Annotated in this window: 53 protein-coding genes, 1 tRNA gene and 1 other RNA gene (1 of these 55 only partly in view); 17 read left to right on the forward strand and 38 right to left on the reverse strand. The window is 67.5% G+C overall.

What is annotated here, in order from left to right:
* From AAC691_RS09665 to AAC691_RS09685, 5 genes are all read right to left on the reverse strand, one after another.
* A protein-coding gene (locus AAC691_RS09665; RefSeq protein WP_323992240.1) for a mannitol dehydrogenase family protein crosses the window boundary here: on the reverse strand, positions 1-846 show its 5' portion. It extends 618 nt beyond the left edge of the window; the window shows 846 of its 1,464 coding nt (coding positions 1-846); it begins with the start codon at positions 844-846; its stop codon lies beyond the left edge, outside the window.
* On the reverse strand, positions 843-1,958 hold the full coding sequence (locus AAC691_RS09670) for an FUSC family protein (RefSeq protein ID WP_342629886.1): 1,116 nt from the start codon (positions 1,956-1,958) through the stop codon (positions 843-845). The genes AAC691_RS09665 and AAC691_RS09670 overlap by 4 nt, the downstream gene beginning before the upstream one ends.
* 4 nt (positions 1,959-1,962) lie before the next feature.
* On the reverse strand, positions 1,963-3,549 hold the full coding sequence (locus AAC691_RS09675) for a DegQ family serine endoprotease (RefSeq protein WP_323992244.1): 1,587 nt from the start codon (positions 3,547-3,549) through the stop codon (positions 1,963-1,965).
* Between the two features lie 188 nt (positions 3,550-3,737).
* Positions 3,738-4,433, reverse strand: a complete 696-nt coding sequence (locus tag AAC691_RS09680) for an SGNH/GDSL hydrolase family protein (protein WP_342629887.1) — start codon at positions 4,431-4,433, stop codon at positions 3,738-3,740.
* Positions 4,433-5,653, reverse strand: coding sequence for an OpgC domain-containing protein (locus AAC691_RS09685; RefSeq protein WP_342629888.1), 1,221 nt, complete (start codon positions 5,651-5,653; stop codon positions 4,433-4,435). Before AAC691_RS09685 ends, AAC691_RS09680 begins: the two co-directional genes overlap by 1 nt.
* Positions 5,654-5,870: 217 nt before the next feature.
* Between AAC691_RS09685 and AAC691_RS09690 the strand changes: the two genes are divergently transcribed.
* The gene (locus AAC691_RS09690; RefSeq protein WP_342629889.1) at positions 5,871-6,995 is read left to right on the forward strand and encodes an Mrp/NBP35 family ATP-binding protein; all 1,125 of its coding nucleotides are present in this window, start codon (positions 5,871-5,873) and stop codon (positions 6,993-6,995) included.
* 134 nt (positions 6,996-7,129) lie between these two features.
* Here the strand turns inward: AAC691_RS09690 and AAC691_RS09695 are convergent, their stop codons facing one another.
* From AAC691_RS09695 to queA, 5 genes are all read right to left on the reverse strand, one after another.
* Positions 7,130-7,957 (reverse strand): TerB family tellurite resistance protein, encoded by an 828-nt coding sequence (locus AAC691_RS09695; RefSeq protein WP_323992252.1) that lies wholly within the window; start codon positions 7,955-7,957, stop codon positions 7,130-7,132.
* Positions 7,958-8,032: 75 nt separating this feature from the next.
* The gene (locus tag AAC691_RS09700) at positions 8,033-8,332 is read right to left on the reverse strand and encodes a ribbon-helix-helix domain-containing protein (protein ID WP_342629890.1); all 300 of its coding nucleotides are present in this window, start codon (positions 8,330-8,332) and stop codon (positions 8,033-8,035) included.
* Positions 8,333-8,342: 10 nt separating this feature from the next.
* The gene (queG, locus tag AAC691_RS09705; protein WP_342629891.1) at positions 8,343-9,506 is read right to left on the reverse strand and encodes a tRNA epoxyqueuosine(34) reductase QueG; all 1,164 of its coding nucleotides are present in this window, start codon (positions 9,504-9,506) and stop codon (positions 8,343-8,345) included.
* Entirely contained in the window at positions 9,506-10,669 is a 1,164-nt protein-coding gene (gene tgt, locus AAC691_RS09710; RefSeq protein ID WP_342629892.1) for a tRNA guanosine(34) transglycosylase Tgt, read from the reverse strand. Before tgt ends, queG begins: the two co-directional genes overlap by 1 nt.
* Entirely contained in the window at positions 10,666-11,736 is a 1,071-nt protein-coding gene (queA, locus tag AAC691_RS09715; protein WP_342629893.1) for a tRNA preQ1(34) S-adenosylmethionine ribosyltransferase-isomerase QueA, read from the reverse strand. The genes tgt and queA overlap by 4 nt, the downstream gene beginning before the upstream one ends.
* Before the next feature lie 114 nt (positions 11,737-11,850).
* Between queA and AAC691_RS09720 the strand changes: the two genes are divergently transcribed.
* Together AAC691_RS09720 and AAC691_RS09725 are read left to right on the forward strand one after the other, a co-directional pair.
* Complete coding sequence (locus AAC691_RS09720; RefSeq protein ID WP_176641425.1) at positions 11,851-12,081, forward strand: hypothetical protein; 231 nt, start codon at positions 11,851-11,853, stop codon at positions 12,079-12,081.
* A gap of 70 nt (positions 12,082-12,151) precedes the next feature.
* Positions 12,152-12,640, forward strand: a complete 489-nt coding sequence (locus AAC691_RS09725) for a kinase inhibitor (RefSeq protein WP_342629894.1) — start codon at positions 12,152-12,154, stop codon at positions 12,638-12,640.
* Between the two features lie 39 nt (positions 12,641-12,679).
* On the opposite strand, the gene AAC691_RS09730 is transcribed toward AAC691_RS09725, so the two are convergent.
* The 5 genes from AAC691_RS09730 to ssrA all read right to left on the reverse strand — a co-directional run bounded on the left by AAC691_RS09730 (position 12,680) and on the right by ssrA (position 17,009).
* Positions 12,680-13,636, reverse strand: coding sequence for an aquaporin (locus AAC691_RS09730; protein WP_342629895.1), 957 nt, complete (start codon positions 13,634-13,636; stop codon positions 12,680-12,682).
* 7 nt (positions 13,637-13,643) lie between these two features.
* A complete protein-coding gene (locus AAC691_RS09735) occupies positions 13,644-14,036 on the reverse strand; it encodes a VOC family protein (protein ID WP_176640154.1) in 393 nt (130 codons plus the stop codon).
* Positions 14,037-14,094: 58 nt separating this feature from the next.
* Entirely contained in the window at positions 14,095-15,756 is a 1,662-nt protein-coding gene (locus AAC691_RS09740; protein ID WP_342630183.1) for a fumarate hydratase, read from the reverse strand.
* A 109-nt stretch (positions 15,757-15,865) separates the two neighbouring features.
* Positions 15,866-16,447: a ClpXP protease specificity-enhancing factor SspB gene (locus tag AAC691_RS09745; protein WP_342629896.1), complete on the reverse strand. Its 582-nt coding sequence runs from the start codon at positions 16,445-16,447 to the stop codon at positions 15,866-15,868.
* A gap of 224 nt (positions 16,448-16,671) precedes the next feature.
* Positions 16,672-17,009: a transfer-messenger RNA gene (gene ssrA / locus AAC691_RS09750) on the reverse strand.
* 75 nt (positions 17,010-17,084) lie between these two features.
* On the opposite strand from ssrA, the gene thyX reads away from it, so the two are divergent.
* Positions 17,085-18,032 carry an FAD-dependent thymidylate synthase gene (thyX, locus tag AAC691_RS09755; RefSeq protein WP_323992269.1) on the forward strand — a complete coding sequence of 316 codons (948 nt, stop codon included), beginning with the start codon at positions 17,085-17,087 and terminating at the stop codon, positions 18,030-18,032.
* Between the two features lie 119 nt (positions 18,033-18,151).
* Here thyX and AAC691_RS09760 read toward each other — a convergent pair whose 3' ends face one another.
* Positions 18,152-19,033: an MOSC N-terminal beta barrel domain-containing protein gene (locus AAC691_RS09760; protein WP_342629897.1), complete on the reverse strand. Its 882-nt coding sequence runs from the start codon at positions 19,031-19,033 to the stop codon at positions 18,152-18,154.
* Positions 19,030-20,223 (reverse strand): aldose epimerase family protein, encoded by a 1,194-nt coding sequence (locus tag AAC691_RS09765; protein ID WP_323992273.1) that lies wholly within the window; start codon positions 20,221-20,223, stop codon positions 19,030-19,032. Before AAC691_RS09765 ends, AAC691_RS09760 begins: the two co-directional genes overlap by 4 nt.
* A 365-nt stretch (positions 20,224-20,588) precedes the next feature.
* Here AAC691_RS09765 and AAC691_RS09770 point away from each other — a divergent pair, with 365 nt between their 5' ends.
* Together AAC691_RS09770 and AAC691_RS09775 are read left to right on the forward strand one after the other, a co-directional pair.
* On the forward strand, positions 20,589-21,356 hold the full coding sequence (locus AAC691_RS09770) for a VacJ family lipoprotein (protein ID WP_342629898.1): 768 nt from the start codon (positions 20,589-20,591) through the stop codon (positions 21,354-21,356).
* Positions 21,357-21,371: 15 nt separating this feature from the next.
* Positions 21,372-21,998 (forward strand): ABC transporter substrate-binding protein, encoded by a 627-nt coding sequence (locus tag AAC691_RS09775; RefSeq protein ID WP_342629899.1) that lies wholly within the window; start codon positions 21,372-21,374, stop codon positions 21,996-21,998.
* A 39-nt stretch (positions 21,999-22,037) separates the two neighbouring features.
* Here AAC691_RS09775 and AAC691_RS09780 read toward each other — a convergent pair whose 3' ends face one another.
* From AAC691_RS09780 to AAC691_RS09830, 11 genes are all read right to left on the reverse strand, one after another.
* Positions 22,038-23,351 (reverse strand): CapA family protein, encoded by a 1,314-nt coding sequence (locus AAC691_RS09780; protein WP_342629900.1) that lies wholly within the window; start codon positions 23,349-23,351, stop codon positions 22,038-22,040.
* A 39-nt stretch (positions 23,352-23,390) separates the two neighbouring features.
* A complete protein-coding gene (locus AAC691_RS09785; RefSeq protein ID WP_342629901.1) occupies positions 23,391-24,293 on the reverse strand; it encodes a polysaccharide deacetylase family protein in 903 nt (300 codons plus the stop codon).
* A gap of 103 nt (positions 24,294-24,396) precedes the next feature.
* Positions 24,397-25,764 carry a dihydroorotase family protein gene (locus tag AAC691_RS09790; protein ID WP_342629902.1) on the reverse strand — a complete coding sequence of 456 codons (1,368 nt, stop codon included), beginning with the start codon at positions 25,762-25,764 and terminating at the stop codon, positions 24,397-24,399.
* A gap of 77 nt (positions 25,765-25,841) precedes the next feature.
* Complete coding sequence (locus AAC691_RS09795) at positions 25,842-27,077, reverse strand: MFS transporter (protein WP_342629903.1); 1,236 nt, start codon at positions 27,075-27,077, stop codon at positions 25,842-25,844.
* 171 nt (positions 27,078-27,248) lie between these two features.
* The gene (locus tag AAC691_RS09800) at positions 27,249-28,019 is read right to left on the reverse strand and encodes a glucose 1-dehydrogenase (protein ID WP_342629904.1); all 771 of its coding nucleotides are present in this window, start codon (positions 28,017-28,019) and stop codon (positions 27,249-27,251) included.
* A gap of 9 nt (positions 28,020-28,028) precedes the next feature.
* The gene (locus AAC691_RS09805) at positions 28,029-28,802 is read right to left on the reverse strand and encodes an amino acid ABC transporter ATP-binding protein (protein WP_342629905.1); all 774 of its coding nucleotides are present in this window, start codon (positions 28,800-28,802) and stop codon (positions 28,029-28,031) included.
* Positions 28,792-29,769 (reverse strand): NAD(P)-dependent oxidoreductase, encoded by a 978-nt coding sequence (locus AAC691_RS09810; RefSeq protein WP_342629906.1) that lies wholly within the window; start codon positions 29,767-29,769, stop codon positions 28,792-28,794. The genes AAC691_RS09805 and AAC691_RS09810 overlap by 11 nt, the downstream gene beginning before the upstream one ends.
* Positions 29,766-30,446, reverse strand: coding sequence for an amino acid ABC transporter permease (locus AAC691_RS09815; protein WP_342629907.1), 681 nt, complete (start codon positions 30,444-30,446; stop codon positions 29,766-29,768). Before AAC691_RS09815 ends, AAC691_RS09810 begins: the two co-directional genes overlap by 4 nt.
* 12 nt (positions 30,447-30,458) lie before the next feature.
* Complete coding sequence (locus AAC691_RS09820; protein ID WP_342629908.1) at positions 30,459-31,124, reverse strand: ABC transporter permease subunit; 666 nt, start codon at positions 31,122-31,124, stop codon at positions 30,459-30,461.
* 60 nt (positions 31,125-31,184) lie between these two features.
* Positions 31,185-32,051, reverse strand: a complete 867-nt coding sequence (locus tag AAC691_RS09825) for a transporter substrate-binding domain-containing protein (RefSeq protein ID WP_342629909.1) — start codon at positions 32,049-32,051, stop codon at positions 31,185-31,187.
* Between the two features lie 123 nt (positions 32,052-32,174).
* A complete protein-coding gene (locus AAC691_RS09830; protein WP_342629910.1) occupies positions 32,175-35,099 on the reverse strand; it encodes a TonB-dependent receptor domain-containing protein in 2,925 nt (974 codons plus the stop codon).
* Between the two features lie 464 nt (positions 35,100-35,563).
* Between AAC691_RS09830 and AAC691_RS09835 the strand changes: the two genes are divergently transcribed.
* The 3 genes from AAC691_RS09835 to AAC691_RS09845 are packed head-to-tail and all read left to right on the forward strand — an operon-like array spanning position 35,564 to position 38,293.
* Positions 35,564-35,983 (forward strand): VOC family protein, encoded by a 420-nt coding sequence (locus AAC691_RS09835; protein WP_342629911.1) that lies wholly within the window; start codon positions 35,564-35,566, stop codon positions 35,981-35,983.
* Between the two features lie 56 nt (positions 35,984-36,039).
* Entirely contained in the window at positions 36,040-37,332 is a 1,293-nt protein-coding gene (locus AAC691_RS09840; protein ID WP_342629912.1) for a Zn-dependent hydrolase, read from the forward strand.
* Positions 37,333-37,348: 16 nt separating this feature from the next.
* Entirely contained in the window at positions 37,349-38,293 is a 945-nt protein-coding gene (locus AAC691_RS09845; RefSeq protein ID WP_342629913.1) for an NAD(P)-dependent oxidoreductase, read from the forward strand.
* Between the two features lie 7 nt (positions 38,294-38,300).
* On the opposite strand, the gene AAC691_RS09850 is transcribed toward AAC691_RS09845, so the two are convergent.
* The 5 genes from AAC691_RS09850 to AAC691_RS09870 form a co-directional block, all read right to left on the reverse strand.
* Complete coding sequence (locus tag AAC691_RS09850; RefSeq protein ID WP_342629914.1) at positions 38,301-39,074, reverse strand: SDR family oxidoreductase; 774 nt, start codon at positions 39,072-39,074, stop codon at positions 38,301-38,303.
* A gap of 35 nt (positions 39,075-39,109) precedes the next feature.
* On the reverse strand, positions 39,110-39,979 hold the full coding sequence (locus AAC691_RS09855) for a LysR family transcriptional regulator (RefSeq protein ID WP_342629915.1): 870 nt from the start codon (positions 39,977-39,979) through the stop codon (positions 39,110-39,112).
* A gap of 152 nt (positions 39,980-40,131) precedes the next feature.
* Positions 40,132-40,671 (reverse strand): GNAT family N-acetyltransferase, encoded by a 540-nt coding sequence (locus AAC691_RS09860; RefSeq protein ID WP_408906103.1) that lies wholly within the window; start codon positions 40,669-40,671, stop codon positions 40,132-40,134.
* A gap of 259 nt (positions 40,672-40,930) precedes the next feature.
* Complete coding sequence (gene ettA / locus AAC691_RS09865; protein WP_176640165.1) at positions 40,931-42,610, reverse strand: energy-dependent translational throttle protein EttA; 1,680 nt, start codon at positions 42,608-42,610, stop codon at positions 40,931-40,933.
* Positions 42,611-42,694: 84 nt separating this feature from the next.
* Positions 42,695-42,768: transfer RNA gene (locus AAC691_RS09870), tRNA-Ile, on the reverse strand.
* A gap of 167 nt (positions 42,769-42,935) precedes the next feature.
* On the opposite strand from AAC691_RS09870, the gene ppa reads away from it, so the two are divergent.
* A complete protein-coding gene (gene ppa, locus AAC691_RS09875; RefSeq protein WP_323992284.1) occupies positions 42,936-43,460 on the forward strand; it encodes an inorganic diphosphatase in 525 nt (174 codons plus the stop codon).
* 277 nt (positions 43,461-43,737) lie between these two features.
* On the opposite strand, the gene AAC691_RS09880 is transcribed toward ppa, so the two are convergent.
* From AAC691_RS09880 to AAC691_RS09895, 4 genes are all read right to left on the reverse strand, one after another.
* Positions 43,738-44,235, reverse strand: coding sequence for a hypothetical protein (locus AAC691_RS09880; RefSeq protein WP_342629916.1), 498 nt, complete (start codon positions 44,233-44,235; stop codon positions 43,738-43,740).
* A complete protein-coding gene (locus AAC691_RS09885; protein ID WP_342629917.1) occupies positions 44,232-44,522 on the reverse strand; it encodes a nucleotidyltransferase family protein in 291 nt (96 codons plus the stop codon). The genes AAC691_RS09880 and AAC691_RS09885 overlap by 4 nt, the downstream gene beginning before the upstream one ends.
* Positions 44,523-44,641: 119 nt before the next feature.
* Entirely contained in the window at positions 44,642-45,001 is a 360-nt protein-coding gene (locus AAC691_RS09890; RefSeq protein WP_342629918.1) for a YnfA family protein, read from the reverse strand.
* Between the two features lie 42 nt (positions 45,002-45,043).
* On the reverse strand, positions 45,044-45,562 hold the full coding sequence (locus tag AAC691_RS09895; protein WP_342629919.1) for a hypothetical protein: 519 nt from the start codon (positions 45,560-45,562) through the stop codon (positions 45,044-45,046).
* A 64-nt stretch (positions 45,563-45,626) separates the two neighbouring features.
* On the opposite strand from AAC691_RS09895, the gene metH reads away from it, so the two are divergent.
* The 6 genes from metH (at position 45,627) to AAC691_RS09925 (ending at position 54,212) form a co-directional block, all read left to right on the forward strand.
* Complete coding sequence (gene metH / locus AAC691_RS09900; protein ID WP_342630185.1) at positions 45,627-49,133, forward strand: methionine synthase; 3,507 nt, start codon at positions 45,627-45,629, stop codon at positions 49,131-49,133.
* A 42-nt stretch (positions 49,134-49,175) separates the two neighbouring features.
* Positions 49,176-49,703 carry a hypothetical protein gene (locus AAC691_RS09905; RefSeq protein ID WP_342629920.1) on the forward strand — a complete coding sequence of 176 codons (528 nt, stop codon included), beginning with the start codon at positions 49,176-49,178 and terminating at the stop codon, positions 49,701-49,703.
* Between the two features lie 302 nt (positions 49,704-50,005).
* Positions 50,006-51,058 (forward strand): acyltransferase, encoded by a 1,053-nt coding sequence (locus AAC691_RS09910; RefSeq protein ID WP_342629921.1) that lies wholly within the window; start codon positions 50,006-50,008, stop codon positions 51,056-51,058.
* 194 nt (positions 51,059-51,252) lie between these two features.
* Complete coding sequence (locus AAC691_RS09915) at positions 51,253-51,765, forward strand: CvpA family protein (RefSeq protein WP_342629922.1); 513 nt, start codon at positions 51,253-51,255, stop codon at positions 51,763-51,765.
* A gap of 141 nt (positions 51,766-51,906) precedes the next feature.
* Positions 51,907-53,475: an amidophosphoribosyltransferase gene (gene purF / locus AAC691_RS09920; RefSeq protein WP_342629923.1), complete on the forward strand. Its 1,569-nt coding sequence runs from the start codon at positions 51,907-51,909 to the stop codon at positions 53,473-53,475.
* On the forward strand, positions 53,472-54,212 hold the full coding sequence (locus tag AAC691_RS09925; protein WP_342629924.1) for an SDR family NAD(P)-dependent oxidoreductase: 741 nt from the start codon (positions 53,472-53,474) through the stop codon (positions 54,210-54,212). The genes purF and AAC691_RS09925 overlap by 4 nt, the downstream gene beginning before the upstream one ends.
* A gap of 41 nt (positions 54,213-54,253) precedes the next feature.
* Here AAC691_RS09925 and AAC691_RS09930 read toward each other — a convergent pair whose 3' ends face one another.
* Positions 54,254-55,021, reverse strand: coding sequence for an OmpH family outer membrane protein (locus AAC691_RS09930; protein ID WP_342629925.1), 768 nt, complete (start codon positions 55,019-55,021; stop codon positions 54,254-54,256).
* 185 nt (positions 55,022-55,206) lie between these two features.
* Between AAC691_RS09930 and AAC691_RS09935 the strand changes: the two genes are divergently transcribed.
* A complete protein-coding gene (locus AAC691_RS09935; protein WP_342629926.1) occupies positions 55,207-55,644 on the forward strand; it encodes a hypothetical protein in 438 nt (145 codons plus the stop codon).
* Positions 55,645-55,697 lie beyond the last annotated feature (53 nt).

The raw sequence follows: 55,697 nt of genomic DNA on the forward strand, positions 1-55,697 counted from the left end.
CCCCGCCTGTTCCAGGGCGGGGCGGCCGGCGCAGAATGTGTCCTCGACCACCCATTGGGTGAAATCCTCGGCCACCAGCGGCAGCGCGTCGTCCAGGCCGCTCGCGGCGTTCAGCTCGGCGGCGATCGCCGCGTCGACCGACGGGGTGATGCGGTCGACCATGGCGTTGGGGAAGGTGACGTGCCGTTCGATCCACTCCGCCAGCCCGGCGTCGCGCGCCCGGGCATAGCCCAGGAAGGCCGTGCGGGCGACGTCGCCGTTATGGCGCAGATTGTCGCAGGACAGCACGGTGAACGGCCCCGCGCCGGCGGCGCGGCGGCGGGCCAGGGCCTCGACCACGAAGCCGAAGATGGTGGCGGGCGGCGCGTCCCCCGCCAGGTCGGCCTGGACCGCGGGCGTATCCAGGCGGAACCGGCCGGTGGTCTCGTCGATATTGTAGCCGCCTTCGGTGATCGTCATGCTGACGATGCGGATGGCCGGATCGGCCAGCAGGTCCAGCACCGCATGCGGGTCGGACGGCGCCAGCAGATAGGCGCGCAGCGCGCCGATCACCCGCACCGCGCGCGCGCCGTCCGGCGCGGCCTCGGTCAGCGAATAGAGGCAATCCTGCGCGCGGAACGTCTCGGCCTTGCGTTCCGAGCGCGCGCCGCCGGTCAGCCCGACGCCGGCGATGCCCCAGCCCTGCTGGCCGGGCAGGCCCAGGCAGCGATCGACATAGAATGCCTCATGCGCCCGGAAGAAATTGCCGACGCCGAAATGGACGATCCCGGTGCGGATTGCGGACGGGTCATAGCCCGGAGCGGAAATGCCGGCGGGCAGTGACTCCAGAATGGTCCGGTTCATCATGTCGCCTCTTTCTCCTTCTCGGTCTTGGTCGGTACCTCGTGGGGTACGTCGTGCGGCGATGCGGTGCATCCGGACCAGAGCGCGCGAACCGCGCGGTCCAGGTCGGCATGCAGCATCGCCAGGGTGAACTGCATCACCGGGCTCCAGTCGGGACCCGGGTGATGCAGCACTGTCAGGACCGCCGTCGCCCCGTCCTCGTTCTGCGGGCGATGGCGGCGGCGCGTTCTGGCTTCGCGCTCGCAGCGGCGGCCGAGCTGCGCGAGCACGCGGGCGAGCGCCTGCCGTTCGGCATCCAGCGCGCCGCCCGTGGCCAGGGTTTCCCCCATGATCGCGGCACGGGCGGTAAAAACCGCGCTGCCCCGCAGGCGGCGCAGCAGGGCGGGCAGTCCGTCCAGCAGCGGATCGCCGCGGCGGCGCAGGAAGCCCAGCCCCTCGACCTGGGCCTCGGCCACCGCGCCGTAGATTTCCTGCAGATGCGTCCGAAAGGCCTCGTCCGCCGACTCGATCGCATCATGGTCCAGGGTGCCCCGCAGGGCCTGGTCCAGCAGGTCGGCGATGTCGCCGACCAGGCGCGCCGCGCCGCGCAGCACGTCCCGCCTGGCTTCGTCATGCAACACAAGGAACGAGACCGCAAGCGAGGTGATCACCCCGATCATGATCGAGGCGATGCGGTCGAGCGGCCGCAGGAAGGGGCTGCCGTGCGCGGGGAACAGCAGCACGATCATCAGGGTTACCGCCGCGAAGCGCAGCGCGGGGCGTATCGCGGCCAGGACGGCCAGCGGCGTCAGCACCAGCCAGAACACCAGCCAGGGGGGCAGCGGCGTGCCCAGGATCAGCACGATGGCGAAGACCCCCGCCCCGGCCCCCAGCAGCGTGCCCACCACCTGGTCGCGCCCGGTGGTCAGGGTCTGGGTGATGCGGCTCTGGGTCACGATGACCGAGGTGATGACCGACCAGACCGGCTCGTGCAGATGCACCGCCCGGGCCAGCAGGTCGGACAGCAGCACCGAGACCAGCAGTCGCACCGCCTGGCGCAGTTCGGGGCCCCGCGGATGCTGGGCCCGCCGGAACGCCGCCCACCAGCCGGCCGGGGCGGCTGAGGACGACGTCATGACCCTATTTTCCGTCGGCTCCGTCCAGCGGGAACGGGACCCAGCGCATTCCGTCGGCATTCTGCACGAGGAACAGCACCGAGCGCCTGTGCTGCGCCCGCGCCGCGTCCAGCAGGCGCCGCACGTCGGCCGGCGTGGACACGTCGGATTGCTGGACCTCGGTGATCACGTCGCCGGGGCGCAGGCCCCTGTCCGCCGCCGGCCCGTCCTGGGCCACCTGGGTCACGACCACGCCCTTCTGGCCCTCGGTCAGGTTGTATTTCTGGCGCGCCACGTCGTCGATCGCCGCCACGGTGAAGCCCAGCCCGTCCAGCGGGACGCTGCCCTGCGGCCTGGCCGCCGGCTTCTTCGGCGCGGGCGGGGGCGTGTCGTCGGGCAGCGCCCCCACCGTGACGGGCATGGTCAGGCCGTGGCCATGGCGCCAGACGCCCAGCGTGACGACCTTGCCCGGGATTTCGTCGGCCATCAGGCGCGGCAGGGCCCGCCCGTCGATCGGCTTGCCGTCCAGCGACAAGATCACGTCGCCGGTCTGCAGTTTCGCGTTCGCTGCGGGGCCCTTGGGCTCGACGCCGGCGATCAGCGCGCCGTGCGCGTCCTTGAGCCCCAGCCCGTCGGCGATGTCCTGCGTCACGTCCTGGATGCGCACGCCGATCCAGCCGCGCGACACCTTGCCGGTGCGGCGCAACTGCTCGATGATTCCCCGGGCCTCGGCCGAGGGGATGGAGAAGCCGATGCCGATCGACCCGCCCGAGGGCGAGTAGATGGCGGTGTTGATGCCGATCACCTGCCCCTGCATGTCGAAGAGCGGGCCGCCGGAATTGCCCTTGTTGATCGGCGCGTCGGTCTGGATGAAATCGTCGTACGGTCCCTGCTCGATATTGCGGCCGCGCGACGAGATGATGCCCGCCGTCACCGTGCCGGACAGGCCGAACGGGTTGCCGATCGCCAGCACCCAGTCCCCCACCCGGGCGCGGTCGCTGTCGCCGAAGCCGACGGCGGGCAGCGGATGGGGCGAATCGACCTTCAGCACCGCCAGGTCGGTGCGGTCGTCATGTCCGATCTCATGCGCCTTGAGCACCGTGTTGTCCTGCAGCGTGACCGTGATCTGGTCGGCATGGCGGATCACGTGGTTGTTGGTGACCACGATGCCGGACGGGTCGATGATGAAGCCCGAGCCGAGCGCCTGCATCTTGCGCGGCGCGGCCTCGGGGCCGTTCTGGCGGTTCATGAAATCGTGGAAGAATTTCTCGAAGGGCGAGCCTTCGGGGAAATTCGGGATCTGCGGCGCGTCGCCGCCGCCGTCACCGTCGCCCTCGGCGTCGCCGTCCTCGTCGCCCGGCTTGACCGTCTCGGTGGTCGAGACATTGACCACCGCCGGCAGCAGGCGCGCCGCCAGGTCGGCGAAGCTGTCGGGCATGCCGCGTCCCGGGACGGGCGGCGGCGGGAGCACCGCCCCCGGCGCCGCGGGGACCGCCGGATGCGGCACGATCGCCGGTTCGGCCCGAGCCGCGCCCCCGGGGGACAGGGAAAGGGCCGCCGCAAGCCCGGCGAGGGCGAGCGGACGGAAGAAAACCGGAACAGGCAGGGACATCGGGCGGGCGGTTCCTGAAAAGCGGGTCGTCGGTAAACAGGTCGTCGACAAGACGGGCATCCTGGAGGCGGGCATCCTAGAGCATGATCCCGGCGGACGGAAATCGGGGAAACCAGGCAGGGGGACAACCGTGATAACCCCCGTGCGCGGCGGGAAGTTCCCCCTTGGCGGCTTTTGAAAAACGCCTGCTACAGCGCGGCGCCGCCGGGCGCGCCGGTCAGGTCCACCAGCCAGGCCGCCACGGCCTCGCCCAGCAGGCGGTAGCCGCGATCGCCCATATGCAGCCCGTCGGGCGACAATTCGTCGCGCGCCAGGCCCAGTTCGGCGCACCAGGATTTCATGCGGGCATAGCGGCCGAAGACCGGGATCCCCAGGTCGGCGCCGATGCGGTGCACCGCGGCGACGAAGGCCGGGAAGGCCGCGCATTCCTCGAGCATCCGGCAATATTGCGGGTCCATCAGCACCAGCTCCGCCCCCGCCGCGCGGGTGGCCAGCAGGTCCTGCCGGGTCAGTGCCTCGTAGGTCTCGACCGGCACGCCCTGCCAGGCATCGTTGCTGCCGGTCTGCCAGAGCACCAGGTCCGAGCCGTCGGCCAGCAGGTCGGCCAGGCGCGCATGCATCTCGGCCGCGCCGTTGCCGCCGACCCCGCGATTGATCACGGCGAGCCCGCCCGGCACCATCGGCGCCAGCGCGCGTTCGAAGACCGGGCCGAACCCGTGCGCGGGCGCGCTGGCGCCCACGCCCTCGATCGTCGAGGAGCCGAACAGCGTCACCCGCACCGGCCGGCCCTGCAGCAGGCGGGCGGTCAGGCGGGGAAGGAAGGGCGCCCCGACATGCGTGCCGGGGGTGTGGGCGACAGGCGCCGCGGGGGCGGGATCGGACATCAATGGGCTCGTTTCAGGCCGGATACGGGGGGTGTCGTCATCTCGCGGCCCGGCTCGGTCGCCGCCTGCATCTTCTGCCGCACCCGGCGCCGGTCGAGAACCGTCGCCAGCCCCCACAGGATCGAAAATCCGATCACATTCACCGCGACCTGCAGCATCCAGCCCGACCCGAACGAGGTGAAGACCAGCCGCGCATACAGGTCGATGACCGTCCCGGCCGCGAAGATTTCGAGCGAATGGCGGCCGAACAGCGCCATCAATCGCCCGAACCGGCCCTCGGCCACGCCCCGCGCCCCGTGCGAGGACTGCACCAGGTAGAAGATCGCCATCACGTCCACCAGCCGCAGCGGGGCCAGGACGCTCTTGTCCGGTGCGGGGATGGCGAAGGGCCGCAGGTCCGGCAGCCCCCACAGCGACCAGGGAAAGACCTCGAAGGCCGACAGCACCAGATAGGCGCCGCACAGGCCGCGCAGCCAGCCGACCGCCGGCAGGCTGCCGCCCCGCCGGCCGGCCAGGACCGAGGCGCACGCCCCCAGCGTGAACAGGAACTGCCAGGCCAGCGGGTCGAAATACCATCCGTCCGGATCCAGCCAGTTGGGGAAATTGATCGTCGGATCCAGGTTGATCAGCAGCCACAGCCCGCCGCTGAGCGCGAGCGTCAGCACCAGCGAGCGGCGCATCAGCAGGTAGACCAGCGGAAAGGCCGCTAGCAGCACGATATAGAGCGGCAGGATGTTCAGGTTGCTGGGCAGCGCGTCCAGGAACATCACCCGCCAGAAGGCGCTGAGCCCGTGCGCCAGCTCGGGTTCCAGGAAATCAACCGGCACAGGCCAGAACGACCGCCAGGCCCGGATGGTCGCGGTGGTGACCACCACCATGACGGCCTGGAAGACATAGAGCCGCGCGCAGCGCCGCCACACCCGCCCCAGCCCGGCGCGCAGGCCCACCCGGTCGAAATTCCGGCCATAGGCCAGCCACGAGGCGTAGCCCGCCAGCAGCACGAAGATTTCCGCCGCGTCGGCGAAGCCGACATTGCGCAGGGTGAAGCGGTTCAGGACGTTCTGGGGGATATGGTCGACGAACATCATCAGCAGCGCGACGCCGCGCAGCGCATCGACCCGATGGTCGCGCGCACGGCGCGGGGCGGCGGCGCCCGCCTGCCCGGCCCCGGGCGCCCCGCGAGACCGGGACGGTGGGCGCTGGGACACGGAAGAGGTCATGAAAGCCGGTTCCTCCTGCGGCGATGGACGATCCGTCCCTGACAGATGGAGCAGAATGCCCGGCAACTCCAGCCCCCGTTTCGATTCCTTACATGGGATGGGGAATGTGCGGCACAGGGCATAGGGCATGGGGCATGGGCCGATTTGCCGTGGCGGAAATTTCGCCTATGTCCGGTCTCGGATTCATAGCGGCGCCAGCGCCAGGAAGGACGGCCTTATGACGGACCCGACACGGATGCAGATCGAGCAGGCGCTGCGGCAGGTGCGCGCGCCGGACGGCACGACGATCCTGGACCACGCCGCGCTGGACGCGGCCACGCTGCGCGACGGCACGCTGCATGTCGCACTGGCCACCAGCCGCGCCGCGGCCCCGCTGCTGGAGCCGCTGCTGCCGCAGGCCGAGGCCGCGCTGCGCGCCCTGCCCGGGATCGGCCCTGGGATCAGCGCCGTGAGCGTGATCCTGACCGCCCATCGCGCCGCGCCGCCGGCGGGAGGGGCGCCCCAAGGAGCGGCGGCACAGGGGGGTGGCCACCGGCCGCTGAACCTGGGCGGCGGGGGCGCGCGGCAGGGTCCGTTGCTGCCGGGGGTCGGGGTGGTGATCGCGGTTGCGTCGGGCAAGGGGGGGGTCGGCAAATCCACCACCGCGGTCAACCTGGCCGTGGGGCTGGGGATGGAGGGGCTGCGCGTCGGGCTGCTGGATGCCGACATCCATGGCCCGTCCCTGCCGCGCATGCTGGGGCTGCGCCGGCCGCCCGAACTGCATGAGGGCCGGATGCTGCCGCTGGACGCCTGGGGGATCAAGGCGATGTCGATCGGCCTGCTGGTCGATGAGCGGCAGGCGATGATCTGGCGCGGCCCGATGGTGATGGGCGCGCTGGGCCAGTTGCTGGGCGACGTGGAGTGGGGCGCGCTGGACGTGCTGGTGGTGGACATGCCCCCCGGCACCGGCGACGCCCAACTGACGCTGGCGCAGAAGATCGCGCTGGCCGGGGCGATCGTGGTCTCGACGCCGCAGGACATCGCGCTGCTGGATGCGCGGCGGGGGGTGACGATGTTCCGGAAGATGGACGTCCCGGTGCTGGGGATCGTCGAGAACATGTCCTATTTCTGCTGCCCGAACTGCGGCCACCGCACCGACCTGTTCGGCCATGGCGGCGCGCGGGCCGAGGCCGAGGCGATCGGGGTGCCGTTCCTGGGCGAAATTCCGCTGCTGGCCGATATCCGCGCCAGCGCCGATGCCGGCGCCCCCGTCGTGACCGCCGCGCCCGACAGCCCGGCCGGCCAGGCCTATCGCGCGCTGGCCCGCACGGTGGGCGCCACCGTCAGGCGCCTAGTGTCCTGATTCCGAAATTCGCAAGCGAATTTCGGAATCGAAAGGACACTAGAATCAATATTTTAGTGGCCTGCTGGTCCGAGAAATTCTCATAAGAATTTCTCGGGCAGGACACTAGCCGGCGCCTGACGGCAGGAGCCGCCTTATATCTTCCGGTCGCGCTTGATGCGGTCCCAGGCGGCGTTGATGCGGGCGATCCGTTCCGCCGCCTCTTCCATCTCGCCGGGGCCGGCGCCGCGCGCGGCCAGGGCGTCGGGATGGTGGGCGCGCACCAGTTGGCGCCAGGTGGCGCGGATTTCCACGTCCGTGGCGTCACGCTTCAGCCCCAGCACCGTATAGGCGTCGATCTCGTTCACCCCCGGCCGGGCGCCGCCCGATTCGGCGCGGTCCCACGCGCCGGGGCTGAGCTTGAAGGCCCGGTGCACGCGGCGCAGGAAGCGGGCTTCCATCGGGTGCAGTTCACCCTCGGGCGCCAAATCCGCCCGGGCGACGGCGAACAGCGCCGCCAGCGCCTCTTCCAGCATGTCGGTCCGGTCGGCATAGGCCCGGCCCAGTTCGGCGGCGAATCCTTCGAAATCGTCCACCCGCTGGCGTGCCTGGTCGAACAGGCGGCCGACATCCCGGGCGTGCTCGCTGGGCACCTGGAAGCGGCGCTTGAAGGCGTCGATCTCGGCCCGGTTCACCGGCGCGTCGCATTTGGCCAGCTTGGCCGACAGCACCACCATCACCAGGCCGTACAATTGCTCACGCTTGCCGGTCACCGCCGCCAGCTTGGCGGCGACGAAGGTTGCCGCCCCGTTGGGGTCGGCGTTCAGGCGCGGGCCCCAGCGATCGGTCCAGCCACCGACCGGCGTTTCCAGGATCGACCCGTTATCGGCCGCGTGGCCCAGCGCCGCGCCGACCACGGCACCGAGCGGCCCGCCCATTGCGAACCCCGCCGCGCCGCCGAACAATTTCCCCCAGATCGCCATCAGAAATTCGCCATTATCCTTGCCGGGCCGGCATGCGCCGTCCGGTGCCGATCATGCGCCAAGACGCCACCCCCCTCAACCCGAATCGCCGGCTGCCCCCCTGCCCTGGCCCCGCCCCCGGTCCCGTGCGTCCAGCAAGGCCGCCACCCGCAAGGCGGAGGCCAGGGGGCGCGCCGGGTCGCGCGCGGCGTCGAGCCCGGCGATCAGCGCGGGCAGGCCGATCCCGCGCGCGCGCGCCATCTCGTCCAGCGCCGTCCAGAATTCGGGTTCGAGCGCCACGCTGGTCCGGTGGCCGGACAGCGCCAGGCTGCGCTTGACCAGCGGCCGGCCGCCCGGCAGGCGGAAGCTTGCGGCGTTCTGGTCCCGGTCGTTCATGCCTGGTCGTTCATGTCGGCAGGCGTCCGGCCGCCCAGCGCGCGGCCTCGGCCACCACCGGATCGGGATCGTCGCACAGCGCCTGCGCCACCGGGCGCAGCGCGGCCAGTCCCGAATTGCCGACGGCCACCAGCACGTTGCGCACGAAGCGGTTGCGCCCGATCCGCTTGACCGGCGAGCCCGAGAACAGCGCCCGGAAGCCCGCATCGTCCAGCCGCGCCAGGTCCGCGAGGCGCGGCGCGGTGAGGTCGTCGCGGGCCCGCAGCTTCATCTGCCGCGATTCGGTGGCGAAGCGGTTCCAGGGGCAGACCGCCAGGCAATCGTCGCAGCCATAGATGCGGTTGCCCATCGCGGCCCGGAATTCCAGCGGGATCGGGCCCGGATTCTCGATCGTCAGGTAGGAAATGCAGCGCCGGGCGTCCATCCGGTACGGTTCGGGAAAGGCGTCGGTCGGGCAGGCATCCAGGCAGCGCCGGCAGGAGCCGCATTGCCCGCCCGAGGGCGCCGAGCGCGGCAGGTCCAGGGTCGTGTAGATCTCGCCCAGGAACAGCCAGCTTCCGTGCCGGCGGGACACCAGGTTGGTATGCTTGCCCTGCCAGCCCAGCCCCGCGCGTTCGGCCAGCGGCTTTTCCATGACCGGCGCGGTGTCGACGAAGACCTTGACGCCCGGCGCGGCCCCTGCCCCCGCGCCCTGGGCGACACTCCTCCGCGCGCCTTCGGCGGCAATCATCCGCGCGCCTTCGGCGACACTCATCCGCGCGCCTTCGGCGACACTCATCCGCGCGCCTTCGGCGACGACGAACTGCGCCAGGTGCTTGAGCATGCCCTTGACCACGTCGTGATAGTCGCGGTGCCGCGCATAGACCGACAGGTTGCCCCGGTCGGGCAGGCGCGTCGTCGCCAGCGGGTCGCCGCCGGGTGCGTAGGACAGGCCCAGCGCGATCACGCTTCGGGCCTCGGGCCACAGGGCGCGGGGATCGCCGCGCTGTTCGGTGCGTTCGGCCAGCCAGCCCATCGCCCCGTGATGGCCGGCGGCCAGGAAATCGGCCAGCCGCGCCCGGGCGTCGTCGCCCAGCGCCGCGTCGCAGAACCCCACCGCGTCGAAGCCCAGCGCCAGCGCCTTGTCGCGGATCGCATCGCCCAAGGCGGAAGGGGGCTCCGGCGGGGGGCGCATCACGGGACCGGTGGGATGTCGGCAGGGGGCATTTCGTCGGGCGTCCAGTCCTCCATCGCCCATTGGGCGCGCAGCCACGCGGCATGGACGTCCAGCGATCCGTCGATGATCGCGGCGCGCAGCCCGCGCATCAGCCGCTGGTAATAGGCCAGATTATGCCACGTCAGCAGCATCGGGCCCAGGATTTCATTGGCCCGGAACAGGTGGTGCAGATAGGCGCGGCTGTGCCGCGCGCAGGCCAGGCAGTCGCAGTGCGGCGAGATCGGCCGCGTGTCGCCGGCATGGCGCGCATTGCGCAGGTTCAGGGTGCCGCGTTCGGTATAGGCGCGGGCGGTGCGGCCCGCCCGGGTCGGCATGACGCAGTCGAACATGTCCACCCCGCGTTCGACGGCGCCCAGCAGATCGTCGGGGGTGCCGACCCCCATCAGGTAGCGCGGACTGTCGTCGGGGATCAGGGGCACGGTCGCGTCCAGGGTCGCGAACATCAGCTCCTGCCCCTCGCCCACCGCCAGGCCGCCGATCGCGTAGCCCTCGAAGCCGATATCGGTCAGGGCGCGCACACTTTCGGCGCGCAGGTCGGGTTCGGTGCCGCCCTGGATGATGCCGTACTGGGCATAGCCCTGGCGGGGGACGAATGCCGCGCGGCAGCGCGCGGCCCAGCGCATGGACAGGCGCATGGACTGCGCGATCGTCTCAGGCGGGGCCGGCAGGGCCGGGCATTCGTCGAAGCACATGGTGATGGTGGCGTCCAGCGCGTGCTGGATGTGGGTCGACCGTTCGGGCGTCAGCCGGTGCTTCGCGCCGTCGATATGCGAGCTGAACGTCACCCCGTCCTGGTCGAGCTTGCGCAGCGCGCCCAGCGACATGACCTGGAACCCGCCGGAATCGGTCAGGATCGGCCCCGGCCAGTCCATGAAGCGATGCAGGCCGCCCAGCGCGCGCACCCGTTCGGCCCCCGGACGCAGCATCAGGTGGTAGGTGTTGCCCAGCACGATGCCCGCGCCGGTCGCGCGCACGGCGTCCATCGTCATGGCCTTGACCGTGCCGGCCGTGCCCACGGGCATGAAGGTCGGGGTGGGCACCATGCCGTGCGCGGTATGCAGGTGGCCCGCCCGCGCGCGGCCGAATCGCGCCTGACCGGTCCAGCGGAATGCGGTGCTCATGCGCCCGTCCCTCCTATGGCCGCGTCCCGCCGGTGGAGCAGGCAGGCATCGCCGTAGGAATAGAAGCGGTATCCCGTCTCGATCGCGTGGGCATAGGCCTGGCGCATCCTGTCATATCCGGCGAAGGCGCAGACCAGCATGAACAGGGTCGAGCGCGGCAGGTGGAAATTGGTCATCAGCAGGTCCACCGCCCGGAACCGGTAGCCCGGGCGGATGAAGATGGCGGTGTCGCCGTCGAAGGGCCGGATCGTGCCGTCCGGATCGGCCGCGCTTTCCAGCAGCCGCAGCGAGGTCGTGCCCACCGCCACGATCCGCCCCCCGGCGGCGCGGGCCGCGTTGATGGCCTGCGCGGTTTCCGGGGTGATGATGCCGCGTTCGGCATGCATGCGGTGGGAGGCGATGCTTTCGCCCCGCACGGGCAGGAAGGTCCCGGCCCCCACATGCAGGGTCAGCGTGCGGCGCCCGACGCCGGCCGCATCCAGGGCGGCCAGCAATCCGGGCGTGAAATGCAGCCCCGCCGTGGGGGCGGCCACCGCCCCGCGATGGGTCGAGAAGATGGTGGCGTAATCCGTGCGGTCCTGTTCGGTCGGTCCCTGGGGCCGCGCGATATAGGGCGGCAGCGCCAGCGCCCCCGCCACCTGCAGGAAGGCGTCGAACGCCGCGCCCGCGGTATCGAAGCGCAGGATCACGCCGCCCTCGGCGTCGCGGTCGCGGATCTCGGCCCGGTTGGGGGTGCCGGGGAAGGTCAGGACGTCGCCCGCGCGCAGGCGCCGCGCGTTGCGCGCCAGCGCGTGCCAGGTGCCGTCGGGCAGGATCCGGTCCAGGGTGATGCCGATCTTCGCCTCGCCCCGCCGCGCCTCGAGCTGTGCCGGGATCACCGCGGTGTCGTTGGCCACCAGCAGGTCGCCCGGCCGCAGCAGGCCGGGCAGGTCGCGCACCGCCAGGTCCTGGAAGGGGCCGGCCTGGGGGACGTGCAGCAGGCGCGCGGAATCGCGCGGCCGCGCCGGCTGGTCGGCGATCAGCGCGCCGGGCAGGACGAAATCGAAATCGGAGGCAAGGTCATGCATCGGATGCCCCGTTTACGGAATCCCGCGCCGGTTGGACAGTCCCGCCGCCACCCGGCAGAATGGCGCGGAACCCGATCGGGGGCCCGCCCCCATATCAGCAGACAGGAAGAGACCATGTCCTATGCCGCACTCGACGCCGCGCGCGTCGCCCGGGCCTGCAAGGTGGCGCTGAGCGTCCTTGAGGCCAATCCCGAAAGCTCGGAGGCCCATGTCCGCAAGACGCTGATGATCGAGCGCATGGCCGCCCTGGCCGCGGCGGCGGCCGAGTCCGCCGAAGCCACCGGCGGCGGCGGGGTGGTTACCCTGACATCCGAGGAATTCTGGCTGGTCAGCAAGAACTGGTAGGGTCGTGCCACCCGGCCCCGAACACCCATATAGGGGCCGATAGAGGGGCCGAACGCACGAGGAGGCGTCCATGACATTCACCCTGACCAGCCGGGCCTTCGCCGAGGGCGACCGGCTGCCCGAGGCCCAGGTCTTCGACGGCATGGGCTATCGCGGCGGCAATATCTCGCCGCCCCTGGCCTGGAGCGGCGCGCCCGAGGGCACACGCAGCTTCGCCGTGACGATGTACGACCCCGACGCCCCCACCGGATCGGGCTGGTGGCACTGGGTGATGGTCAATATCCCCGCCTCGGTCACCAGCCTGCCGGCCGGCGCCGGGTCGGGCGATGCCGACCTGCCGCCCGGCGCGTTCATGACCCGCACCGATTTCGGCGGCAATGCCTATGGCGGAGCCGCCCCGCCGCCGGGGCCGGCGCACCGCTACATCTTCACGGTCCACGCGCTGGACACGGCGGTGCTGAGCGTGCCGGCGGACGCGTCGGGGGCGATGGTGGGATACATGATCAACAGCCACAGCCTGGGTTCGGCCAGCCTGACCGCCTTGTTCGGCAGGAGCTGATCCCGACTCTTCCGGCGCCCGATCTTTCGGCAACTGCCGCTATGACCCGCGGCGCCGCCAGGGCAACAGGATGGGGGGCAGCAGGAAGGGCACCCGGCCGTGATGGCCGAAATGCGCCAGCCGGGCCTCGTGCACATGCATGGCGCCGAAGGTTCCCAGCCGCACCATCAGCACCGTCGACACCACGCCGCAGAACGGTGCGGCGCCATAGATCCAGAAATCCTGCCACTGGCCGGAAAATACCGCCGGCCCCAGGCTGCGCGCCAGGTTGGTGCTGTCGCCCGACAGCCAGGCCTCGAACGGGTTCAGCGCGAAGAACAGCGGGCCGGCCAGCAGCGGCGTCGCCCAGCGCAGCGCGGCATGGCCGCCGGTATAGAGCAGCGCGGTGATGAGCAGCGCCGTGGTGCAGACCTCGCCCATGAACACCCAGGAGAGCGGCACCAGGTCGAAGGGAACGGTCGCCGCGAAACGGGTGGCGTGCGCCCACGCCCCCAGGCGCGGCCACGCCCGCCCGGCCAGCGCGACCAGTCCGGTCCCGAGCACCGCGCCCGCGAGCTGCGCGGCCCAGTAGCCCAGCAGGTCCCGCCAGGCCAGCCGCCCCAGCAGCGCGAAGGCCAGCGAGACGGACGGGCTGACATGCCCGCCGCTGACCCGGCCGAAGGGCGACAGCGCGGCCAGCGAGCCGCCCATGCCGAAGAACAGGCCCTGCAGCGCGACCTGCAGCGCCGGATGGTTCGCCAAACCCCGGCCGACGGGCGAGTCGCCGGCCCCCAGCAGCACGTTGGTGGTCACGCCGAACAGCATCAGCAGCATCGTGCCCGCGCATTCGCAGGCATAGAGGCGCGGATGGAGCAGCCGGCCGGGGTGCGGCGCCCCGGCCAGCGGCCGGTCCTGCGGGTGGGGGTACAGGGCCGCGTCGCCGGCGGGCGGCGCGGCGTCCGGGTCCGGGTTTGGGCCGGGGTTTGGGTCCGGGTTCAGGTTTGGGCGCGCGTCCATGACGCCGCTATCCCTGATAGGACGCGATCTCGATCAGGTTGCGATCCGGGTCCTCGCAATAGACCGAGGTTACGGGCCCCAGCGCGCCGAGCCGCGCCACCGGCCCCTGGATCACCCGCACCCCGCAGCCTTCCAGATGCTCGATCACCTCGGTGCTGGACACCGCGGTGATGAAGCAGAGATCGTTGGTGCCGGGCAGCGCGTCCTCGGCGCTGGCCCAGCCCTCGGCCCCCTGGGGGCGGAGATTGATCTTCTGGCCGCCGAATTTCAGCGCGGTGCGGTTGTTGCGGCCATATTCCTCGCGCTCCATGCCCAGGACGCGCTGGTACCAGGATGCCGAGACCTCCTGGTCCCGGACGGTGATGACGACATGGTCCAGCCGATCGACGGTAAAGCGCATGGAACGCGTATCTCCGTAATGTCCTGATGTGACGAGTGTCCGTGTCCGCCAGGCCGGTTCAGCCTGTCAGGCCATCGTAGAAATCATTGCCCTTGTCGTCGATGACGATGAAGGCCGGGAAGTTCTCCACCTCGATCTTCCAGACCGCCTCCATCCCCAGTTCGGGATATTCCAGCACCTCGACCTTGCGGATGCAGTCGCGGGCCAGCCGGGCCGCCGGGCCGCCGACCGAGCCCAGATAGAACCCGCCATAGGCGCGGCAGGCGTCGCGCACCGCCTTCGACCGGTTGCCCTTGGCCAGCATGACGAACGAGCCGCCGGCCTGCTGCAGCATCGCCACATAGCTGTCCATGCGTCCCGCCGTGGTGGGGCCGAACGCGCCGGTGGGCATGCCCTCGGGCGTCTTGGCCGGCCCGGCGTAATAGACCGGGTGGTCCTTCAGGTAGTCCGGCAGGCCCTCGCCGCGTTCGAGCCGTTCGCGGAACCGGGCGTGGGCGATGTCGCGCGCCACCACCATGGTGCCGGTCAGCGACAGGCGGGTGCGCACCGGGTGGCGCGACAGCAGGGCGCGGATCGCGTCCATCGGCTGGTTGAGGTCCACCCGCACCTCGGTGCCGCCCAGATGGTCGTCCGTCGTCTCGGGCAGGAAGCGTGCCGGGTCGGTCTCCAGCCGCTCCAGGAAGATCCCCTCGGCGGTGATGCGCGCCTTGACCTGCCGGTCGGCCGAGCACGACACGCCGATCCCCACCGGCAGGGACGCGCCATGGCGCGGCAGGCGCACCACCCGCACGTCATGGCAGAAATACTTGCCGCCGAACTGCGCGCCGATCCCCAGCCCCTGGGTCAGCTTCAGGATCTCCTGCTCCATCTCCAGGTCGCGGAAGGCGTGGCCCAGCGCGCTGCCTTCGGTCGGCAGCCCGTCCAGCCAGCGGGTCGAGGCCAGCTTGACCGTCTCGAGCGTCTGTTCGGCCGACAGGCCGCCGATCACCACCGCCAGGTGGTAGGGGGGGCAGGCCGAGGTGCCCAGCGTGCGCACCTTGCCGTCCAGCCAGGCCAGCAGGTTTTCCTTGCTGGACAGCAGGGCGCGGGTTTCCTGGAAGAGGAAGGTCTTGTTGGCGGAGCCGCCGCCCTTGGCGACGAACATCAGGTCCATCTGCGCGGCATGGTCCTCGCCGGGGGCCGCCGCGATATGGAACTGCACCGGCAGGTTGGTGCCGGTATTCACCTCGTCGAACATCGACAGCGGCGCCATCTGCGAATAGCGCAGGCTGGTGCGGGTGTAGGTTTCGTACACCCCGCGGGAGAACGCTTCCTCCTCGTTCCCGTCCACCCAGACGCGCTGGCCCTTCTTGCCGTAGATGATCGCCGTGCCGGTGTCCTGGCACATCGGCAGCACGCCGCCGGCGGCGATGCAGGCATTCTTCAGCAGGTCCAGCGCCACGAACCGGTCATTGTCCGACGCATCGGGGTCCTGCAGGATCGCCGCAAGCTGCGCCAGGTGGCCCGGCCGCAGCAGGTGGGCGATGTCGTGGAAAGCCTGGGCCGCCAGTTCGGCCAGGGCCTCGGGGCTGACATGGAGCACGGTCCGCCCGTCGCAGGTGCCGGTGCGCACGCCCGCGATATCCAGCTTTCGCCACGGCGTCCCGGTGTCCTGCAGCGGAAAGAGCGGCCCGTAGGCGAAGGGCCGCAGAGGAGGCCGGAGCGGGGGCTTGGAGGGTATGGAGGACGCGTTCACTCGGACAATCTCCTGCCTTATCCCCCGGATTGCTTTCCGGGTGGCGGTTCACGGAGCGCCCGGCCGCATCCGGGCGTCCCGGATGGCGTGCGGATCAACTGGGGTTCGGCCCCTTCTTCCGGAAGGCCGCCAGGCTGACCACCTGGGACGAGGCCGGCGCCTGCCCGTCTGTCGTCTCGCCGGGCGCCTCGCCGGAGGCGGTATCGGAGGACGCATCGGAGGACGCGGCCGATTCGAGGGCAGCGGGCTCCTCGTCCTGTGCCGGGGCCGGTCCGGGCGGGGTGAAGCGCAGGGCCAGCCGGATATGCGGGTCGGCGAAGGCGGTGATCGCCGCGACCGGGATCACCAGTGTCGAGCCGACGCCGCCGAAGGACAGGCCGACCGACACGGTGCGCGCAGTGCGGTCCACCCGCAGGTCCCAGAACTGGTGCTGCAGCACGATGGTGATGTCGTGCGGATATTGCGCCCGCAGGCGCGCCGGGATTTCGACCCCGGGCCAGCCGGTCAGGAAGGTGACGTAGAAATGGTGCCCGTCGGGCAGTCCCTCGCGCCCCACATGGTCCAGCGCGCGCAGCATCACGTCGCGATACGCGTCCTCGATCCACGAATCGTAGGGGAGCAGACTGTCGGGGATGGCGGCGTCGAAGCCGTTTTCCCCGTCGTGATCGTCGGACATGCGGAAATCTCCGTTCCGTTGGCCTGGGTGCGTTGCGCCACGCCGTGCCACAGGTTTCAGCCATGCGTCAAACCGGATCGGCGCGCAAGCCGGATGCGCGGGGGGCCGCTTCACGAAGCGGACACGCCGTCGCAATGAAAAGCGGCGTGCGGGAGGCCGCCCGGGAATTGGTATCCGGAATTGGGCGCCCGGAATCGGGCGTTGGCGGAGACCGGGTGCCGGCGAGTGGGAGGCTTCTGTTGCCCGGTGCCTCCCGAACCGCGCTTGTCACTTATGCAGCGACAGCGAGCGCCTCGAAGTTATCGTTGGCACTTGTGATTCAGCCCGATGACGGTGGTACAATGCCGGGCAAAAGGCAGGTCTTTACCATGCGTGTCGAGCCTGTTTCGTCCCCATAGCCCCCGGCCCCGCGCGGAGCCGAACCGGAAGGATCTGGTGGAGACGCCGGGTACTGCCCCCGGGTCCACAACACTTATTCCACGTGCCGTTTATCGCCATAGCCAAGGGGCGAACCCCTCCGGCACCCGGGGATATAGGGGGGCGGCGGCGGTTTGGCAATGGCCGCCGATGCGTTCCGGTCGGGCGCGTTTCATGGTATGCGCCGCCTTTGCAGACACGGAATCGGCGGGGGGCCGCGATGTTTTCAACAGACCAGAAATCGGAAATCGACGCCGCCCGCGCCGCCTGGAGCCAGACGCGCCGCGATACCGTCCCGGCGGTGGAGGAGGCGCTGTACCAGCCCGAGCCGGTGCTGGGGAGCGGGTTCGTCCGGCTGATCGACTATATGGGCGGCGACGCGGCCATCGTGCAGGGCGCGCGCGTGTCGTACGGCAAGGGAACGCGCAGCATTTCCGACGATCGCGGCCTGATCCGCTATCTGATGCGCAACCGCCATACCAGCCCGTTCGAGCTGGCGGTGGCCAAGTTCCACGTGCGCGCGCCGATCTTCGTCACCCGGCAATGGTTCCGCCACCGCACGGCCAGCATCAACGAATATTCCGCCCGCTATTCGGTGCTGGAGAAGGAGTTCTACTTCCCCCGCGCCGAGGACATCGCCCGCCAGTCCGCCAGCAACAAGCAGGGACGCGGCGAAAGCCTGCCGCCCGACGCCGCCGAGCACGTGCTGGCGCTGCTGCGCGAGGATGCGAGCCGTTGCTACGACCATTACCTGGAGATGCTGAACCAGGACGAGGCCGGCAACGCGATCGACCCCGACCGGCCCGTGGTGGCGCGCGAACTGGCGCGCATGACCCTGCCGGTCAACGTGATGACGCAGTTCTACTGGCAGATCAATCTGTGGAACCTGCTGCATTTCCTGCGGCTGCGGGCCGATGCGCACGCGCAGTACGAAATCCGCGCCTATGCGGATGCCATCCTCGGCCTGGTGGAACGCTGGGTGCCCCAGACATTCGAGGCCTTCCGCGACTATATGCAGGAAGCCGCCCTGCTGTCCGGCCCCGCCCTGCGCGCCCTGCGCGGCGTTCTGGCCGGCGAGCAGGTCGATCTGCAGGCGGCGGGCCTGTCGAAGCGCGAGGCCGCCGAACTGCTGGCGCTGCTGCCGGAAATCGGTCCGCGCCTTCGCTGAACTTGCGCCCCCTGGGTTGGTTTTCGGGGCTTTGCCCCGAACCCCACCAAAGGCGGTGCCTTTGGAAACCGTTTTTATCAATGAGTTGGTGACGAGGGGCGTTCCGTAGCCGGGGGGTGTTACGCGGGCAGCAGGTTGGATGGGCCTTGTTCCAGCACCGTCACCGGGTCGCCCGCGGCGATGCGCCCCGGCCGCACCACCACCGCGTTCTGGCCGAACATCACCCCGCCCTTGGCCCGGCGGGTCCGCGCCAGGGTGCGCAGCGGTTCCTGCGGGTGGGGAATGTCCGCGCTGTGCTGGTCGATCGTCGTCATGACGCAGCGCGAACAGGGCTTGACGATCAGGATCCTGGCCTGCCCCACCGCCAGCAGCCGCCATTCGTCCTCGGCCCAGGCGGGGGCGCCCGTCAGCACGATATTGGGACGGAAGCGATTCATCGGCAAAGGCGGCACCGGGGGCGGCAGGTCCCGGTTCAGCGCGGCCAGCGACTCGGTGGTCGTCACCAGGACGGCGAACCCGTCGGCGAAGCCGACCACCGATCCGGGCGGGGCGTGGTCGGGATCGGCCGGCCGTGCCGCGACGTCATGCAGATAGGCCAGCCGGCACGGGCGCCCAAGCACGGCGGTCAGCCAGCCGGCCGCCGCCTGGCCGGCATCGACCGCCGGAACCGTGTCGCGCCATACCCGCACCGGATGCCGCGCCGCGCCGGCCGGCGGAACGGGAACGGCCAGCGCGCCCCGGCCGGGGCGGGACAGGACCAGCCCGCCCGCCCCGTCCGGCGCCGGACGGGGGGACCACGCCACCGACACCAGCGCCATGGACGGGATCTGGCGCTGGGTCAGGAACGTCCCGTCCGGGTCGGTCACCACCCAGCGCCGGTCGTCCTGCAGCCCGCAGGGGCCCAGCCACCCGTCCGCCACGGCGATGCCCCCCAGCGACTTGACCGGGTAGACATGCAGGGACGCGACCGAGAGCCCCGCATCCGTCCCCGCGCCCGTCATTTCCCGTGCGGCGCTGCCGGCTGCACGCCGAAGCGGAAGATCGTCGTGTAGTCGAACGTCTCGCCGGGGTTCAGCGTCGTGGTCGGGAAGGAGGGGTGGTTGGGCGAATCGGGATAATGCTCGGCCTCGAACGCGATCGCGTCGGTCTGGCGATAGGCGCGGTGCGACACGCCGGCATAGGCGCCGGTCAGCGAGTTCGAGGTGTAGACCTGCAGCCCCGGCTGGCTGGTCAGCACCTCCATCGTGCGGCCGGTCCGGGGATCCACGATCCGCGCCGCCGGGCGGGGAGCCGCGCCCGCCTGGCCGTCGACGACCCAGTTGTGGTCGTAGCCGCGCGCGAACATCAATTGCGGATAATCGTCGCGCAGATGCTCGCCGATGCGCATCGGCTTGCGGAAATCCAGCGGCGTGCCGGCCACCGGCGCCAGTTCGCCGGTCGGGATCGCGGTCGGATCGGTCGGCGTGTAGCGCGCGGCGTTGATCTGCAGCACCTCGTTCTCGATCGAGCCCGATCCCTCGCCGCCCAGATTGAAATAGCTGTGGTTGGTCAGGTTGAGCACCGTCGGCTGGTCGGTCGTCGCCTTGTAGTGCAGGGTGAGCTGGTCATGGTCGTCCAGCGTGTAGGTCACGCTGACCTTCAGCGTGCCGGGGAAGCCCTGGTCGCCGTCCGGGCTGGTCATCGACAGGGTGGCGCTGGCCGCATGCGCGCCCGCCGCGGTGCCGTCCACCGTCCAGACATATTTGTCGAAGCCCCTGGTGCCGCCATGCAGCGCGTTCGGCGGCGCGGTCACGGGAACGTGATACGTCTTGCCGCCCAGCGTGAAGGTCCCCTTGGCGATCCGGTTGGCGTACCGGCCGATCATGGCGCCGAAGAACAGGCCGCCCTGCGCGCTGTCGACCGTGTAGCCCTGCAGGTCCGGAAAGCCGAGGACGATGTCGTCGACATGGCCGGTCCGGTCGGGCGTGTCGATCGCGGTGATGATGCCGCCATAGGTGATGAAGCGTACCGACACGTTATGCGCGTTGCGCAGAGTCAGGATTTCGATCGGCGTGCCGTCGGCCATCGTGCCGAATTTCGCGCGGTCCAGCGTGACGGCGGCGGCGGCCGGCCGGGCGGCGAGCGTGCCGCCCAAGGTGGAGGCTGCCAGCAGCAGCGCGGAAACCGAACGTGCCTTGGTGAGCTTGAACATCGTATCCCATTCATCTGTTGTGGATTTTGTGTCACACTGGACCAGTCTTCGACGATCCGGCAAGCCCGAAATCCGGCCCGGCAGCGTTGTCCGGTCCGCCATGCGCGGCAGGATGACGCCCATGACGGATTGCGCAACCGCCGGGCCATGCTAGAGAGTTTCCTCGCGGAAGGACATGGTCCGGTCCGCTTCATTCCATGATGCCCGGGACGCGCCGTGTTCCGGGACGCGGACCGACAACAGGCCCCGGCCGTCCCGCGAGTCGACGCGGACCGGGGAACAGGCCTGGAAACAGGCCAGGAACAGGAACGAGTATGCGTGCAATGACAGGATCGAAGCCTCTACCGTCCCGGTCATCCACCCGTATGCTCCACCCGCGCATCGCCTCCGTTGCCGCCGGTGCGGGCATGCTGGCGCTGGCGCTGGCGGGATGCGCCGCCCCGCCGCCCAAGGACCCCGAGGCCCTGGCCGAGTATCGCGAGGCGAACGACCCCTATGAGCCGCTGAACCGCAAGATGTACGGGGTCAGCATGACATTGGACAAATACACGCTGCGCCCGGTCGCCAAGGCGTGGGTCTGGGCCCTGCCCTATCGCGTCCGGCAATCGCTGGGCGGGCTGGTCCAGACGATGGGCGAGCCGGTGGTGTTCTTCAACGATGTCGGCGCCGGCAAGCCCCGCCGCGCCGGCGACGCCTTCGTGCGCTGGTGCATCAACATGGTCGCCGGCGTCGGCGGCCTGTTCGACGTGGCGAAATATGCGGGCTATCCGCATCACGACAACGACGCGGGGCTGACGCTGGCGACCTGGGGCGTGCCGTCCGGCCCGTACCTGTTCCTGCCCATGATGGGCCCGTCCTCGTTCCGCGACGCCACGGGCTATGGAATCGATATCGGGCTGCAGCCGCTGAACTACGTGCCGCGCGGCTATGGGCTGCTGACTTTCAACTGGGCCTACAACATCGTCGGCACGATCAACGGACGCGCCGACCACCTGGACGAGCTGGACCAGTTGCAGCGGGATGCGCTGGACCCGTACGCTACGATCCGCAGCGCCTATCAGCAGCAGCGCAAGGCGCAGGCCGAGGCGATCCGCAACGATCACCGGGCGACCGTGCCCGATTGGTATAACTGAGCAAGGGGCACAGAGATGAAGACAGTCCTTTCCCGTCGTCATGCGCTGGGTCTCGCCCTCGGGACGGCGGTGCTGCCGGTCCTGCGCCCGGCCCGGGCCGACGCCGCCGCCGCCGCGGCCGCCCGCGCCTTCGTCAACGATTTCGGCCAGCAACTGATCGCCATCGTCAATTCCAACCGCTCGCTGGCGGACAAGAAGGCGGCGATGCTGCCGCTGCTGCAGGCCCATGTGGACATGGATGCGATCGCGCGGTACTGCCTGGGCCGCTACTGGCGCGTGGCCACCCCCCAGCAGCAGGCCCAGTACCTGGACCTGTTCCACCATGTCCTGGTCAATGCCATCACCGACAAGATCGGCGATTATCGCGGCGTGACCTTCACCATCGGCGGTACGGCGCAGGTCGGCACGGACCAGGCGGTGGATACGGTGATCAACCGCCCCGAACAGCCGGCGGCCAATACCCAGTGGATCATCAGCAACAGCAGCGGCCAGCCCAAGGTGGTCGACGTGGTAGGCGAAGGCACGAGCCTGCGCCTGACCCAGCGGCAGGATTACGCGTCGTTCATCGCGCGCCATAACGGCAGCGTCGACGCGCTGCTTCAGGCTCTGGACCACCAGGTGGCGGCGCACAACATGCATTGACGCGGCGTCCGGCGCGCGGGGGGAGCCCGGGCGCCGGCGTCACAGCATGACGGTGGACAACGCGCCGTCATCGCGCAGGCGCGTGCCGTAACGGCCAGACAGGTCCGCGAAACGGCGCAGGATCGCAGTCCCCTCGTGCCCCTCGGCGAGGAAGGGCACGCCCCTTTTATGGGCGGCCTTCCCCAGGCCCAGGGACACGGGAAGGATCTCGATCGCCGACAGGGCGCCGTCCTCATCGAAGCGGCAGATCGGCACGATCGTTTCCCAGAAACGCCGATCGGCCGGGAAGCCTTTCCTGTCGTTTTCCGTCCGCGCCCGATAAACCATGTGGGTCGTCGTTTCCATGGGCACCTTGTAGAATTCGTACGATTCCCTGGGCAGGGCCTCGATCAGTTCGTTCTGCCCGATGAAATTTCCCAATCCGTAAAAGATTACCTTGCCCTTGTGGATTTCCATTCCTTTCAGAAGATGCTGGCCATGACACACCACGATATCGGCCCCGGCATCGACGATCCGCCTGGCGAATTCCTCGACGAAGGCAGCCGGTGTCTCCCAGTTTGTTTCGCCGTCGTCCCCATATCCCACGTCATGGGTATGCAGGCTGACGATCACGACATCCGACACGTGGGCGGCCTCGCGCGTCCAGCGTTCGATATCCTGGACGTCGCGTTCATCGGGCAGGGTTTCCATCCGGCAGGATTCGCCCATCACGAAATCGAGTCCCGCGAACGGCAACGTACCGGCCGGCGGCGGATATTCGAAACCCAGCCGCACCTGCTGTTCCTTGATGCTGGCCAGGCCCAGCCGTTCATACATTTCCCGCAGCACGGCCATGTCGCCGGGCGTCACCCTGAAGCGCCGCTTGTGACGCAGCGGGTTCAGGCCCGGACGTCCCTGCATGCTACGCGTCTGGTCTGCGGCTTCCTGCCCGCGCGCGAAGGTCGAGCAGCACGATATCATCGCCACCGTCCCCTGGGGATGGGTCGCATAGACCGGGCGGCGCGCGGCCTCCAGCGTCCGCCCGACGCCCGCGAACAGGATGCCGCGTGCCTCCAGACAATCCAGGGCGGCGCGGACACCCGCGACGCCGTAATCCAGGCTGTGGTTCGTCGCCGCAGCGAACAGCGAAAATCCCGCCTCGGACAGGTCGTCCAGCACCCACGGACGCGCGCTGAAATGTGACCCACCATGATCGAACACCGGGTCGCCCTCGAAATTGCTTGGCAGCATTTCCAGATTCGTGAACGAAACGTCGCAGGCCCGGATCTTGTCGAACAGGCCGCGACAGGTCGGATCCGATAGGCTGTTCAGCCGCCGGAACAGGATACTGTCCCCGGTCAGGGAAATCTTCATGTCATCCTCATAAAAGCATGTAAAAAACGGTCGCGGCGGTCAGGATTTCATGAACGCATCGGCTATCTGGCCCCGCGTCGCAACCCACACATTGTCGATGCCGCCAATATATTCGACGAATCTGCGCAGGCCTTCGGCCCGACCGGGCCGGCCCGCGATCCGGCAATGCAGGCTGATCGTCATCATCTTCGGGTGCGTGGCGCCCTCGCGGTACAGGCAGTCGAACGTGTCCTTGAGATAGGCGAAGAAATCATCACCTTTCGCGAACCCGCCGCGCCAGAACTTGATGTCGTTCGCATCCAGGGCGTGGGGGACCACGCACCATTCGCGCCCGTTGACGGAGACGACGTACGGCAGGTCGTCGGCGTAGGAATCACAATCGTAGTGAAACCCGCCATGTTCGACCAACAGCGCCCGCGTGCGCGCGCTGGGCGCGTAGCGGCAGTACCAGCCGGACGGTGCCCGCCCGGTCAGCACCTTCAGCAGGTCGTAGGCGCGGTGGATATGGTCCCGTTCGAGGTCCGGCGTCAGCCGGGATACCTCTTCCCAACGATAGCCGTGACAGACGATTTCATGCTGGGCGGCACCCGACAGATAGTTCGCCAGTTGCGGCGTGCGCCGCAACGCCACCGGGCAGGCATACATCGAGACCGGCAGCCCGAACTGGTCGAACAGGTCGATCAGGCGCCAGACCCCGGCTCGGCTACCGTATTCGAAGAACGACTCCATGGCCAGGTCACGTTCGCCCGCCGCCGGCGCGCGGGACACCTCGCCCAGGGTCTCGCCATGCGAATCCCCGTCCAGCACGCTCTGCTCGGACCCTTCCTCCAGATTGATGACGAAGGACACCGCGATGCGCGCGCCGCCTGGCCACCGGACAACGGGGGGCCGTCCGCCATACCCGACAAAATCGCGTCCGTTCGTTTCATCAGCAGCCGTCATCGTCCAGATCCCCTCCGATCCTCGATATGTCGCGCCACCGGTCGGCAAAGGCATGTTCCCCCTGCGCCGACCGGCGGCAGGCGCCGTCGGCCCCGGCGCACCCTCATTGCGGAATACGGCCTGTCCACGGCCTGACACGCCGGCCGGAACCGGGCTGCGCCATCACGGTGTCGCCGTCATAGACCATGCGGCCGCGCAGGTAGGTCGCGGCGACCTTCCAGTCGATTTCCCGCCCGTCATAGGGGCTCCAGTCCGCGAAGGCGTTCGTGCTTGCCTGGGCGTCGTACGTCCAGCGTTCACGCTTCATGACCGTGATATCGGCGTCCAGCCCCGGCCGTAGCGCGCCCTTCTGCCCGGAAATCCGGAAAAGACGCGACGGATTGCAGGCCAGAAGACGCGGCCCCCAGCTCAGGGACAGGCCCCGCCTGCCCAGCTCCGTCAGGAACAGCGGATAGATCACCTCCAACGATGGCACGCCCGACGCGTTGGCGAGCATGTCGTCGTTCAGCTTGCGGTCCAGCGACCACGATACATGGTCGGTCGAGACGATGGTCACGTTCCCTGCGGCCAGGTGGTGCCATAGCCCTTCGACATCGCGTCGCGGGCGGATGGGCGGATTGACCTTCGCCTTGCCCGCCAGCCGGGCGACGTCGCCTTCCTCGTCCAGCAGCAGGTAATGGATGCAGGCCTCGATGGTCGTATCCGCGCCCTGCTGGCGATAGGCCGCGCAGAGTTCGTAGCCGCGGGGGATCGAGGCATGCACGACATGCGCCGAACAGCCCGTCGCCACCCCGATTTCATAGATCTGGGTGATCGCCAGCGCCTCCGCCAAGGCGGGGCGGGACAGCCCGTGCGCCGACCAGTCGGACAGCCCCTTCTTCTTCACGTCCGCGATCGCGGACTTGACGTATTCGTCGTCCTCGTTGTGGACGCCGGCGGCCAAGCCGTATTGCGCGATCTCCGCAAAGCATTCGGCCAGCAGGGCGGAGGGAATCCGCGGGAAACGCTCGGGATGCGTCTCGAAAGTCGAGAATTTGAAACCCACGGCCCCCGCTTGCACCATACCGGCAATATCGCCGGCGCCGACGCGCGGGTCGATCGTCCCCCATAGGCCGAAATCGGTCCGGACCTGGGCGGCGGCCTCATTCGCCTTCTGCATCAGTCGGTCGGCATTGCAGACCAGGAAGCCGTCGTCATAGGGCATGTCCATGATGGTCGTCACGCCGCCCGCCGCCGCCGCGCGCGTGGTCCAGACGAAATCCTCCTGCCCGGCCTGAGTGCGGGAATGGACCTGAGCGTCGATCCCGCCGGGCAGCAGCAGCGCGTCGCCGTAATCGACCAAGTTGTCGCAGGCGGGCGACGTGCCCTGCCCGATCTGGACGATCCTTTCGTCCGCGACCGCCACCCAGCCGTCCCCGATAACCGCGCTTTCGGTCACGACCGTACCCTTGAGAACAAAATCGATTTTCATGCCTTATCTCCATAGTCTCGACAAACGCGATCGGACGACCGCTTAATGCGCCGCGTCGTTCCGCCCGTCATGACGCGTCATCCGTGTTCGCAGGACACCGCCCCCGTTCCACGCGGGGCCGGCGCCGCGCCGGGTCGACCGGGCAGGACAAACACGGTCACGACCAGATCGACGACATAGATGAACGCCAGGAATGCCAGCGCGCCGCCGAAGCTCAGTCGCGCGGCGGCGTACCCGATAACAAGCGGCGCCAGCCCCCCGCACGCCCGGCCGATGCTCCACAATACGCTCTGTGCCGTACTGCGGTTTTCCGAGGGATAATACGCGCCGACCAGTTCGCCATATCCGCCCATCATCCCGTTGACGAAGATGCCGGCGACGATACCCAGCAGCATAAGCGTCTGGCCGGACTGGACGCATGCGTACAGCAGCACGATCATCGCGGCGCCAAGCTGATAGGACACGAAGGCCAGTCTGTAGCCGATCCTCGCCGATAGGCGCCCGAATAACAGGACCCCCACGATCATCCCGACGACCATCAGCGCCGCAGCGAATCCCGAATGGATCATGCTGAACCCGCGTTCCTTCGTCAGATAGGAAGGAAGCCAGATCATCAGGCCGTAATAACCAAAGTTCTGTATGAAGGCCATCGTGCAGATCGCAACGGAACTGCGTCGCCGGACCGGCGGATACCACAGTCCCTTCACCGGGTTTTCGCCCGCGGGACGCAGCGCGCGCGCCGTCCGGAATTCGTCGGAATCCCGCACCCCGCGCCGGATGAAGAACGCCGCCAGCGCCGGCAGTCCCCCCACCACGAAGGCCCCACGCCAGCCGACGACCGGCAGAAGCAGCGGCGTCACCAGCGACGCCAGCAACACCCCGATCTGCCAGCTCAAACCCACATAGGACGCGATGCGCGGCCGTTGCGCGATGGGATACGCCTCGGTCGCCAGCACCACGCCGACGCCGAATTCACAACCCATGCCAAGGCCCGCGCAGAACCTGTAGAACAGAAGATCGTAGAACCCCGTTGAAAAAGCGGAAAGGATCGAAAATACAGAAAACACCAAGATCGAAAACGACAAGACCCTGGCCCGGCCGATATAGTCTGCCAGGATACCGAATCCAGACCCGCCGATCGCACCGCCTACCAGCGTCCACGTCACCAAGACGCCGCTGTCGGTCGGCGACAACGCCAGGTCGTGCGACAGCGACGGCAGCATGAAGCTGAGCATCAGCATGTCGAAGCCGTCCAGGGCAAACCCCGCCATCGCCGCGATCAGGGCGCGCCGCGGATTGTCGTTTGCGTTCATATGGCATGCCTCTTTCCAAAGATGACCGTCATGAAGCACCTGTCCGGCACGCGCCGAACGATGCAATATTTGCGCTGGTGATCCGCGCCGGTCGTCGTGGCCTTCATCCGATGTCCTCGCCGGTCTCGTGACGGATCGCGTCGGTACGGACGCACGGGACTTTTGTGGGGCCTACTGGGCCATCCATCCCCCATCCACCATCAGGTTGTGGCCCGCGATATAGGTGGCATCGTCACTGGCCAGGAACAGAACCGCGTACGCCACGTCCCGGGGCGTTCCCAGGCGCGGCATCGGGGTACGCCGCCTGGAATAGTCAAGACACTCGGGATCAACGGCGGCGCCCGTCTTGCCGGTCAGGATCTTGCCCGGCGCCACGGCGTTGCAGACGATGAAGTCCCTTGCGTAATCGGTGGCGACCTGCCTGGTCATATAGACAAGCCCCGCCTTACTAACGCCATAAGCGAAATCGCGCGGCGCGCCGATCATGCCGTGCTGGGACGTGATGTTGACGATCCGCCCCCGGGCGTCGTTCACGATGTCCTGCGTCAGCATCTGGCGCACGGCTTCCCGCAGGCAGAGATAGGCACCCTTCAGGTTGACGTCCATGACACGGTCCCAGTCTGCCTCGGTCGTCTCCGCCAGGGGCAACCCGCCGCGGACCATCGCGTTGTTGACCAGGATATCGACACGACCGTACCGTGCTACGACCTGATGAAACAGCGATCGAACATCAGCTTCTTTCGAAACGTCGGCCCTGACGAACATGGTCTTGTCCGTCAGTCGGCGCAGGACATCGATGACGGGTTCGCCGCCCTCCACGACGTCTTCGGTAATGTCGGCGGCGATGACGGCCGCGCCCTCCTGGGCGAAAAGCAGGGCGATGGCCCGGCCGATGCCGGAGGACGCTCCCGTGACGATCGCGATCTTGTCTGGCAGGCGCATGGCGAACCCTCAGTGACGGATAATCTGTTGCAGGAAGGCGCGGGTGCGGTCGTGCGCCGGTGCCTGGAAAAAGACGTCCGGCACGTTCCGTTCCACGATCCGGCCGGCGTCCATGAAAATGACCTCATCCGCGACGCTGCGGGCAAAACCCATTTCATGGGTCACGCAGACCATCGTCATGCCGTCCCCGGCCAGACCGACCATGACATCCAGGACCTCCCGCGTCATTTCCGGGTCCAGGGCGGATGTCGGCTCGTCAAAGAGCATGATCCTGGGCTCCATGCACAGGGCGCGCGCAATGGCGACGCGCTGCTGCTGCCCGCCTGAAATCGCCAACGGACGCTTGTCCGCATGGGCCGAAAGCTTGACCCGCTCCAGATAGAACCGGGCCAGGCTTTCGGCCTCGGCCTTCGATTTCCCGCGCACTTTCATCGGCGCGATCATCAGGTTTTCCAGGATGCTAACATGCGGAAACAGGTTGAAATGCTGGAACACCATCCCGACATCCCGCCGAATCAGGTCCAGCCTTCTGGCTTTCCCGTTGATGGCCAGGCCGTTGATATGCAGTTCGCCGCCGTCGAATCGTTCCAGTCCGTTCATGCAGCGGATCAGCGTGGACTTCCCCGAGCCCGATGGACCGCAGATGACGACGCGCCTGCCCGGCGCGATCGAAAGGGTGACATCCTTCAGGACCTGAAAACTGCCGTAATGTTTCTGGAGCGCGCGCACGTCGATGGCGGGGACGCCGTCGGTACGCTTCGGCGCATGAGTGTTACATGTCATCGGGATATTGCTCCAGCCAGCCAAGAAAGTCGGCGACGGCCGCTGTGCCCGCGAATCGCGGTTCATGCCCCGTGTCCCGCACCAGGCGGTCGATCGAAAGCGGGGCGCGGTCGCGCTGTAGTGCCGAGCGGATATTGCTGTCCTCACCCGGGCCGGCCAGGACGACGGACGCGCCACGCAGGGCGGTCGCCATGGCGCGTCCCCATTCGACGACGGTGCTGGTGTCGCCGCTTCCTATATTATAGATGTCGTGCGTCAGTCCCGGGGCCAGCGCAAGCGCCGCGATCCCCGCGCCGGCATCGCGGCTGTACAGCCAGTCTCCCGCCATGGGCCTGTCCAGAACGGCTGGCTTGCCGCGCAGCAGCAGCGCCAGAAGCTGCGCGTGGGGGCTGAGCATGGGGCGTACCGCCGTGCCATGTTCCCAAGGGCCATAGACCGGCCCGATGCGGGCGACCCGAACATCCAGTCCATAAATTTCCCCGAGCCGAAGCGCCGTTCTTTCCGCCGCCGCCTTGCTGATGCCGTACAGGGTGGACGGCGCGAGCGGCCGGCTTTCCGGAATCTCTCCTTCTGCCGGATCCACGGGGCCATAGACCGCCACGCTGCTCGCGATCACGACGCGCTGCAGACCCGGGACGGCCCGCGCCGCCGCCATCAGCGATGCGACGCCCGAGATATTGATCTCGGTCACGCGCGCCGGCGCGGCCCGTTCCGCGTCCGGATCGGGGGTGACGGCCGCCAGATGGATGACGATATCCGGCCGGCTGGCCCCCAGCGCACGGTCAAGGTCATATGCCGAACCGATATCGCCCTGGATAAAGCCCATGCCCCGAAAGGGCGCCCTTTCCCCGAACCGTGGCGGAACGGCCGTCGTCGCGAACAGGACCGGCATATGCCCCTGCGCGAGAAGCGCTTCCGCCACGGCCAGTCCGATGGAGCCGGTGCCGCCTGTCACGAAGATTTTCAAATATCGGCCCTCCCCAACAGCGCCGCTCGCTCCATGCGCGAGACGAGGTGGGAAAACGGCCATAGCAGGACGAAAAAGATGACACCCACAGCGGTCAGGGGCGTGGGATTGTAGATCTGTTCCTGCGCGATCTGGGCGGAACGGATCAGTTCCGGAATCGCGACCAGCCCGGCGATCGACGTGGTCTTGACCAGTTCCAGGGCGTTGCTGGCCAACGGCGCGGCGACCTTGCGCAGGACCTGCGGCAGAATGAGATGGAGTGTGGCCTGCGCGCGACGAAATCCCAGGGCCAAGGCTGCTTCCATCTGCGCCGGCGGCACCGATTCGAGCCCGGCGCGGAATATTTCGCTGAAATAGCCGGTATTGTTGAGGACGATCGCAGTCACGACGGCGGAAAAGCCGCCGAGCGTGATCCCCAGAAACGGCAGGCCATAATAGATCAGGATCAACATCATCAGGACCGGAAAAGCCCTCATCAGGTCGATCAGCACCAGCATCACCCGCCGGACCCTCTGTCCCGAGAAACTGTAGAAAAGCGCGACGCAGAGCCCGCACAGCACGGCCATCGGCAACGCGGCGGCGGACAGTAGAAGCGTAAGCCGAAGCCCCTGCCACAGCAGATACCGGACCGTCGCGAGCGACGAAATATTGAAGAAATCCGTCAGGAACAGGTGCATTCCGGGTGGTCCTTAGCGCGAGAAATGCCGTTCCGTATATCGGCTGAACATGACAAGCGGAAAGAAGAACAGCAGGTAGAAGCCGGCCGCCAGTGTCAGCGGAGACGCGTTCGCCTTCATCGACATGACGCTTTGCGCGCTGCCCAGCGTTTCCTGCAGGGAAACCGCGACCCCGAACGCCGTTCCCTTCGTGATGGCGATCGTCCTGTTGGTGACGAGGGGAAGGGCCAGCCGGATCGCCTGGGGCAGGATGAAGACGAACAAGGCCCGCGGACGCCGGAATCCGAGTGCCAGGGCCGCCTCCCACTGCCCGCGCGGCACGGCGACGATGGAGGTCCAGAAGATCTCGGCCGAAAACGCGGCCAGAACCGCAGCGAGGGCCACCACCGTCGAAAAAAGGGCCGACAGGCGAATGCCCGCGTAAGGCAGCCCGAAATAGATGAAGATCAGGATCACCAACTGCGGCATGGTCCGGAAAATTTCCACATAGACGCGTATCAGTCCGCTCAGGACACGACTGGGCACGCATCGCAGCAGGGCCAGGCCGAGACCCGTTCCCAGGCCCAGGACGATGATGCACGACGCGGCACGGACCGTCACCCAGAAACCTTGAAGGACCTCCGGAAATGCCGCCCCTATGACCTGGGCATTGAAATAATTCTCGAGAATCTGATGCATGCATCGTCCGGCGCGGGAAAACGTGTTGATTGCGGTCTGGCCGGATTTCCGACAGACCGTTCAACGACAATTGAGATCATGCGGCCTGGCGTCGTACCCCGAAAATCCCGGAGGCCCGAAACCCGGATAGATGGTGGTCAGGGGATTGTCCTTTGGAGGAGCCGACCCGTACCATCTGGTATAGAGCCTGGCCAGGACGCCCTTCCGTTTCAGGCATTCGATGGCCCGTTCGGCCCGGTCGCGCAGCGCCACGTCGCCTCGGCGGAAGGCATAGGCGAAATTCCGGCCGTCGAAATCCCTGTAGGCGACTTCGATCAGCGGATTTCTGCTGGCGGCATAAATGGTGGTCGGGATTTCGTTCAGGGCCGTAAAGGCCCGCCCGGTCAAAACGGCCAGCACGGAATCAGGAAATGTCTCATAACGCTGGACCGTGAAGCCGTATCGGTTCTGGTTCTGTGCCGCCCATATGTCGGACAGAGTGCCGCGATTCACCGCCAGAATTTTTCCCCGGAGATCTTCCAGCCCCGCCATCCTTTCCCCCTTGAGCACGATGAAGCCGTTGCCCGTCGCAAAGATGGGCTCGCTGAATAGCAGCCGCTCGCTACGCTCCCGCGTTATGTTGAGGGGATTAACCGTCATGTCGATCCGGGCGGAGAACAGCGCCGGGAACAGCCCGGAAAAATTGATATCCTCGATATCGACCGCGCCGTAGCCCATGTCCCGGGCAACCGCGCGGATCAGATCGACCCCGAAGCCTTCCGGACCGTCGCGCCCCCGGACGATCCACGGTGCCACGCCGAAATCCGACCCGACCGTCAAGGTCCCGGAAGGCGACGACGACGGCGATGGCGCGGCCCCGCGCACCGTTCCCGAAACCATGACCAGCACCGCAGACAGGACAGCACCGTACAATTTCATCATCTGCATGCCCCTGGATCTTCACGGCATATCGCTAATTTCTTTCAGCGATGCCTTCCGCGCCGGCGTGGCCGGCACGTCCCGAACGGCGCGGCGGATAGCATGTTCGGGACGTGCCGGCCGGCCCTGGCGTCAGAAGGCCACGCCGGCCTGCAGCCAGACATAGCGTCCAATCATTTCTTCACCGTAAAGTCCGCTGGCCGTATTGTAAACGGCTGTCGGGATATAGGGGGGTGCCTTGTTGAACAGGTTGTTGACCCCGCCATCCAGATGCCATTTGCCGAAATCATATCCGACCGTGACGTCATGGGACGTGATCGGACTGACTCGGTAAACCGTATTGGTCTTGGCGGTCAGGTCGGTGGTGCCATTGTTTAGCACCATGCCACCCGTGAAGTTCATCATATAGCTGGCACGAAAATTCCCGTGATACCAGTTGGCGGCGAAGTAGTCCTTCACGCGCGGAAAGCCGTACCCGGCGGAATAGATCATGCGGCCGTTATAATTCAACCATGGGCCGCCCGGGCTGTTCTGCTGCTGGTAGCTGATGATTTCCTGCATATTGTTGGAAATCACCACGGTATCGTCCATCGTCAGGCGAATGGGATAGCTGAGGTCGAAGTCGATGCCGCCCGTCCGGACGCCGCCGAGATTCTGATAGACTGACGAGACCTGCGTGATCTGTCCCGAGGAACTGCGCGGCGCGACGTCGCTGCAATAGGCTGTGTTCAGCCCTTCGTAGCATTGATCAAGGATATATTGCGGATTAACGGTGCTGATGGCGTTCTTGATCGTATAATGCCAGTATTCCACAGAGATGTTCAGCCCGGGAAGGATACGCGGCGTGATGACGGTGCCGAACGTATAAGTCCGCCCCTGTTCGGGCTTCAACGCCTTGTTGCCGCCGGACAGAACCGGAAGCTGCCCCGACCAGGCCGACGTAAAGTGGTTCGCGTCCACGCCGGCCTTGGCGCAGTTCTGAACGACGGCGGAGCTGAGCCCGCCATAGGTGCGCGCTTGCGAGCAGGGATCGATCGCCGATGTCAGCGCCAGGGTATTACCGCCATACAGTTCGTAGATGCTCGGCTGGCGATAGGACGTCCCGAGCGTGGCCCGGAAACGGATATCGCGTGTGGGTGCCCAGTTGATGCTGCTTTTCCAATTCTGCGTCGAACCAAACGTGTTGTAGGACGACCAGCGGCCCTGCGCGCCCACGGTCAGATCCTTGGCGAAGGCGGCATTCTGCAGAAGGGGCACGCGCAGTTCGCCATAGACTTCGTTGGCATTGAAGCCGCCGCCGGTCGGGGCCGCGCTTTCGCCCGCAATCTGCCCGGCCGCGATCAGCGGATCGGGATGAAAGCTGCCCTGCTCGCCGCGATGTTCCATGCCGAACGCCAGGCCGACATTGCCGCCATTCTGGTACGGCAACTTGACCAGATTGTTGTTGTGAATCCGCAGGTTGAAGTCCCGGAGCTGGTAGCTGGCACTGCTGTGCTGCGTATAGCTGATGTAATGGGCGCCCTGTCCGGACCACGGCACGAAGGGATTGACGAGTTGGCAGCCGGCGGAACCCGCGCAGACGGACGGGTTATATATGATGGGGCCCGACGAGCTGCCCGGGTTGAGCTGTTCGACACCCAGTTCCTGCAGAAGATGGGCGTAATTGATGTCGTTGGTCGTCTGGAAGGCCGACTGGCTGGAACCATACGCCATGGACGCGTCGTAGTGCCAGTCGCCGAAAATCTGCCCGCGCGCGCCGGACGTCACCTGATAGGTATCGACGGCGGCACTCAGTTCGCGCGGCCCGAGTTCGGCGAAGCGCTTGTACAGGCCGACATTTTCCCCCCAGATATTGTAGGGATTCCCCGCCGGAAGCGTCAGGGAACTCAGCAGCGTGGATTCGGGATTGCCGCTGCCGGGCACACCCAGCCCCGTGATGCCGGACGTGGTGCGATGGGCATAGTTGACCTGGCTGTAAATCGTCATGTGGCGGTTGATATCGTAATGGAAGTCGCCATTCAGATTGGAGGACTGCGTATAGCCCACCATCGTCTGATCCATGCCATAATTATAGTTGTCCGACGAATTGTATTTTGAAAAGGTACCGTTGTTATTGCTGATAAGGTTCATTCCGGCCGGATCGACGCGGGTGCGGGACGTGATGGACGATCCGAAAATCGCGGCTGCGCCGGGTGCGGGGTTGTTGCTGGACGCATCGCGCGACCAGGAACGGTCGCGCTGATACGTCCCCCCCTGGGTCATGTACTGGCCGAAGAACGAGATGTTCCCCCGGTCATGATCGAAATTGAAACCCTTGTGCGCCGAAATCCGTCCCGTCCGGTCGTCGCCCACATCCGTAATGCCGCCACGCACGGAAATCGCCGCGTCGTTGACGTCGTGTCTGAGCTTGATATTGACCACGCCCGAGACGGCATCCGCGCCATAGAGTTCCGAACCGCCATCCTTCAGGATTTCGACCGACGCGATCTGGTCCGTCGCAATGGCGTTCAGGTCTACGCAGGACGTGGACGCACCCATCGTCTGGACCATCCTTTTCCCGTCAACAAGGACAAGAACGCGGGACTGTCCCAGGTTCCGCAGATCTACGCAGGACAAGCCGTTTCCCGCAATCGATTTCGCGTTGGAGGTACCTGTGGACCCGATGGACGGCAGGCGCAGCAGGTAGTCCCCGATCGTCGTCGCCGACGTGTTCTGAATATCGGCGGCCTTGACGGTCTGGACGGGGTTGGGGTCGGAGTTACGCGCGACGCCAAGGTAGGATCCGGTCACGACCACGGCCTCCGCCTCCACGGGTGCGGCCGGCTGAGATGACGGGATCGCCATCGTGCGGCTTGTCGCGGGCCTTGTCGCGGTCGCGATCCTGGCGTCCCTTTCCACGCGGGGCGACGGCACCGGGACCTTGCGGGCCACGACCGTCTTGCCGCGGGCAGGCTTGTGCGTGGGCGCATCCGATGCGGCATGCGCACCGCCGCCGCCCATCGCGACCAAGACGCATACGCCGCATAGAAGCCGGAACCGTGTTTTCGTGATGATCATCAACCCCTCCAAATCGTACCCGCCGTCCGGACGCCCACCCGATCCCGCACACGCACGTGACCGGCTATTCATTCATATTCGGGTCCCTGCCCGGATCGTCCTCGGACGATGCCGCCCCGGCATGGTTGTCCGTCGCATTGTTGTCCCGTTGCATTTCGTTATCATAGCGGAAGGGACACAACACGAAACGAAAACTATGTTCTGGCTATATAAAAACTCCCCTTCCCGTCTTGCGCACAATGTCCGGCGTTCATTCATGACGGGAAGATCCGGTATATGGAGAGAAAATCCTGCCACGATATGAGATATTACGCTTGACGAGCAATGCACGACGGGTACGCGGGATGCGTGCCGCCATCCGCGCGACCCACTAGTTTTTCTATCGTATCAAGAAACAAAATCATGCTTAACCAGCGATGGACAGCGACATAAGAGACTGAACGCACGACGTACGAGGAAAACCCATGCCCAATCCGTTTCATATCGCCTTTCCCGTCGACGACCTGGAGGCAGCCAGGCGTTTTTACGGCGAATTGCTGGGATGTCCGGAGGGACGAAGCTCCGATACGTGGATCGATTTCGATCTTTTCGGACATCAGATCGTGGCTCACCGGGTCGGCGACGATTCCAAAAACGATAGGTGCGGACTGGTCGATGCCAAAGAGGTGCAGATCCCGCATTTCGGCGTCGTTCTGGACATGGAAGATTGGAAGGCGCTGGCCGAAAAACTGACGGCCCGTGGCACCGAATTCGTCATGCCGCCGCAGATCCGCTTCGTGGGCATGCCAGGCGAGCAGGCAACGATGTTCCTTCTCGATCCGGCCGGCAATGCCATCGAGTTCAAGGCGTTCGCCGACATGAAGCAGCTCTTCGCGAAACATTAGTTCCGCGTCCGGACGGATGCGTCGCCCCGGGTATCGCGATGTGGAAGGGAAAATCGATGGAACAGACCATACATCACCCGGCAGGCGACGGCGCGCATGCCCTGGACCGAAAGGTCGCCGAATATCTGTTCTCCGCGCTTCACGATATCGGCTTCGACGGCCAGGGCATCACGCGCGCCACCTACGGGGCCGGCGAGAACGCCGCCCACCTGTTGATCGAAACCACGGCGCGCGGGATGGGTCTTGAAATCCGCCACGACTGGGCGGCCAATCTCTATGTCACCCTGCCGGGCCGCGATCGCTCCCTGCCCGCCGTCATGACCGGCTCGCACATGGACAGCGTGCCCGGTGGAGGGAACTATGATGGCGCCGCCGGCGTGGTGGCGGGTCTGACCGTCCTGGCGGCGTGGAAGACGGCGGGCTTCATCCCCGACCGCGATGTGACGGTGATGGCGATCCGGGCAGAAGAAAGCGCGTGGTTTCCTATTTCCTATCTCGGCAGCAAGGCGGCCTTCGGGCTGCTGGGCGAAAGCGACCTTGAAACCCCGCGCAATGACGGTGCCGGCACGCTGGCGGACATGATCCGCCTGGCCGGTGGCCGACCCGACGACCTGGCGCAGCCGGCGCTGCATCCGGCGGCGATCGACAGCTTCATCGAACTGCATATCGAACAAGGCCCCGTCCTGCTGGAGCGGGATTACCCGGTCGGAATCGTCAGCGGGATCTGTGGCAGCATACGCTACCGTTCGGCAGCCATTCACGGGCAATATGCCCATTCCGGCGCGACGCCCCGGAATTACCGCGCCGACACCGTCATCGCCGGCGCGGCGTTCATGCTGGCCATACAGCGGGAATGGATCCGGCGCGAAGACGCCGGTCAGGAAATGACCCTGACGTTCGGCGTCTGCCGTACCGAAGCCGACCTGGCGCATTTCAGCGCCGTGGCCGGGCGGCTTGATTTTTCGATCGACGTGCGCTCGCGCGATACGCGCCTGCTACGCGAGGTCGATGACTTCATCCATGCCCAGGCCCGCGCGATCGGACAGGCGCATCATGTCCGCATCGCCCTGGGCCAGCAGACGTCTACCACCCCTTCGGTATCGGATGACGCGCTGGTGCAGCGCGCGATGGACAGCGCCACGGGCATGGGCATTCCGGCGATCGGCATGCCCAGCGGTGCGGGCCATGACACCGCGCTGTTCGCCACGCAGGGCATTCCGACCCTCATGATCTTCGTCCGCAACGAACACGGAAGCCATAATCCCATGGAAAGCATGGAACTTTCTGATTTCATGCAAGGCTGCGCCGTTCTGGAAGCCGTCCTGCGCGGCCGCGCCACGACCAGCTGAACCGGGCGGATCGACGATGCTGTGCTGTTTCGTGACCCAGCCGATCGACGACCATGCCGTCGCGTTCCTGCGCGAACATGGCGTCGCGGTGCGGTTCGCGTCACGCGCCACGATGGAATGCGTTGCGGCGGAAATAGGCGATGCGCAGGCGGTCATTACACGCGATCTCGGCCTGGACGGCGCTGCGATCCGTAGCGCGTCCGCGCTGCGCATCATCGCCTCGCACGGCGCGGGCACGAACAACATCGCGATCGCCGAGGCCAGGGCGCGTGGGATCGTCGTCACGCGGACCCCAGGCGCGAACAGCCGTTCGGTGGCTGAACTGACGATCGGGCTGATGCTCGCCGCCGCCCGACGACTTTGCGATGCCGACAGGGCGGTCCGCGCGGGACACTGGGATTTTCGCTATGATAGCGGCGGCGTCGAACTGCATGGCCGCACGCTCGGCCTGGTCGGATTCGGCGCCGTGGCCCGGCATGTGGCGTGGATCGCGGGCCACGGCTTCGGCATGACCGTCCATGCCTGGTCCCCCAGCGTGCCCGATTGCGTCTTCGCCGACCATGACGTCCGGCGTGCGCCCGACCTGCCGTCCCTGGCCGGCGCGTCGGACATCCTGTCGCTGCACAGGCCGTCCGACCCGGGCCAGCCGCCGATTTTCGACGCCGGACTGGCCCAGGTCCTTCGTCCCGGCACCATCCTGGTCAATACCAGCCGCGGCTCTGCCATCGACAGCCGGACCCTGCTGGCGGCGCTGGCAGACGGTCGAGTTGGCGCGGCGGGGCTGGACGTCCTGCCGCAGGAGCCCCCATCCGCGCACGAGCCACTGCTGGCAAGCGACCGCGTCGCGCTGTCACCCCATATCGGCGGCGCGACGGCCGAGGCCCTGCGCCGTACGGCGATGACTTGCGCCCGTCAGGTCCTGGACGTCCTGTCGGGCCGCGCGCCGCCCGACAGGCTGTAGGCACCCGTCAGAGCGACCCCACCAGGCCGCCGTCGACGCGGACGAGCGTCCCCGTTACATAACCGGCGCGCGCGCTGGCCAGAAACGTCACCATATCCGCGAATTCGGCCGGGTCGCCGTACCGTTTCATCGGAATGGCGTCCCGCGACGCGCGGGATACGTCCTCGACCGGCCGGCCCTGGCGGGCCGCCGCCGCCACGTTCAGGCTATCGACCCGCCGCGTGTGGATGCGCCCCGGCACGACCGAATTCACGGTGACGCCGTCCGCCGCCACTTCCACCGACAGGGTCTTGGCCCATCCGACAAGCGCGGGGCGCAGCGTATTGGACAACGCGAGATTCGCGATCGGCTGCAGCACGCCGGACGAGATGATATTGATGATCCTGCCGAACTTCCTCTGCCGCATGCCGGGAAGGTACATTTCGACCGTGGCGATCGGCACGCGCACCATGGCGGTGAAATACCGGTCCAGATCCGCCATGTCGATATGGGCGGCATCGCCCGGCGGCGGGCCGCCGCAATTCGTCACGACGATATCGACGTCGGCGATATCCTTTTTTATGCCGAAGAGCGGCGTCATGTCCTGAAAGTCGGCGACATGGATCGACGCCCGGCCGCCCGCGGCGCGGATGGCGTCGCACGATGCCTCAAGCGACTGGCGATGCCGGCCGGTCAGAACGACATGCGCGCCCTCGCGGGCAAGGCTGGCGGCACAGGCATAGCCCAGTCCCTGGCTCGACCCCATGACCAGGGCGACCCGCCCCGCAAGACCCAGATCCATCCCGTCCTCCCGATTTCATCCCATCCCGTGGCGCGTCAGAACGCGCAGCTTTCGAGATTTTCCCTGAACTTGCGGATCGCGTCGCTGTTGGACGACGACAATGTCCAGAGAAATCCGATATGCCGCTGCGGACAATCGTCGGGCAGCGCCAGCTTACGCACGGACAGTCCCGATGGCCATGGCGGCGCCCAGTCCGGCAGCAGTGCCACGCCGATATTGTGGCTGACCATGATGCTGATCGCCTCCAGCGCGTCCATGTCGAGCTGACTTTTGGGAACGATTCCGTTCTGGCGCATGAAATTATCGACGATGCGTCCTCCCCACTGGCTTCTGTCGTAGCGCAGGAAAAGGTGATTCTTCAGCACCTCGATCGGGTCCGTCATCGCGCACTTGTCCGACGTCAGCACGATCATGGGTTCGGAACGCAGCCTGACCCATCCGCATGACTTGGGAACGGGAAAGGGCGGTTCCACGATGACCGCGCCATCCAAGCGGCCCATGAAGACGTCGTCATATAGCTTCAGCGACTGGCCTGGCGTCACCTGCAGCTCGACATTGGGATTTTCCGCAAGGAAGCTCTTGATCGCCTGGGGAAACAGTCCCGTCAGGGCGGAGGATATCGCACCGATATGCAGGTTGCCGGCCAGCGTGTCGTGACTTGCGATCCGCTTGAGTTCCATGGCGGCGGAAATGATCTCGCGGCTCTTGTCCAGGATCGCGCAGCCCGACGGCGTGGGCACGACCGTGCGCCCCACCCGCATCAGCAAAGGCTGCCGGATCTGGTCTTCCAGGGCCTTGATCCGCTGGGACACGGCGGCGGGCGTAATGCCGAGCTGCCTTGCCGCATCGGCGATCGAGCCACGCTCGACGACGGACAGGAAACTTTCAAGGAACCTGATGTCCATACTCTCTCCCTGGCGGATGCACGGCGGCACGATTCGGCCGTGTGGGCGACGACACGCGGACAAGGCGCCCATCAGGATGGCTGGATATCCGGTGGAACTCAAATGCCGACCGGCGCCGGCGTGCCTCCTCGCCTGTCGGGGATCGGTCCCTTCTATTCCACCAGCCTGACCGGCCGGCGCGGCGGCAGGGGCGGCAGCGGGTCGGGGCGCTGTTCGCGCACGCTTTCATAGACCAGCATCTGGTGCCCGTCGCGCATGAAGCTGTCGCACAGGGTCATGCCGATTCCGCCCAGGATGGTGCGCGAGGCGATATTGGTTTCGCGCGCCACCGCGATGATCCGGCGTATGCCGTTGTCGTGCGCGAAATTCAGCACCGCCCATGCGGCCTCGCTCGCCAGGCCGCGCCCGGCGGCCCAGGGCCATAGCGCGAAGCGCAGCCCCAGCCCGCGCCCGTCCGGGCGTTCATGCAGTCCCGTCATGCCGATGAAGCGGCCGTCCTCGCGAATCGCGAAGATGCCCACGCCGTTCCGCGCCCAGCAGGCCAGGTCGTCGGCCATTTCCATTTCGGCCTGCTGGCGGCCGCGCACGCCGCCCAGCATCATGCCGAACGCCCCGGCATCGGCCTTGAGCCGCGCCATGTCGTCCATGTCGCGCCAGGCGATCGGCTCCAGCACCAGCCGGCCGGTGCGGATATGGCCGCCGGGAACGGGCGAGCGCGCCGCCCAGCCGATCGGGGCGGCGGGCTGGCCCCAGGGGCCGCGCCGCGGGTGACGGGCGGCGGGCGCGGCCTCGGCGCCGTCCCCACGCCCCGGCCCGGCATCGCGCCCCTGCCCGGCATCGTACACAGGCGGCGCGCCCGCCCCCTGCGGCGGCGGCGCCCCGTCGCTCATGCCCGCCTCCGGGCCGCCGGGCGGGCGCGCCGGGGCCGCCCGGCCCGCTTCTCCCGCGGGGTCAGCGCGCCAGCGGGCGGTACTTGATCCGCCCGGGCTCGGTCGCGTCAGGCCCGAGTCGACGTCGCTTGTCCTCTTCATAGGCCTGGAAATTACCCTCGAACCATTCGACGTGGCTGTCGCCCTCGAAGGCCAGGATATGGGTGGCCAGGCGGTCCAGGAACCAGCGGTCATGGCTGATGATCACGGCGCAGCCGGCGAATTCCGCCAGGGCGTCTTCCAGCGCGCGCAGCGTATCGACATCGAGGTCGTTGGTCGGTTCGTCCAGCAGGATGACGTTGCTTTCCTGGCGCAGCATCTTCGCCAGGTGCACGCGGTTGCGCTCGCCGCCCGACAGGATGCCGACCTTCTTCTGCTGGTCCGGGCCCTTGAAGTTGAAGGCGCCGACATAGGCGCGCGACGGCACCGCGCGCTTGCCCAGATAGATGACGTCGGTGCCACCCGAGATTTCCTCCCAGACGGTCTTGTCGTCGTCCAGGCTGTCGCGCGACTGATCGACATAGCCGAGCTTGACCGTGTCGCCGACCTTCAGCGATCCGGCATCGGGCTGCTCCTGCCCCACGATCATGCGGAACAGGGTGGACTTGCCCGCGCCGTTCGGCCCGATCACGCCGACGATGCCGCCGGGCGGCAGCTTGAAGCTGAGATCGTCGATCAGCAGCCGGTTGCCGAACGCCTTGCGCAGATCCTCGGCCTCGATGACCGTGCCGCCCAGGCGGGGGCCCGGCGGGATGACGATGTCGGCGGTGCCGCCCGCGCGCTCGGCGTTCTGGGCCAGCATTTCCTCGTACCGGGCGATACGCGACTTGCTCTTGGCCTGGCGCGCCTTGGGGCTGGAGCCGATCCATTCCTGCTCGGCGGCCAGGGCGCGCTGGCGGGCGCTCTCTTCCTTTTCCTCCTGGGCCAGGCGCTTGCGCTTCTGCTCGAGCCAGGAGGAGTAGTTGCCCTGGAACGGGAAGCCCCGGCCACGCTCCAGCTCGAGGATCCAGTTGGTGACGTTGTCGAGGAAGTAGCGGTCATGGGTGATGACCATCACCGTGCCCTGGTAGTCGCGCAGCGTGCGTTCCAGCCAGGCGACGCTTTCGGCGTCGAGATGGTTGGTCGGCTCGTCCAGCAGCAGCAGGTCGGGCTTTTCCAGCAGCAGGCGGCACAGCGCCACGCGCCGGCGCTCGCCGCCCGACAGGCGGGTCACCGCGCTGTCGGCCGGGGGGCAGCGCAGCGCGTCCAGCGCGATGTCGATCTTGCGGTCCAGTTCCCAGCCGTCGCCGGCATCGATCTTTTCCTGCAGCTCGGCCTGTTCGGCCAGGAGGGCGGTCATCTCGTCGTCCGACATCGGCTCGGCGAACGCCATCGAGATCTCGTTGAAGCGGTCGACCGCGCGCTTCAGCTCGCCGAAGCCCAGGGCCACGTTCTCGCCGACGGTCAGCGATTCGTCCAGCTTCGGCTCCTGCTCCAGATAGCCGATCTTCATGCCCTCGGCGGCCCAGGCCTCGCCGCCAAACTCCTTCTCGATTCCCGCCATGATCTTCAGCAGGGTGGATTTGCCGGCGCCGTTGACGCCCAGCACGCCGATCTTCACCCCCGGCAGGAAGGAGAGGGTGATGCCCTTGAAGACCTCGCGCCCGCCCGGATACGCCTTGGTCAGGTCCTTCATCACATAGACATATTGCGTGGCGGCCATGACGAAGGCTCCCGATATCCGAACAAGGTGAAGAGGGTCGTGCGGACCGCGCCCCCGAACCGGGGGACGGGCCGTGCGACGGCCTGCGCCCGGCAGGACTTGAACCCGCAACCAAGCCGTTATGAGCGGCCCGCTCTGACCAATTGAGCTACGGGCGCGCAGGCCGGTCCTGACTTCGCGCATGTGCGGCGGTTTGGCAAGGTCCGGCGTGCCGGGCGGCCGCGAATTCGTCCCGAGCCGGCGCAATTCGGCCCGTGCTTGGCAAGGCCCGCGCGCCCCGATAGGGTCGGCGACGTCTTCCCATGCCGTGAAAAGGAACGCCGCCATGGACGTATCGAAACTGTCGCCCGGCAAGGACGTGCCGTTCGACATCAACGTCGTCATCGAGATCCCCCAGGGCTCGTCGGTCAAATACGAGATCGACAAGGAGAGCGGCGCCATCGTGGTCGACCGCGTTCTCTTCACGCCCATGGCCTATCCGGCGGCATATGGCTTCATCCCCGGCACGCTGGCCGCCGACGGCGACCCGGCCGACGCGCTGGTGCTGATCCCGGCCCCGGTGGTGCCCGGCGCGGTGATCCGCGCGCGGCCGATCGGCATGCTGCGCATGGAGGACGAAAGCGGCCAGGACGAGAAGATCGTCTGCGTGCCGCATGACAAGGTGCACCCGCACTATGCCACGGTCGAGAAGATCGCCGACCTGCCTGAGATCACCATCCAGGCGATCGAGCATTTCTTCACCCGCTACAAGGACCTGGAGAAGGGCAAGTGGGTCAAGGTGGCCGGCTGGGCCGGGCGCGAGGAAGCCGGCGAGGTGATCACCGCCGCGATCGCCGCGGCCCAGAAGTAAGGCGCGGGGACAGCGCGCCGAAATAGCCTTTCAGGCAGTTTCCCGGATCCGGCGGCCATTGGATTTCGGATTCGGGGAACGCGGCCCCGCCAGAGGCCTCGGCCCTTGGAACCCGTATTTTAGGTCTTGGGGTGCAGGGCATCATGCCCTGCCGGGTCCGGGCGGCGCCCGGCTGTAGAGCAGATCGCTGCCGATGACGCAGGCGATCTTCGCCTCGCCAATGCGATGCATGCGGCTTGCTATATCGTCCAGAAAATTCTAACTTTAGAAGTGAATCTTATTTTTCATAAAATAAAATTCGCCGGACGGCTATTCTTACTGGACTTTCCCCGGCTGTTAACGCAGCCGTAAGCGACCCTTCTATTTTGGTTTTATGGCCAACCATTCGGCACAGATCGCTATAGACTACTCTTTGCGTGCTGCCTGGCCGTCTCATACTCTTGCTGTCAAGAATAATATCAAGAGCGCGAACATGCCGTTCCGGCACATCCATCTCCGGACCGTTTGATGTCGAGATCGGCGCGCTGAGGCGCAGCAAAACTTCTCGGCAGCCGCCTTGATCGATCGAGCCCTCGCGCTCAGCCTTGGCTTCCTCAAGCACTCCCGAGACGGTTACTATTGCCGGCTCATAGGGGAGGACCGGCTCCCTGCATAGCGCCGGCTGAGTCGCCAACTGCAATGGCAGGATGGCCCAAAAGCTCATCAGGCGCGTTCGGTTCGAGCGGATTTTAGATCTTCCAATGTAGATGTCCACGATGCCAGCGTCGTCGTTCATACCGGGTGGGCTTCCGCCAGCACGCGGTCACGAAAGCGGGCGGGCAGGTCGCCGGCCGTCAGCACGTCGATCCGGATCCCCAGCAGGTCCTCGAGATCGCTTTGCAATGCCCCCAGGTCGAACAGCGTCGTGCCGGCCGGCGCATCGACCAGAAGATCGAGATCACTGCCCTCGCGATCCTCTCCGCGCAGCACGGAGCCAAAAATGCGGGGATTGCCCAGACGGTGCGCCGCGGTCAGCGCCAGGATATGCGCGCGATGCGTCGTCAGGGCGACTGAAGGCTTCATCTGCCGTCTCTCCGCCTGCCGTTGCCGTCCGCCGTTACCGTGCGCCGTTGCCGTTTGCCATCATAGCAGCCCGACTTCATTTCATCGGTTTCAATTCGTTTTTTAGCGCTTTTTCGTCCTTATCGCCCCGGCGCGCGGCCGGCGGAGAGGATGAGAGCGGCGCCGGCCAGGCACAACGCCGCCCCGGCCAGGTCGCGCGCCGTGACGGGCCGTCCTTCGGCCAGGCGCAGCCAGGCCAGCGCGGCCACGATATAGATCCCGCCATAGGCGGCGAAGGCCCGTCCCGCCGCGTCGCTGTCCGCCAGGGTCAGCAGCCAGCCGAACAGCGCCAGGCAGGCCATGCCCGGCAGCAGCACCCAGGCCCCCGCCCCTTCGCGCCGCCAGCACCACCAGGCATAGCATCCGCCGATCTCGCACAGCGCGGCCGCGCCGAAGAGGGCGAGCGAGACCGCGATTGCCCGCGTGCCGGAGTCCTGCATGTCAGACCCAGCCCATCAGATCCAACCCCTCAGATCCATCCATCAGACCCAATCGGGGCGAAAGCGCGCGGCGACGATCCGGTTTTCCGCGAGTTCCTGCCGCATTCCCTCGCGCAGGGCCGCCGGCACCACCGCCACCACCCGGTCGAACCACCGGCTCTGCCCCGTCACCCGCGCGCGGAACAGGTCCGCCAGCGCGGCCGACAGCCCCCCGCCCGGCAGGCAGCAGGCGCAGCCCGCGCCGTGCGCGCCGCCGGATGCGAAGGGGCCCGGCGCCGGCAGGGGCACGATATCCAGCCAGCCGTCTTCCCAGCCGTCTTCCTGGCCGCCGGCTTTCTCGGCCGGCGTGCCGCAGGCCAGCACGATGGCAGCCGGGTCCGGCGCCGTCGCGGCGAATTCGGCCTCGTCCAGCAGGTCCAGCCTGATGCGTCCCGTATCGGCGCCCCTATCCGCGCCCCTGTCCGCGTCCCTATCCGCGCCCATTTCCCGCTCCTTCATCCGTCCTGTGCCGCCCTGTGCCGCGTGGCCCGGCACCCCATATCGGTATGGAATGCTGGACATGCATCGTGCCTGCATGAATAACAGCCCCCCACCCGCCCAATACAAGCCGGACGCCAGAACCGCCATGACCAGCCGCCCCCATCTTCTCGACGCGCTTCGCGACCAGGTCTTGCTGTGTGACGGCGGCATGGGGTCGCGCGTGCAGGTGCTGGACCTGGATGTCGAGCGCGACTATTGGGGCCAGGAGAACTGCACCGAGATCCTGAACCTGTCGCGCCCCGAACTGGTGCGCGAGATCCATCGCGGCTATTTCGAGGCCGGGGCGGACATGGTCGAGACCAATTCGTTCGGTGGCTCGCCCATCACGCTGGGCGAGTTCGGCCTGTCGGACCGGGCGCGCGAGATCAACCGCATTGCCGCCCATCTGGCGCGCGAGGCGGCCGAGAGCTTCGCCGACGGGCGCCATCGCTATGTCGTGGGCTCGGTGGGGCCGGGGACCAAGCTGCCGTCGCTGGGCAATATCGATTACGACACGCTGGAAGCCGGGCTGACCGAGCAGTGCCGCGGCCTGATCGAGGGCGGGGTCGACGCGCTGCTGATCGAGACCTGCCAGGACACGCTGCAGATCAAGGCCGCGGTGAACGGCGCGAAGATCGCCCGGGCCGAGCTGGGGACCGACACGCCGGTCTTCGTGCAGGTCACGGTGGAGACCACCGGCACCCTGCTGGTCGGCCCCGACATCGCCGCCGCCGCCACCGCGATCCATGCGCTGGACGTGCCGCTGATGGGGCTGAACTGCGCCACCGGCCCGCAGGAGATGGCCGAGCATGTGCGCTGGCTGGCCGGCAACTGGCCGGGCCTGGTCTCGATCCAGCCCAATGCCGGCCTGCCCGAACTGGTGGACGGGCAGACCCATTATCCGCTGTCGCCGGCCGACATGGCCGTCTGGGTCGAGCGCTTCATCGCCGAGGACGGGCTGAACCTGGTGGGCGGCTGCTGCGGCACCTCGACCCCGCATATCGCGGCGCTGGACGCGATGCTGCGCCGCCGCGCCGAGGGCACGGGCCGCCGCCGCCCGGCCCCCGTCGCGCGCCGCCCGGTGTGGGTTCCGTCGGTCGCCAGCCTCTACACCCAGGTGCCGCTGCGCCAGGAAAACAGCTATTTCTCGATCGGCGAGCGCTGCAACGCCAACGGTTCGAAGAAATGGCGCAGCCTGCAGGAAGAGGCGGACTGGGACGGCTGCGTCGCCGTGGGCCGCGAGCAGGTGGCCGAAGGATCGAACGCGCTGGATGTCTGCACCGCCTTCGTCGGCCGCGACGAGATGGCCGAGATGAATGCGGTGGTCACCCGCTTCACCGGTTCGGTCAACGCGCCGCTGGTGATCGATTCCACCGAGACCCCGGTGATCGAGGCGGCGCTGAAGCTGTATGGCGGCAAGGCGATCATCAATTCGATCAATTTCGAGGATGGCGAGCAGCACGCCCATGACCGCATGGTGCTGGCGCGCAAGTTCGGCGCCGCCGTGGTGGCGCTGACGATCGACGAAGTCGGCATGGCCAAGACCGCCGAGGACAAGCTGCGCATCGCCACCCGCCTGGTCGCATTCGCCTGCGACCGCCATGGGCTGCCGCAATCCGACCTGATGATCGACCCGCTGACCTTTACCATCGGCACGGGGGTCGAGGACGACCGCAAGCTGGGGTTGTGGACGCTGGAGGGCATCCGCCTGATCCGCGAGCGTTTCCCGGACATCCAGATCGTGCTGGGGCTGTCGAACATCTCGTTCGGCCTGAACCCGGCGGCGCGGGCGGTGCTGAACTCGGTCTTCCTGGACCACGCGGTGCGTGCCGGGATGACGGCGGCGATCGTCCATGTGTCCAAGATCCGTCCGCTGCACCTGATCCCCGAGGAAGAGGTGCGGGTGGCCGAGGACCTGATCTTCGACCGCCGCAGCGAGGGCTATGACCCGCTGCAGCGCCTGCTGGAACTGTTCGCCGACCGCAAGGCCAGCGATGCCGCGCGGAAGACCCGCGCCGAGACGGTCGAGGGGCGGCTGAAGGACCGCATCGTCGACGGCGACCGCAAGGGGCTGGAAGCCGACCTGGACGAGGCGATGCGGAGCATTCCGCCGCTGGACATCATCAACACCATCCTGCTGGACGGGATGAAGGTCGTGGGCGAGCTGTTCGGCGCCGGCAAGATGCAACTGCCCTTCGTGCTGCAATCGGCCGAGACCATGAAGGCCGCCGTCGCGCATCTGGAACCGCACATGGAGCGCGTCGACGGCCAGGCCCGCGGCACCATCGTGCTGGCGACCGTCAAGGGCGACGTGCATGACATCGGCAAGAACCTGGTCGATATCATCCTGACCAACAACGGCTATCGCGTCGTCAATCTGGGCATCAAGGTGCCGGTGGCCGAGATGATCGCCGCCGCCCGCGACCATCGGGCGGATGCGGTGGGCATGTCCGGCCTGCTGGTGAAATCCACCGTCATCATGCGCGAGAACCTGGAAGAGATGGCTCGCCAGGGGATGGACGTGCCGGTCCTGCTGGGCGGCGCGGCCCTGACCCGCAATTACGTCGAGGAAGACTGCGCCGCCGCGTACGGCGCCGACGGCCGCGTGGCCTATGCCCGCGACGCGTTCGACGGGCTGTCGCTGATGGACCAGGTGACGCAGGGCGAATTCGACAATTACCTGGCCGCGGTGCGCGCCCGCCGCGCCGGCAAGGCCACCCGGTCGCGCCCGCGCGACATGGAACAGGCGGAGACGCGCGGATTCGCCCCGGTCGATCCGGCCGCCGCGCGCGCGCGTCGCCGGCGCCTGACCCAGGACGAGCCGGCTGTCGTGCCGCCCTTCTGGGGGGCCAGGGTCATCGAAGCCACGCCGGATGCGGTGCTGCCCTTTCTGAATGAGCGCTCGCTGTACCAGTTCCAGTGGGGCTTCAGGAAACAGGGCCGCTCGCTGGACGATTTCATGGTCTGGGCCCGGCAGGAACTGCGCCCCGTGCTGCGCCGCATGCTGGCGCTGGCGGCCGAGCAGGATATCCTGCGGCCGCAAGCCTGCTATGGCTACTGGAAGGCCGCCGGCGAGGGCAATGACCTGATCCTGTTCGAAGAGGACGGCGCCACCGAGGCCGCGCGCTTCACCCTGCCGCGCCAGCCGCGCGAGGACGGCGCGTGCATCGCCGATTTCGTCCGCGACGTCGATGACGCGCGGCGCGACGTGATCGGGCTGCAGGTCGTGACCGTCGGCCAGACCGCGTCGGACATGGCGCGCGAATGGTTCGAGGCCAACCGCTATAAGGATTACCTGTACCTGCACGGGCTGTCGGTCGAAATGGCCGAGGCGATGGCCGAATATACCCACAAGCGCATCCGCGCCGAGCTGGGCTTCGCCGCCGAGGACGACCGCGACATGGCGAAATTGCTGCAGCAGGGCTATCGCGGCTCGCGCTATTCGTTCGGCTATCCGGCCTGCCCGCGCCTGGAGGACCAGGAGCCGATCCTGACGCTGCTGGATGCCGGGCGAATCGGCGTGTCGCTGACCGACGGCTATCAACTGCATCCGGAACAATCGACCTCGGCGCTGGTGGTGCTGAACCGGCAGGCAAAATATTTCTCGATCTGAAACGAAATCGCCGGAAATGCCGGGCGGACCGGGAACGGGAGATTGACCGGCGGTGGCCGCCGCCGCCATCATGCCGCCATGCCCCGCCTGCCGCCTGCCCCGCCCGATCCGCATGACGCGTCCCACCGGAACGCGGCCGCCTTGGATGCCCGGGCGGCGCTGGATGGGCTGTGGCGCAGGCTGGCCGGGTCGGATCCGGCGTCCCTCGACGGGCCGTCCGCCGCGGCATCCGGCGACGCGGGGGGCGTTTCGCTCCCTGACCCGCTGGCCGAACTGCGCCTGCGCCGCCTGCTGCGCAGTTTCGGCCTGCATGCCGAGCATTGCGTGGCGGCGCTGGTGGCCGACGACCGTGCCGCGCTGATCCGCGAAAGCGCCGACACGCTGAAACGGCTGATGGAAATCTGGGTCGCCTGCGACATCCCTGCCGCCTCGGTCTGGACCGAACTGGACCGCCGCACCCAGGTCGGCGAATTGCTGGCCAGCCTGAACCGCACGCCCGGCGGCCGGACCGGGCGGGCCGGCCGGGCCATCCCCCACCCCTGGCGCATCCGCACGACCAAGCTGCCCTAGTGTCCTGATTCCGAAATTCGCAAGCGAATTTTGGAATCGAAAGGACACTAGAATCAATATTTTAGTGTCCTGATGTCGTCGCGGCCCGTTATGCAGCCGCCTTGACGTATTCCGCGTTCGAATTGACGAAAAACAAGAACGTTTCGCGGGGTGGAAATCACAATCACGACAAGTCTCATTATGTGTCGGAATGTTAAAAATTTAGTAATACCATATTGTTTTTAATACAGACATGGCCATTCCGGTACCGGGTTCGGACGATGTCAATTCATAAAAAACAATATTACAGATTTATCGAGCCAATGCGATTTATATGCTCAATATTTATAATGACGCATCATTGCTTTATTTATCTGACGAATTATAATTTTCTTAATCATACACATGTATTGGTCGACTTTTTCTTTCTGTTGAGCGGGTTTGTCGCAGGCAATGCGGATGAACAGAAAATAGTTTCGGGAACGACGACATTCGGGGGCTATGCCCGGCATCGGCTTCTGCGCCTGGCGCCGCTGATGATACTCGGCGTGGCCGTCGGCTCTGTCGTTCTGATCATGAGACATCCTCATGCGGGGGCCGCATTTACTGCCCAGGTCGTGCTGTTCGGGGTTCTGAACCTTCTTCTTCTGCCGAAATTCTGGTCGGCGTCGGGTTTTCCGGACTATGCCGTCGTCTCGGATCCGCCCCTCTATACCGTGTTGTATCAGACCGCGGTCACCTTGTTCTGGGCCCGGTTCCTGGCAGGGGCTTCGACCCGGTGGCTCGTCTGCCTGGCCATCGTCCTGGGGATCGCGCTGGGGGGCGTCGCGCATCGCGTTGGCGGCTTCAATATCGGCTGGGGGAGTTCAGGCGCCGGCTGGGGGTATCTGAGAACGGGCTATGATTTCGTCGCCGGGCTGGTGGTCTTCAGGTTCAGCCGCGCGATTCTTGGGCGCATGCCCTGGCATCCCGCCTTTGCGGTGCTGGCTGTCGGGACGATCCTGCTGATCGTCTTTCCGCCCTTCTCCTCGCTTCCCTGGCGGCTGGCCACTTTCTACGTCCTGCCGCCGGCCGCGCTGATCCTGGGCCTCTCGGCGGGGGATCGCCGGCTGGTACCGGGCGATGTGTGGCTGGGCCGGCTGTCCTATGCCAATTACGTCGTCCACACGCCCATCCTGTTCTTTGTCGCGCTGCTCATCGGGAGTACGTCGAATCTTGTCGTGATCGCCCTGGTGGCATGCCTCTGCGTGGCCGTCGCGGCCCTGGCGATGACCTGTTACGACCAGCCGGTCTCCGGCTGGCTGCGAAAGCGGGCAAGCCTGTCGCTTGTCGCGCGTCCGGTATCGGGCGAGGTGAAAGAGACCGGGGCCGCCTGACGCCCCTGCATGGTCCGACACGTTACCCCTTGCCCTCCGGTACGGCCGACATGCCGGCCGGGCTCTTTTCCCCGTCCTCGTGCGCTGGCATAAGCGGCCACATCCGCGCCACATGTCGGGCCGATCCTTTCCGGCCCCCAGCCCGAGGAGCGTTCCTGCCTGATGCCGCACGGCAAACCGACGAGCGATCGCCGATGAACTGGCCACCGACGGGCCCGGAATGGGTCGATCTGTCGGCCGGGCTGGTGGTGATCGTCTCGGCCCTGTTCGGCTATGGCCGGGGGTTGGTGCGCGAGTTGCTGGGCCTGGGCACCTGGGCCGGGGCGCTGCTGCTGGCCGCGCGCTGGACGGCGCCGGTCGAACGGGTGCTGGCCCCGCATCTCGGCAATCCGCTGCTGGCCAATACGCTTGGCTTCGCGCTGCCGTTCATCGGCTTGCTGATCGTCTTCACCCTGGTCGCGCAGGCCTGCGGCCGGATCGTCCGCGACTCCCTGCTGGGCGGGCTGAACAGCATGCTGGGGCTGCTGTTCGGCGGGCTGCGCGGCTATGGGCTGCTGGTCGTGGCCTATCTGCTGGCCAGCCTGGTGAGCGCGCCGTCCGACTGGCCCGCGCCGGTGCACATGGCGCGCGTCACCCCCCTGGTCGAGCAGGGGGCCTTCTTTCTGCGGCGCTGCCTGCCCATCTTCCTGCAGCCGAAGCTTGCGTAAGATGCTTGCGTCGGACGGGCGGACGCGTCATGACGCCCCGGACCGGACCCGTTTGGGATCTCGCCCGCGCCCATATGCCGACCACGCGCCCCGCCCCCGATGCCACCCCCGGGCGCCCGTCGAGGAAAGAGAGTGCCGACCATGCCGACCCGTTACCCGCCCCAGGAAGACGCCGCGCACGACGCCACGCACGACGCCACGCACGACGCCGGCGATGCCGCATACGAATCCTGGCATGATGACGACAAGCCGCATGAGGAATGCGGCGTCTTCGGCGTCTGGAACGTCAACGACGCCTCGGCCCTGACCGCGCTGGGCCTGCATGCCCTGCAGCATCGCGGGCAGGAGGCGACGGGCATCGTGTCCTATGACGGCGCGCGCTTCCATACGCACAAGGGGCTGGGCCTGGTCGGCGACGTGTTCGGCGACGCGCGGGTGATGACCACGCTGCCCGGCCATCGCGCGGTGGGGCACAACCGCTATGCCACCACCGGCGCCACCTTGATCCGCAACGTGCAGCCGCTGTTCGCCGATTTCGAGTTCGGCGGCCTGGCCGTCGCCCATAACGGGAACCTGACCAATGCCGAGGCGCTGCGCCGGGCGCTGGTGCGTCGGGGCTGCATCTTCCAGTCCACCACCGACAGCGAGGTCTTCATCCATCTGATCGCGATCTCGCTTTATTCCAACGTGGTGGACCGGCTGATCGACGCGCTGAAGCAGGTGCTGGGCGCCTATTCGCTGGTGGCGCTGTCGCGCGACGCGCTGATCGGCGTGCGCGATCCGCTGGGTGTCCGCCCGCTGATCCTGGGCCGCATCGCCGGCGACAACGGTGCCGCGCCGTCATGGGTGCTGGCCAGCGAGACCTGCGCGCTGGACATCGTGGGCGCCGAATTCGTCCGCGACGTCGAACCGGGCGAGATCGTCATCATCGACAATGACGGCGTGCGCTCGGTCAAGCCGTTCGGCGCGCAGGAGCCGCGCTTCTGCGTGTTCGAATATATCTATTTCGCCCGCCCGGACTCGGTGCTGGACGGCAAGCCGGTCTATGAGGCCCGCAAGCGCATCGGCATGGAACTGGCCCGCGAGAGCGCGGTCGAGGCCGACGTCATCGTCCCGGTGCCGGATTCCGGCGTGCCCTCGGCCATGGGCTATGCGGCGGCCAGCGGCATTCCCTTCGAGCTTGGCATCATCCGCAACCATTATGTCGGCCGCACCTTCATCGAGCCGACCGACCAGATCCGCCATCTGGGCGTCAAGCTGAAACACTCGACCAACCGGCCGGTGCTGGACGGCAAGCGCGTGGTGCTGGTCGACGATTCGATCGTGCGCGGCACGACCTCGCGCAAGATCGTCGACATGGTCCGCGCCGCCGGCGCGCGCGAGGTGCATATGCGCATCTCCTCGCCGCCCACCACGCATTCCTGCTTCTACGGCATCGATACGCCCGAGCGCAGCAAGCTGCTGGCCGCGCAGCACGACCTGAAGGAAATGGCCGAACTGATCGGCGTCGACAGCCTGGCCTTCATCTCGTTCGACGGGCTGTATCGCGCGCTGGGCCATGCCGACCGCAAGGCCGCCGAAGGCCGTTACTGCGACGCGTGCTTTACCGGCGATTATCCGATCCGGCTGGTGGACCAGGAGGAGGCCGAAGCGGGGGCTGGGACTGGGACTGGGGCCACGACTGGGGCCACGCTGCCCGGCGCCGCGTGACGGCACGCCTGCCGCCCTGCCTGCCCGAGGGCAGCGTGGCGCTGGTCACCGGGGCCAGCCGCGGCATCGGCCGCGCCACGGCCCTGGCCCTGGCCGAGGACGGCGCGCACTGCATCCTGACCGCCCGCAGCCAGGGCGGGCTTGAGGAAACCGACGACCTGATCGCCCGCCGCACCGGGCGGAGCGCCACCTTGCTGCCGATGGACCTGCGCGAGGGGGCGGCGATCGACGCGCTGGGTCCGTCGATCGCCGCCCGCTTCGGCCGGCTGGACATCCTGGTGCATTGCGCCGCGACGCTGGGGGTGCTGACCCCCATCACCCACATGCGCGCCGAGGATTGGGAGGCGGCCCTGGCGATCAACGCCACCGCCGCCTGGCGGCTGATCCGCACGGCGGCGCCGCTGCTGGACCGCGCCCCGGCCGGACGGGCGGTCTTCCTGACCGACGGCCATGCCGTCCGCCCTGCCAGCTTCTGGGGCATGATGGCGGCGTCGAAGGCGGCGATGGAGGCCGCGGTCCTGAGCTGGGCCGACGAAATCGCGCCGGGCAGCGCGCTGCGCGTCAATCTCTACGATCCGGGTCCGGTTGCCACCCGGCTGCGGGTCCAGGCCATGCCGGCCGCCGACCTTGCCCCGCTGCCCCGCCCGGACGCGGTCGCTCCGGCGATCGCCGCGCTGTGCCGGCCCGGCGAAACCCGGCATGGCCAGCGCATCGTCGGCCAGCACATCGCCGGGTAGCGCCGCGGGATACCCCCCGCCGGGACGTCGGGGCGGGAATGTTATCCCTGCTGGCCCGGGTCGCTCATCTGGACCGGCGCGGTCGGGAACTTGCCCGATTTGGCCACCACTTCCGGGTCCTCGTTCGCCGCCGGCAGGTAGACATGCGGCAGGATCGTGTTCAACTGCGCGATCACCTGGTCGGTGATGTCCACCTGCGGCCCGTGCAGCACCGCCCCGCCCGACTGCATCACCAGGGTCAGGCCGCGCGATTTGGACACCGAGGCGACGACCTGCCCGACCTCGCGCTGTACCTGGTTCATCGCGATCTGGATGTCTTCCTGCAGGATCCGGTTGCGGTTGCCGAATTTCCGCTGGTCGGCCGCCACGCGCTGCTGCAGCGCGCGCTGCTGGGCCTCGGCCTTGTCGCGCGGCGCGGACATCATGCGCTGGCGCAGGGTCTGGACCTCGGTCTCCTCGGCGCGGACGTCGTGGATCAGCGCGTCGCGCCGGCCGGCCATCTCCTGCTCGACCTGCTGCACGGCGACCGATTGGCGCATGATCTCGGCCGGGTCGAACAGGCCGATCACCGGCGCCGGCGGCCGCGGGCCGGCGGGCAGCGGACCGAAGACCGGCACGGCCGGCGCCGGCAGGACGGGCGCCGCCCCGGCCGGGGCCTCGCCGTCCGAAGCGGCGGGGGCGGCAGCGGCGGCCGGGCGGGCCGGCGCGGCATGGGCGGCCCCGGCGCACAGCACGGCGCACAGGCCGAACAGGGTCGGCCGGAAGGTCGGAACGACGCCACGGGCAGCGGCACGGATAAGATCGGTCATACTCGCGGTCCGGGTCCTATGCGCGGGCCGGGCCCAGGCGCGGTGCGGAAAAAACATGCCTCGTTGCCTAGCCGATCAGGCGAGGCATGACCAGCCCCCGCCCGGAGGGAAAACCGTCCACGACCGGTGAACGCCGCAGCTTCCCATGCGATACTGGGTCAGCCACAACAGGCAAGGGTTTTCCCATGACTGACCATGTCCCACCCAATCGGCGCGCCGGCCTGGCGATCGCATGCGTGGTGCTGGCGATGTCCGCCCTGGTGATGTCCACGCGGGTGATGCCCGCCTTGGCCGCGCCGCCGCGCGGTGCGCAGATGGCCATCCCGCATTCGGCCTATCCGGACGGGACGGGGGATTCGCTGATCGACCGGCTGAACGCCGCGCAACTGGCGCCGAATTATCGCGGCCCGGTCTATTATCCCGGTCAGCCGGCCCCGCCGGCGCAGCCCCTGAATCCGCAGGACCTGCCCCCCAACGTGCCGCAGGTCGTCCCGCCGCCGTCACCGGGCATGGGGGCGCCGCAACCATCGATGCAACCACTGATGCGGGCGCCGATGGGGGCACCGATGAGGGCGCCGATGGGGCCGTCGGCCCCGCCCTGCGCGGCGGGTAAGCTGTGCTGAGTGGATCGCCTGTCATGGCGTCCGTCATAATTTCGCTATAATTCGGATCGAGA

The sequence above is a fragment of the Nguyenibacter vanlangensis genome (genome assembly GCF_038719015.1).
Taxonomy (GTDB): domain Bacteria; phylum Pseudomonadota; class Alphaproteobacteria; order Acetobacterales; family Acetobacteraceae; genus Gluconacetobacter; species Gluconacetobacter vanlangensis.

Bases quoted from the DNA above. Each gene is read 5' to 3' on its own strand.
- AAC691_RS09895 (WP_342629919.1), bottom strand. From the start codon at position 45,562: ATGTCCAGCATTCCATACCGATATGGGGTGCCGGGCCACGCGGCACAG.
- AAC691_RS09785 (WP_342629901.1), bottom strand. From the start codon at position 24,293: ATGACGGCTGCTGATGAAACGAACGGACGCGATTTTGTCGGGTATGGC.
- AAC691_RS09775 (WP_342629899.1), top strand. From the start codon at position 21,372: ATGAAGACAGTCCTTTCCCGTCGTCATGCGCTGGGTCTCGCCCTCGGG.
- AAC691_RS09760 (WP_342629897.1), bottom strand. From the start codon at position 19,033: ATGACGGGCGCGGGGACGGATGCGGGGCTCTCGGTCGCGTCCCTGCAT.
- AAC691_RS09790 (WP_342629902.1), bottom strand. From the start codon at position 25,764: ATGAAAATCGATTTTGTTCTCAAGGGTACGGTCGTGACCGAAAGCGCG.
- AAC691_RS09885 (WP_342629917.1), bottom strand. From the start codon at position 44,522: ATGAAGCCTTCAGTCGCCCTGACGACGCATCGCGCGCATATCCTGGCG.
- AAC691_RS09770 (WP_342629898.1), top strand. From the start codon at position 20,589: ATGCTCCACCCGCGCATCGCCTCCGTTGCCGCCGGTGCGGGCATGCTG.
- AAC691_RS09725 (WP_342629894.1), top strand. From the start codon at position 12,152: ATGACATTCACCCTGACCAGCCGGGCCTTCGCCGAGGGCGACCGGCTG.
- AAC691_RS09915 (WP_342629922.1), top strand. From the start codon at position 51,253: ATGAACTGGCCACCGACGGGCCCGGAATGGGTCGATCTGTCGGCCGGG.
- AAC691_RS09680 (WP_342629887.1), bottom strand. From the start codon at position 4,433: ATGTCCGATCCCGCCCCCGCGGCGCCTGTCGCCCACACCCCCGGCACG.
- AAC691_RS09880 (WP_342629916.1), bottom strand. From the start codon at position 44,235: ATGAACGACGACGCTGGCATCGTGGACATCTACATTGGAAGATCTAAA.
- AAC691_RS09835 (WP_342629911.1), top strand. From the start codon at position 35,564: ATGCCCAATCCGTTTCATATCGCCTTTCCCGTCGACGACCTGGAGGCA.
- AAC691_RS09690 (WP_342629889.1), top strand. From the start codon at position 5,871: ATGACGGACCCGACACGGATGCAGATCGAGCAGGCGCTGCGGCAGGTG.
- AAC691_RS09795 (WP_342629903.1), bottom strand. From the start codon at position 27,077: ATGAACGCAAACGACAATCCGCGGCGCGCCCTGATCGCGGCGATGGCG.
- AAC691_RS09695 (WP_323992252.1), bottom strand. From the start codon at position 7,957: ATGGCGATCTGGGGGAAATTGTTCGGCGGCGCGGCGGGGTTCGCAATG.
- AAC691_RS09840 (WP_342629912.1), top strand. From the start codon at position 36,040: ATGGAACAGACCATACATCACCCGGCAGGCGACGGCGCGCATGCCCTG.
- AAC691_RS09730 (WP_342629895.1), bottom strand. From the start codon at position 13,636: ATGGACGCGCGCCCAAACCTGAACCCGGACCCAAACCCCGGCCCAAAC.
- ppa (WP_323992284.1), top strand. From the start codon at position 42,936: ATGGACGTATCGAAACTGTCGCCCGGCAAGGACGTGCCGTTCGACATC.
- AAC691_RS09780 (WP_342629900.1), bottom strand. From the start codon at position 23,351: ATGAAGATTTCCCTGACCGGGGACAGTATCCTGTTCCGGCGGCTGAAC.
- purF (WP_342629923.1), top strand. From the start codon at position 51,907: ATGCCGACCCGTTACCCGCCCCAGGAAGACGCCGCGCACGACGCCACG.
- thyX (WP_323992269.1), top strand. From the start codon at position 17,085: ATGTTTTCAACAGACCAGAAATCGGAAATCGACGCCGCCCGCGCCGCC.
- AAC691_RS09805 (WP_342629905.1), bottom strand. From the start codon at position 28,802: ATGACATGTAACACTCATGCGCCGAAGCGTACCGACGGCGTCCCCGCC.
- AAC691_RS09685 (WP_342629888.1), bottom strand. From the start codon at position 5,653: ATGACCTCTTCCGTGTCCCAGCGCCCACCGTCCCGGTCTCGCGGGGCG.
- AAC691_RS09735 (WP_176640154.1), bottom strand. From the start codon at position 14,036: ATGCGCTTTACCGTCGATCGGCTGGACCATGTCGTCATCACCGTCCGG.
- AAC691_RS09800 (WP_342629904.1), bottom strand. From the start codon at position 28,019: ATGCGCCTGCCAGACAAGATCGCGATCGTCACGGGAGCGTCCTCCGGC.
- AAC691_RS09825 (WP_342629909.1), bottom strand. From the start codon at position 32,051: ATGCAGATGATGAAATTGTACGGTGCTGTCCTGTCTGCGGTGCTGGTC.
- tgt (WP_342629892.1), bottom strand. From the start codon at position 10,669: ATGAGCACCGCATTCCGCTGGACCGGTCAGGCGCGATTCGGCCGCGCG.
- ettA (WP_176640165.1), bottom strand. From the start codon at position 42,610: ATGGCCGCCACGCAATATGTCTATGTGATGAAGGACCTGACCAAGGCG.
- AAC691_RS09910 (WP_342629921.1), top strand. From the start codon at position 50,006: ATGCGATTTATATGCTCAATATTTATAATGACGCATCATTGCTTTATT.
- AAC691_RS09830 (WP_342629910.1), bottom strand. From the start codon at position 35,099: ATGATCATCACGAAAACACGGTTCCGGCTTCTATGCGGCGTATGCGTC.
- AAC691_RS09745 (WP_342629896.1), bottom strand. From the start codon at position 16,447: ATGTCCGACGATCACGACGGGGAAAACGGCTTCGACGCCGCCATCCCC.
- AAC691_RS09820 (WP_342629908.1), bottom strand. From the start codon at position 31,124: ATGCATCAGATTCTCGAGAATTATTTCAATGCCCAGGTCATAGGGGCG.
- AAC691_RS09765 (WP_323992273.1), bottom strand. From the start codon at position 20,223: ATGTTCAAGCTCACCAAGGCACGTTCGGTTTCCGCGCTGCTGCTGGCA.
- AAC691_RS09855 (WP_342629915.1), bottom strand. From the start codon at position 39,979: ATGGACATCAGGTTCCTTGAAAGTTTCCTGTCCGTCGTCGAGCGTGGC.
- AAC691_RS09850 (WP_342629914.1), bottom strand. From the start codon at position 39,074: ATGGATCTGGGTCTTGCGGGGCGGGTCGCCCTGGTCATGGGGTCGAGC.
- AAC691_RS09815 (WP_342629907.1), bottom strand. From the start codon at position 30,446: ATGCACCTGTTCCTGACGGATTTCTTCAATATTTCGTCGCTCGCGACG.
- metH (WP_342630185.1), top strand. From the start codon at position 45,627: ATGACCAGCCGCCCCCATCTTCTCGACGCGCTTCGCGACCAGGTCTTG.
- AAC691_RS09845 (WP_342629913.1), top strand. From the start codon at position 37,349: ATGCTGTGCTGTTTCGTGACCCAGCCGATCGACGACCATGCCGTCGCG.
- AAC691_RS09930 (WP_342629925.1), bottom strand. From the start codon at position 55,021: ATGACCGATCTTATCCGTGCCGCTGCCCGTGGCGTCGTTCCGACCTTC.
- AAC691_RS09935 (WP_342629926.1), top strand. From the start codon at position 55,207: ATGACTGACCATGTCCCACCCAATCGGCGCGCCGGCCTGGCGATCGCA.
- queG (WP_342629891.1), bottom strand. From the start codon at position 9,506: ATGCGCCCCCCGCCGGAGCCCCCTTCCGCCTTGGGCGATGCGATCCGC.
- AAC691_RS09675 (WP_323992244.1), bottom strand. From the start codon at position 3,549: ATGTCCCTGCCTGTTCCGGTTTTCTTCCGTCCGCTCGCCCTCGCCGGG.
- AAC691_RS09720 (WP_176641425.1), top strand. From the start codon at position 11,851: ATGTCCTATGCCGCACTCGACGCCGCGCGCGTCGCCCGGGCCTGCAAG.
- queA (WP_342629893.1), bottom strand. From the start codon at position 11,736: ATGCATGACCTTGCCTCCGATTTCGATTTCGTCCTGCCCGGCGCGCTG.
- AAC691_RS09700 (WP_342629890.1), bottom strand. From the start codon at position 8,332: ATGAACGACCGGGACCAGAACGCCGCAAGCTTCCGCCTGCCGGGCGGC.
- AAC691_RS09890 (WP_342629918.1), bottom strand. From the start codon at position 45,001: ATGCAGGACTCCGGCACGCGGGCAATCGCGGTCTCGCTCGCCCTCTTC.
- AAC691_RS09670 (WP_342629886.1), bottom strand. From the start codon at position 1,958: ATGACGTCGTCCTCAGCCGCCCCGGCCGGCTGGTGGGCGGCGTTCCGG.